Source organism: Streptomyces sp. NPDC059248, assembly GCF_042753905.1.
Classification (GTDB): domain Bacteria; phylum Actinomycetota; class Actinomycetes; order Streptomycetales; family Streptomycetaceae; genus Streptomyces.
This window is the reverse complement of the sequence record NZ_JBHYZV010000014.1, coordinates 57,672-115,082: the sequence shown is the minus strand read 5'-3', so window position 1 is coordinate 115,082 and position 57,411 is coordinate 57,672. Positions and strand designations below refer to the sequence as shown.

The window sequence follows — 57,411 nt, the reverse complement described above, 5'->3', positions numbered from 1 at the left end:
GGTCCTCGGCGCTGGAACCGTTGATGAGCAGGGCGCCATGGGCGCGGGCGACTTCCTCGACCGCCCGGCTCAGCGGCCCGTAGAAGGGATCCGCGAGGTCTTCCAGCACCAGCCCGATCGAGGCGGTCCGGCCCTTGCGCAGGACCCGGGCGCTGTCGTTGCGGCGGAACCCGAGCGACTCGATCGCCTCCTGGACCCGGCGCTCGGTGTCCGGTGTGACCCCGGGTTCCGCGTTGACCACCCGGGAGACCGTCTTCAGTCCCACGCCCGCGCGCGCCGCGACGTCCTTCATCGTCGGCCGGTTGCCGTACCGGGACTCGGGGCCCCGGGGCCGGCTCGAAACGAGGGGGGAGCGGTCGGTCTCGGCCACGGTGTCGTCGTCCCAATCGTCGTGCGGTGAGGTTGCGATGAGGTGGAGGTACAAGGTTGAGCATAGGACCTAGACAACGTTGTCAGGGGAGGGAAGACTAGACCCCGGAGCCACGGTTGCGGCTCTGGTTACCCACGGGGGAACGGGGGAGTGGGAGCGATGCGGACGCAACTCGTCGCCGCGCTGGACATCGGCGGCACGAAGATCGCGGGCGGGCTGGTGGACGGCGGGGGCCGGATCCGGCTCAGGGCCCGCCGGGACACCCCCGCCCGGGAAGACGGCGAGACCGTGATGCGCGCGGTCTCGGAGGTCTTGGCCGAACTGTCCGCCGTCCCGCAGTGGCGGCGGGTGGTGGCCGTCGGGATCGGCAGTGCCGGGCCCGTCGACGCTTCGAGCGGTACGGTCAGCCCGGTCAACGTCCCCGGCTGGCGGGACTTCCCGCTGGTGGCCAGGGTGCGCCGGGCGACCGGGGGGCTGCCCGTCGGGCTCGTCGGCGACGGGGTGGCGATGGCCGCCGCCGAGCACTGGCGGGGTGCGGCGCGCGGCCGTGACAACGCCCTGTGCCTGGTGGTCTCGACCGGCGTCGGCGGAGGTCTCGTGGTCGGTGGCCGGATCCATCCCGGCCCCACCGGGAACGCCGGTCATATCGGCCATATCAGTGTGGATCTCGACGGCGCGCCCTGTCCTTGCGGTGGGCGCGGCTGTGTCGAAGGGATAGCCAGCGGTCCGAACATTGCCCGGCGGGCCCTCGCGGCGGGCTGGCGGCCGGGGCCCGGAGGTGAGGCGACCGCTGCCGCCGTGGCGGCCGCCGCCCGCGCGGGCGACCCGGTCGCCCTCGCCTCCTTCGCCCGGGCGGCCCAGGCGCTGGCGGCGGGTATCGCGGCCACGGCCGCCCTCGTCGAGATCGAGACGGCGGTCGTCGGCGGGGGAGTGGCCGGGGCGGGTGACGTCCTCTTCGAGCCGCTGCGGCGTTGCCTCCGCGACTACGCCACGCTCTCGTTCACCCGCCGTCTGGTCGTGGCGCCCGCGCAGACGGGGGCGGACGCCGGGCTGATCGGGGCGGCGGCGCTGGTGGCCGCTCCGGCGCGGGTCGGCGAAGCGGCGGTCGTCGGCGGCGGGTGAGTCACTGCCGCGCCGCTTCCGGAACGAGCGCCCCGACGCGCCGCCGGGCGGGAGTGTGTCCGACGAATGGCGCCGCCCGACCGGCTCGGCGCGCCGCCGGGCGGCCTCCCCGGAAGCCCGGTGCCGTACGGGGTGGGACGTCCGGGGGCCGCTTCCGTAGGGTGGACGCCCGCGCGCCATCGCCGACGCCCGGCCCGGGACCCGGGCGTCCGGCGGACACAGTTCGTCCGGTGACGGCCACGGATGGTTCCGGCGGGTTACGCGGCAGGGCGTTGCGGGCAATCCACTGTGGGCTATGGAAGAGGGGGAACCGTGATCGTCTGGATTAACGGTGCGTTCGGAGCCGGAAAGACGACCACCGCAGGCGAATTGGTGGAGCTGATCCCGAACAGCACACTGTACGACCCCGAGCTGATCGGCGACGGACTCCGTCTGCTGCTGCCGCCGAAGGCGCTCGACGAGGTGACGGACTATCAGGACCTGCCGATCTGGCGGCGGCTCGTGGTGGACACCGCGGCCGCCATGCTGGCCGAGCTTGGCGGGGTGCTGGTGGTGCCGATGACCCTGCTGCGCCAGGAGTACCGGGACGAGATCTTCGGCGGTCTGGCCGCCCGGCGCATCCCGGTGCGGCAGGTGCTGCTGACGCCGGATGAAACGATCCTGCGTGCCCGGATCGCGGCCCGGGAGGAGTCCGCGGACCCGGCCGGCGGCACCGGTTCCGGGTCCGGGTCCGCGCCCGGTGCCGCCCGGCCGGGGGGCGGCGGCGTCGGCGGAGCCGTACCGGCCGACGCGGAACAGCGCCTCCGGTGGTCGTACGAGCACATCGAGCCGTACCACGCGGCGCTGGAGTGGCTGCGCGACGACGCCTTCGTCGTCGACAACGGTCCGCTCGACCCGCGCGGGACGGCGCTGCGCATCGCCGAGGCGGTACGGACCGGGGAGGCGGGGATCTGTCAGATCGTCCAGACCCCCGAGCCCGCCGCCGAGACCGTCGCCGCCGGTGTGCTCCTCTTCGACGACGAGGACCGGGTCCTGCTGGTGGACCCGACCTACAAGCCGGGCTGGGAGTTCCCGGGCGGTGTGGTGGAGGCGGGTGAGGCGCCCGCGCGCGCCGGGATGCGCGAGGTCGTCGAGGAACTCGGCCTCACCCTCGACCGGGTGCCCGGGCTGCTGGTCGTCGACTGGGAGCCGCCGAGGCCGCCCCGCTACGGCGGGCTGCGGCTGTTGTTCGACGGCGGGCGGCTCGGCAGCGCCGACGCCGGACGGATCACGCTGCCCGGGCGGGAGCTGCGGGGCTGGCGTTTCGTCGGGGAGCGTGACGCGGCCCGACTGCTGCCGCCCCAGCGGTACGAGCGCCTGCGCTGGGCGCTGCGGGCCCGGGAACGCGGGGTCGTCCTCAATCTGGAAGCGGGCGTACCGGTCGGCTGAGGTATCCCCACGGTCGAACGCCCTGGTGAATGAACGTTTCTGCACGATGATCCGTACGTCGACGCCCTGGTTCCCGGCTCGGACCCGGTGTGCTCAGTCTGCCGCCGCGGCCTCATCGGCCGCGGCGCGCAGCACCGCCGCCGCGTCGTCGGTCACCGGATCCCCGTGGCCGAAGCAGAGCGTCCCCGGGACGAGGGCCGCGAAGCGGGCCATGGACGCCTTGGCCCGCGCCCGGTCGGTGTTGAACACCCCGAGGACCACCCGGTCGACGGCGGCGACGGCGTCACCGGTGAACAGCACCCCGTGCCGGGGCAGATGGATCCCCATGGAGCCGTCCGTGTGCCCCGGCGCGTGCACCACCACGGCCCCGTCGCCGAAGCCCAGCGCGTCGCCGTCCGCCACCTCCCGGTCGACCCTGGTCGGCGGTGCGGGCGGCACGGTCAGCGCGTGCTCCCAGTAGGGGAGTTCCCAGTCGAGCAGCACGGGGGCCGGCGTGGGTACGTCGCCCCGGATCACCGGAGCGTCCAGCCGGTGGGCCACGATCTCGGCGCCGTAGCGGTCCGCCAGCTCCCCGGCGGCGCCCACGTGGTCGTTGTGGCAGTGGGTCAGCACGATCCGGCGCAGACGGGCGGGGTCCTGGCCGGTGGCCCGTATCCCCTCCTCGATCGCCGGACCCGCGGTGATGTCACCGGAGTCGATCAGGGTCAGTCCGTCGTCGTCGAGCCAGAGATATGCCTGGCCCATCGGGAAGCGGAACATATGGAGCCGGGGCCGTACATCGATGATGTCCATGGGCCGAACCTAGGCACACCTGCGCCCTTGCGTCCCGGGAGTACGCCGACGGCGATTCCGCCGGACGCTGAACGCGCGGGCCCGGAACGCCTCCGGCGCAGCGCCGGACCGGAACGGCTCCCTTGCCGGGAACGCGTTGTCCCGGACCGCTCCTGACGGTCCGTCGGCCCCCGTCGCACCGCCGGCCGTCCACCGGTTCCCGGCCCGGTGCGCCCATCCCTAGGCGGTTGTTCCGCCTATGGCCCAAGATCGCCTGCGGTCGGACGGCGGCTCCGGACGGGGTACGGAGCCTGTCGGCGGTGGCCGCGCCCTCCGGGCGGCCACCCACCGACGTGAGGAGCCCCATGCGTGTCCCGAACGCCCGTCCCCTGCCCGTTCTGGGGGCGATCACCGTGGTCGCGGGCCTGGTCGTGCTGAGTGTCGGACGGCCGTACGCCGCTTCGGCGACCGCCCCGGCGGAACCGGTGCCCTACGCCGCCGGGGTGCGCGCCGGAGCCGCCCCCACCCCTCCGATGCCGACCCCGCAGGCCCCCGCCCCCGGGAAGCCGTCGCCTCCCGCCGTGCCGTCGAAGAACCCCGTACCCGCACCGCCGCCGGGGACGGACCCGTGTCCGCTGTACGGTTACGCCGCCGAGCCCTTCGACGCCGCGTAGTTCCGCAGGAACAGCGCCTCGGCCACCGACATGCGCTCCAGCTCGTCCGGCGAGACCGACTCGTTCACCGCGTGGATCTGCGCCGCCGGCTCGCTCAGACCGATGAGGAGGAACTCCGCGTCCGGGTAGAGCCCCGCGAGGGTGCTGCACAGCGGAATCGACCCGCCCTCGCCCGAGACCTGCATCTCCTGGCCGGGGTACGCCACCCGCATCGCGTCCGCCATCGCCGTATAGGCCGGGCTTGCGGTGTCGGCGAGGAACGGCTGCCCCTGGCCGACGTGCTCCACCGAGACCCGGGCGCCCCAGGGCGTGTGCTGCTCCAGATGCGCCGTCAGCAGCTTCGTCGCCGTCGCCGCGTCCTGGCCCGGCGGCACCCGCAGACTGACCGCGGCCCGCGCGCTCGCCTGCACCGACGGGGTCGCGCCCACCACCGGCGGGCAGTCGATACCCAGGACGGTGACCGCGGGCCGCGCCCACACCCGGTCGGCCACGGTGCCGGAGCCGATCAGACCGACCCCGTCCAGCACCTTGGCGTCCTCCCGGAAGGCGTCCTCCGGATACTCCAGACCCTCCCACGCCTGATCCGCCGTCAGCCCCGCCACCGTGGTCGAACCGTCCTCGGCCCGCAGGGAGTCCAGTACGCGGATGAGCGCGGCCAGCGCGTCCGGCGCGGCCCCGCCGAACTGCCCCGAGTGCAGATTGCCCGCCAGCGTGTCGATCCGGACCCGTACCACGGTCATCCCGCGCAGCGTGGCCGTCACCGTCGGAAGACCGGCCCGGAAGTTGCCGGTGTCACCGATCACCACGGTGTCCGCCGTCAGCAGATCCGGGTGCTGCTCCGCGTACCGTTCCAGACCGCCGGTGCCCTGCTCCTCGGAGCCCTCGACGATCACCTTCACCCCGACCGGCACCCCGCCGTTCGCCTTCAGGGCGCGCAGCGCGAGCAGATGCATGATGAAGCCGCCCTTGCAGTCGGCGGCGCCCCGCCCGTACCACCGGCCGTCCCGGTCGGTCAGCTCGAACGGCGGCGAGTCCCAGCCGTCGGCGTCCAGCGGCGGCTGGACGTCGTAGTGCGCGTACAACAGCACCGTCGGCGCGCCCTGCGGGCCCGGCAGATACCCGTACACCGACTCCGAACCATCCGGCGTGCCGAAGACCGAGACGTCCTCGAAGCCCTCGGCGCGCAGGGCGTCCGCGCACCAGCGCGCCGCGGCCTCGCACTCGCTCCGCGGGAACTGCGCGGGGTCAGCGACGGAGGCGAACGCCACCAGCTCGGCCAGCTCCGTCCTGGCTCGGGGCATCAGGCCCGCGACGGTCTCGGAAATCCGGCTGTCGGACATGGGCACGCTCCTGATGGGTGCGACGTTGAGGGTGGGTGTACGGCGAACGCGCGATCGATCCTGCCACAGCGTGACGGGACGGCCGCGCCGTAGGATGCCGTACGGCAGCAGTGGGCACGCGTCGGATCGGGAGCAGAACCACATCGTGAGCAGTGAGAACGGGGTCACCGGGGCCGGATCGGAAGCACAGGGGCACAGCGGCCCGGTGTGGGACGTGATCGTGATCGGCGCGGGACCGGCCGGAGCGTCGGCCGCCTACGCCGCCGCGGTCGCGGGCCGCCGGGTCCTGCTGCTGGAGAAGGCGGAACTGCCCCGCTACAAAACCTGCGGCGGCGGCATCATCGGCCCGTCGAGAGACAGTCTGCCGCCGGGCTTCGAACTGCCGCTGCGGGACCGGGTGCACGCGGTCACCTTCACCCTCAACGGACGGCTGACCCGGACCCGCAAGTCGAAGCGGATGCTCTTCGGCCTGATCAACCGTCCGGAGTTCGACGCCCAGCTCGTCGAGCACGCCGAGAAGGCGGGCGCCGTCCTGCGGACGGGGGTCACCGTCTCCCGGGTGGAGCAGCACGGCGCGGCCGTGCCGGACCGGCGCACGGTGGCCGTGGTCACCTCCGACGGGGAGACGATCCTGGGCCACGCGGTGGTGGGCGCCGACGGCAGTGCCAGCCGGATAGGGGCGCACGTCGGGGTCAAGCTCGACCAGGTCGACCTCGGTCTCGAGGTCGAGATCCCGGTCCCCGAATCGGTGGCCGAGGACTGGGCCGGACGGGTCCTCATCGACTGGGGCCCGATCCCCGGCAGTTACGGCTGGGTGTTCCCCAAGGGGCGGACGCTCACCGTCGGGGTGATCTCTGCACGCGGCGAGGGCGCCGCCACCAAGCGGTATCTGGAGGACTTCATCGCCCGCCTCGGGCTCGCCGGCTTCGAGCCGTCGATCTCGTCCGGGCATCTCACCCGCTGCCGCAGCGACGACTCGCCGCTATCCCGCGGCCGGGTCCTGGTCTGCGGCGACGCGGCCGGTCTGCTGGAGCCGTGGACCCGCGAGGGCATCTCCTTCGCCCTGCGTTCCGGACGGCTCGCGGGGGAGTGGGCGGTCCGGATCGCGGAGGCCCACGACGCCGTCGACGCCCGGCGCCAGGCGCTGAACTACGCCTTCGCCGTCAAGGCGGGACTCGGTGTCGAGATGGCCGTCGGGCGCCGGATGCTGGCCGTCTTCGAGCGCCGCCCCGGTGTGATCCACGCCGCCCTCACCGGGCTGCGCCCGGCCTGGCGCGCCTTCACGGACATCACCCGCGGCTCGACGACCCTGGCGAGTCTGGTCCGGGGCAGCGGTGTCGCCCGGCGCGCCCTGGAGGCGCTGGACCGCAGGATGGGCGAGCCCAAGCGGCTCGAAGGTTCCGAAGACGCGGCCGCGGCCGGGGACGGCGCGCCGGACACCGACGACAAGGAGCCGACGGCGACGGCGTAGCACGCGCACCCTCGCACCCCTCCGGTCTTCCGGGTCACCGCTCCACCGTGATCCGGAAGACCGGGTGCTTGTCGGCGGCGGCCAGCAGCTCCTCGTCCGTCGACGCCGCGCTCACCTCGCCGAAGAACCGGCCGACTTCCCAGCCCCACCGCTCCAGATAGGCACGGAGCACCGCGGGCTTCTCCTCGCGACCCAGCTCCACGGCGTCGAAGTGCCGGACCGAGCGGCCCAGCTTCAGCCGTCCCCCGCCCGCCGCCCGCATATTGCGGACCCACTGGGAGTGGCCCCGGGCGGAGACCAGATACGTCGCGCCCTCGTACGCCAGCGGATTGACCGGGATGCTCCGCCACTCGCCGCTGCTGCGCCCGAGCACGGACAGCTCGGCCGACCCCATCAGACTCACTCCGCGCCGGGCGAGCCAGCCCACGAGCGCGCCGAAGGCGCTGTCCAGACGGCCGGGGCGGAGATAGTGCGCGACGGTGCCGGGTGTTTCGGGTGTTTCGGGTGCTCCGGGGGTGCTGGTGGTGCCGGGGGTGCCGGAGTGCTGGGCCATTCGATGCTCCTGTGATCGTCCGTACGGTCGGCGGGCTCCCGCGACCGCTCCTGTGAGCGCCGCTCATTTCCGAGAGCGCCGCTCTCTTCCCGGATCCAGTGTGCGGGATTCTCCGCATCGATGCAAGAGCGCCGCTCTCGAAAGTGGTCGGTGCTCCGAAATCGTGCGAGACTGCTGGTCATGACCACGATCCGCGGGGCCCGGGAGCGGGCCCGAGCCGAAGTGACCGCCGCCATCAAGGAAGCGGCCGGGCGCCAGATCGCCGCCGAGGGCGCGACCGGACTGTCGCTCCGGGCCGTCGCCCGGGAACTGGGCATGGTGTCCTCCGCCCTCTACCGCTACTTCCCGAGCCGCGACGATCTGCTCACCGCCCTCATCGTCGACGCCTACGACGCGATCGGCGCGGCGGCCGAGGCCGCGCTCGCCGCGACCCCCGCCGACACCGCCCCGGTCGACCGCTGGACCGCGGTCTGTACGGCGGTACGCGCCTGGGCGCTGGCGCACCCCCACGAGTACGCCCTCATCTACGGATCGCCCGTGCCCGGCTACACCGCCCCCGGGGACACGATCGGCCCCGCGGCCCGGGTCGGCCTGGCGATGATCACCGTCGTCCGCGACGCCGCAGCCCTCGCCCCGCTCACCCCGCCCCCGCTGGACCCGGCCCTGACGGACGAGGCCGAACGGCTCGCCGCCGGCCTCGCGCCCGATCTGCCGCCCGCCGCCGTGGCGGCCATGGTCGCGGCCTGGGCCGAGATGTTCGGGCTGCTCTCGTTCGAACTCTTCGGACAGTTCCACCGGGTCGTCGAGGACCGGGACGCGTTCTTCGCCCAGGCCGTCGCCCGGCTGGCGTACGGAGTCGGGCTCCCGCCCCGCACCTGACGGCGGACGGCGTAGCGGTGGCGCCGTCGGCGGACCCGCCCGTACTCCCGGGGGAGTAGGAGTGATCACGACACCCGGGTGACGCGCGCCGCCCCCGCCCCGTCTAGCGTTTCCGGCATGGACGAACAGGCCGCCCGCTACTGCGGTGGTCCCCCGGCGGGAGGGGACGGCGAACCCCCGTGGGCCCGGATCTGGGAGCGGCGGCGCTCCACCCGGCTGCCCTGGCCTTCGACACTGCTCGTCACCGTCTGCGCCGTCGTCGGAACGGGCTTCGCCGCCCGGAGCCACGGCGCCGCCGGCCGGGAACCGCTGGACGCGCTCGGCTGGACCCTGCTCCCCCTGATCCCGGCGGCGCTCCTGCTCCGCACCCGGTGGCCCGTACCCGCCCTGACCGCCGTGACCGCCCTCACCCTGCTCTATCTCGGCCTCGGCTATCCCTACGGACCCGTGCTCCTGCCGCTGGCGGTCGCCGTCTTCTCGGCGAGCGTCGCCGGACACCGGCGGGCCGCCTGGTGGGCGGCCGGCGTCTTCTGGACCGGTCATGTCCTGCTCGCGCACTGGCTCTACGCCTATCTGCCGCCGTCCGGCGACACCCCCGCCCCCTGGGGGCAGGAACTGGTCGTGGCCGCCTGGATCGCCGCCGTACTCGCGGGCTCCGAACTGCTGCGCGTCCGCCGGGCCGAATGGGCCCGCGCCGCCGCCGAACGCGCCGCCGCCGCCCGCCGCAGACGCGACGAGGAACGGCTGCTGATCGCCCGCGAACTGCACGACGTCCTCGCCCACTCCCTCTCCGTCATCCATGTCCAGGCCGGGGTCGGACTCGCCCTCATCGACCGGGACCCCGCCCAGGCCCGCAGCGCCCTGACCACCATCAAGGCGGCGAGCAAGGAGGCGCTCGGCGAGGTCCGCCAGGTACTCGACAGCCTGCGGACCCCGGGCGACGCGCCCCGCGCCCCGGCACCCGGACTCGACCGGATCCCCGAACTGGTGGAGCAGGCCCGCAGCGCCGGGCTCACCGTCGCCGTCGAGGCCGCGGGGACACCGGTCGCCCTGCCCCCGGGTACGGACCTGGCCGCGTTCCGGATCGTCCAGGAGGCGCTGACGAACGTGGTCCGCCACTCGCAGTCCCGTACCGCCCGGGTCGAGATCTCCTACGGGCCGGGAAGCCTGACGCTCCGGATCGCCGACGAGGGCCCCGCCACCGGCTCGGACGCGGGCGGCAGCGGCAACGGCCTGGCCGGGATGCGGGAACGCGCCGCCGGGCTCGGCGGCACGATCGAGGCCGGCCCCCGCCCCGGCGGCGGGTTCGCGGTCCGCGCCGACCTCCCCCTCCGGCCGAAGGAGACCCCGTGAACCCCACGCCCCCGCACCCCGGCCCCCCGGCGGAGGGCACGGCGGTCCGGGTGGTGCTCGCCGACGACCAGCTCCTGGTCCGCGCCGGATTCCGGGCCCTCCTCGACGCCCAGGACGACATCGAGGTCGCCGGGGAGGCCGCCGATGGCGACGAGGCGGTCCGCCTGGTGGGCGAGGTCCGCCCGGACGTCGTCCTGATGGACATCCGGATGCCCCGGCTCGACGGCCTCGCCGCCACCCGCCGGATCACCGGCGACCCCCGGCTCGCCGCGGTGAAGGTCGTCATCCTGACCACCTTCGAACTCGACGAGTACGTCTTCGAGGCCATCCGCTCCGGCGCCTCCGGCTTCCTGGTGAAGGACACCGAACCCGACGAGCTGCTCCGCGCGCTCCACGCCGTCGTCGCCGGGGACGCCCTGCTCTCCCCGGGAGTCACCCGCCGCCTGATCGCCGAGTTCGCCGCCCGCTCCAAGGCCCCCGCCGACGACGGCCTCCTCGCACCCCTCACCGAACGGGAACGCGAGGTGATGGCCCTGGTCGGCATCGGCCTCTCGAACGAGGAGATCGCCCGCCGACTGGTCGTCAGCCCCCTCACGGCCAAGACCCACGTCAGCCGCACCATGGTCAAACTCGGCGCCCGCGACCGGGCCCAGCTCGTCGTCCTGGCCTACGAGTCCGGCCTGGTGCGGCCGGGGTGGCTGGGCTGACACCCGGTCCGGGTCCGGGGCGCGCCGCCGCTTCGGCTATCAGACGGGTCAGGGACGCGGGACCGATACGGAGGTCGGACGCGGCACGGAACCTTACCCCCTCGTCCGGGTCATGGCTCAGACGCTCCACCAGTTCGGCGCCGGCCGCCGGGTCGTCCGGGGCGGTCGGCGCATCCGGCGCATCCGGGGATCGGGGTCGTCGGCGAACCGCAGCAGCCCCGCACGGGGGAAGTCGGGATGCCCGCGCGGCCGGTCGGGGCGGCTCAGACCGCCGGTCCGCCGGCGCCCCGTCTCCCGCCGGGGGCCGTCCCCGCGCACCGGCGCGCGGGGGCGGCCCCGGTCGGTCTACTGGAGAGGGATGGACTGGGCGTGGCGGAAGAAGTTCGTCGGGTCCCAGGTCTGCTTGACGGTCTTCAGTCGGGCGAAGTTGTCCTTGTAGTAGAGGCTGCCCCAGGTCGACTGGGAGGTGTTGAGGAGGGGGTCGCCGAGGTCCTTGTCGGGGTAGTTGACGTAGCAGCCGTCATTGATGAGGTTCGGTACGGGGACGTTGCCGGTCTCCGCGTACACGGCCTTGTAGAGGTTGCGGATCCAGGCGAGGCCGGCCGCCTCCTTGGCCGGGTCGGTCCAGTAGACCTGGTACTGGAGCTTGAGGATCGAATCGCGCTGCGGTACCGCGGTGTCGGCGGAGGGCACGGTGTTGACCTTGCAGCCGTAGGAGTCGATCTGGACCAGGGCGTCCAGTCCTTCGGGGCGCGGGGCGCTCAACTGCTGCCAGAGGGCGGCGACCTGGAAACTGGGCAGGGCCTGCCGGGCGTAGGACGACTTGTACTTGCCGTAGAGGGTGGGGTTGCCGCCGCTGAGGTAGTCGGTGGCGATGTACCACGGCAGCTTGCGCGGGGCTTCGAACTGGGACAGCGCCGCGTGCTCGCCCATCGGCACGGTCATCGCCTGCGGGGTGATGTTGACGCCCGCGGTGATCGCCGCCGTGTAGCTGTCCAGCAGGGCGCGGGCGTTGGGGGTGGTGGCGTCCATCTGGGTGATCAGACCGATGGCGCTGCCGGGTCCGGCGTTGGCGTTCAGCTTCAGCAGGCCGAAGAGCCCGGCGTACTCGGAGGTGGGCGCGCTGTTGGCCGCGTGCCACCGGCCCCAGTTCTTGACCAGGGTCTCGAAGTCCCTCGCGTCCACCTGCGGCCAGGGGAAGCTGAGGGCCTGGACGAAGACCTCCGACGGCGGCTTGGGCAGCAGATTCGCCGGGTTGGTGCCGGTGGCGCCGGGCGTCCGCATCCAGTAGCGGGTGATCAGACCGAAGTTGCCGCCGCCACCGCCGGTGTGGGCCCACCACAGGTCCTTCAGCGCCCCGGTGTCGTCCCGGGAGGCCGTGACGGTCTCGACGGTGCCGTTCGACCTCACCACGACGACCTCGACGGCCTGGAGGTAGTCGACGGTCAGCCCGAGCTGCCGGGAGAGCAGCCCGTATCCGCCGCCGGATATATGGCCGCCCGCGCCGACGGAGTGACAGGAGCCCGCCGGGATGGTGACCCCGTACAGCTTGTAGAGGGTCTCGTAGACCTGGAGGTTGGAGGCGCCCGCCTCGATGGCGAAGGCGTTCTTCGCCGGGTCGAAGTAGACCTGGTTCATGGCGGACATGTCGACGACGATCTGGACCTGGCTGTTGAAGACGAAGTCCTCGTAGCAGTGGCCGCCGCTGCGGACGGTGAGCCGCTTCCCGGCGGTCACCGCGTCCCGTACGGCGGTCTCCGCCTGGGTGGGCGTGGTGACCATACGGACCTTCTCGGGCGCGGCCACCCACCGCTGGTTGGTGCCGCGCACCAGATCGGGGAAGCGGGGGTCCCCGGGGGCGATATCGACGATCGCGGGGGTCGCGGTCGCATAGGCGGCGCCGACAGGGGGCTTGGGAGCGGCGTTGGCGGCGCCCGCGGGGACGGTGCTCGCCAGGGCGGCGCCGCCGGCGACGGCCGCGGCGCCGGAGAGGAGGGAACGGCGCCCGATGCGGTCGGGCTGCTTCTTGTTCACGATCGGTCCTCCGGAGAGTCGGTGGTCGGTGAAGGTGACGGGAGGGGCGGTACGGCCGGGGCCGGCGGCTCATGACCGCGTTCCGGGCCCGTGAGCGCGTTCCGGACATGGGGCACGAACAGGGGCGTGCCCGAGCAGGGGTGCGATATGTCCGGGTATTGGAGGCGTGGACGGCAATGCGGTGCCGTTGCTCCGTGCTCACCCGTCGGTCTGGTCGAGGGTGTGCCCGTCGGCCGGTCGGTGCGAGGGCTCCGGGGCCCTTTCCGGCGCCCTGACGGGATGGGTGTTCAAGGAAAGAGGTAAATCCCTTTCCTCGTTGCAGAGGATGCTTTTAGGCGGCTCGTTATGTCGGGTTATTCATTCTGCGCAACGGATGGAATGGAGTCGGGGTGGGGGTTACCCGCCCCGGGGCGGGCTTTATTGCGCCCTGCGCAATGGTCGGGGCCCTGAGTCGGGAAAGGCCTGGCGCCGGCTTCCCCTGTCGGGCGTGAGGGTGGTGTGCGATGGGCGTTTCGGCGGTGCCCACCGGTGCTTCAGTAGGCGTCACTCCTGCTGAAGCACCGGTCTCGGTGACGTCGAGGCTTTGGGTGGGTCTCCGTGCGTACATCCATGAGGGTTCTCCTCGATGTTCCCGGAGGCCGCATCCGCCGGAACAAGTTTCCATGTGAAATCGACATCTGAATAGAGGGGTCGATGGAGAAGTGGGTTGCCCGGTAAGGCATATGCAAGGCGGATGAGTCCGAAAGCGTGTCTACGCCCTGCTCGCCGTCGGGGTTATCCGCTGGGCGGAGGTGTTAATTCCTCGCCCGGACGGCCGCATTCCGAATGCGTTCCGCTTGTGTGGCACAGCCATCGACCAGCGGCTTTCCGCCGTGGCGCGATCGGGCCGTGGGGCGCCGGGGCCGCCGCGGACGGCCCGGCCCGCACTCAAGGGTCAGGGGCTGGATTCGGCCATCCGCCGTTCCGCCGGGGCCGGTCTAACCCTGCCGCCTCCGGCCGAACCGCCACAGCACCGTCGCCACCCGTACCGCGAAGACCACCACGGCCGCCGCCCGGCCCGCCGTCAGCAGAGCGTCGGCGACCGCCGGTGACACGGGGAAGACCCACCCGGGTCCGGCGACGGCGCCGAACACGACGGCCGCCGCGAAAGCCGCGCTGAAGAGGGCGTAACCGATCTCCACCGTGACGGCGTCCCGTTCCGATCGGGTACGTTCCCGGGCACGCTGCACGTGACTCCTCCTCCTCACGACGACATCCTGGCCAGGGCCAGGGCCAGGGCCAGGGCCAGGGCCAGGGCCAGGGCCAGGGCCAGGGCCAGGGCCAGGATCGGCGATCGGCTCAGCCGATACTGGACGAATTCCGCCAGAGCGCCGCGGTCGCGGCGTCCCCGCTCAGGGAAACGGTGCTCAGCGGCAGCCGGTTCCACAAGGTCAGATACAGCTGCTCGGCGGTGCCGCGCAGTTCGCAGTCCACGGGACCCGTGTCGGAGGTGTCGGTGACGGGCGGTGCCGCGGTGATGCGTACGGTCCACACATCCCTGGTGTCCGTGGTCCGTACCCGCAGGATCCGCGGCGTCGCGGAACGCACCCGGCTGCCGTCCCCGGCATGCAGGCCGGTCAGCAGTTCGGCGACGCCGTCGGCGGCGAAACCGGGTGCCATCGGGGTGAGCGTGCCCGCCGTCCCGGGCGCGCCGCCCAGTGCCGACTCGGCGTCCACCCGGTGGACCGCCGTCTCGTGCGCCTGCCGCCGGGTCCAGAACGCCAGCGGGGACGGGGCGGGCAGGAAGGCCCAGCACGACAGGTCGTCCGGTGCCCCGGCGAGCGCCGAGACCAGGGCCCGATGGCCATCGCGGTACCAGGTCAGCAGCGCGTCGCCGTCGAGATCCGGCCCCGGTCCCGGCGGGCGGAAGGCCTCGTGGCCCTCGACGACGAAGGCCGCGGCCCACCGGTGCACCGCGCCGGTGTGGCGGACGAGGTCCCGGACCTGCCAGCCGGGACAGCCCGGCACCGCGGCGTCGGGCCCGGCCGCCTCGGCGGCGGCTGCCAGCAACACGCCCTCGCGGTCCAAAGTGACGATGAACTCCCCGTTATCCATAAGGTGATTGTGTCACCGGGGCGGCGGTTCCGCCGACTCCGTCGGCACGGCCGAACACGCCGTGGAGGGCGGCCGGCGCGCCCGGATTCCCGCGATCGGCCGGACCCGGACGGGGCCGCCCGCCGGGCCCTCCGCCCGAGGTCCCGGCGCGGTCACGAGCGGACGGCGGACCCTCCCGGACATGGGAGACTCGCCTCCATGAACGGCAAGTCGACGACCGCCAGATCGAGACTGGAGAGGGGCCGCGGTGCCCTGGGGCCCGCGTTGGAACTCGTCCATACCGGCCGTGCGCCCACCCGGGCCGTCCTCACCGCCGAACTGGGCGTCACCCGCGCCACCGCCGGCGCCGTCGCCGCCGAACTCGAAGCGCTCGGGCTGATCCGGGTCGACTCCCGGCCCGCCGCCGCCACCGGCTCCCAGGGCAGACCGTCCCACCGCCTCTCCGTCGACGACACCGGACCCGTGGTCCTCGCCGCCCAGGTCCACGTCGACGGATTCCGCGCCGCCCTCGTCGGTCTCGGCGGCCGGATCGTCGCCACCGCCCCCGGCTGCCTCACCCCCACCGCCGACCCCGGTCAGGTCATCGGCGCGGTCGTCGACGCCGGAGCCGGGCTGCTGCGGGCGAACGGACGACGGTGTGCGGGCGCCGGGCTCGCCGTCCCCTCCGCGGTCGCCGAACCGGACGGAGCCGCCCTCAACCCGCTGCACATCGCCTGGCCCCCGGGCTCGCCCGTCCAGGACATCTTCACCGAGCACATCCGGGCCGCCGGAATCACCGGCCCCGCCTTCACCGGCAACGACGTCAATCTCGCGGCCCTCGCCGAGCACCGGCACGGCGCCGGGCGCGGCTCCCGGCATCTGCTGTGCGTCGCCACCGGACACCGGGGCGTCGGCGGCGCCCTCGTCCTCGACGGACGGCTCCACACCGGCAGTTCCGGCCTCGCCCTCGAAGTCGGCCATCTCACCGTCCGCCCCGAGGGCCGCCCCTGCCACTGCGGCAGCCGGGGCTGCCTCGACGTCGAGACCGACCCGCTCGCCTTCCTCACCGCCGCGGGCCGGGAGCCGGGCCCCGAGGTGTCCCTGCTCGCCCGGGCCGGTGAGCTGCTCCGTACCGAGTACGGCGATCCGGCCGTACGGGCCGCGTGCGAGGAGCTGATCGACCGTCTGGGCCTCGGGCTCGCGGGTCTGGTGAACATCCTCAACCCCGACCGGATCATCCTCGGCGGACTGCACCGCGCCCTCCTCGCCGCCGACCCCGGACGGCTGCGGGCCGTGGTCGCCGACCGCAGCCTGTGGGGCCGCAGCGGGGGAGTGCCGATCCTGCCCTGCACCCTCGACCACAACAGCCTGGTCGGCGCCGCTGAGCTGGCCTGGCAGCCGGTGCTCGACGACCCCCTGCACGCGCTCGGCTGACCCGCCGCCCACCACCCGTCCGGGGGCACGGGCGCGCCTGGTCCGCGCGGAACGGGTAGGCGACGACCATGACCCTCCAGCCCTCCGGCGTCCGCCCGCCGAGCGTCGCCGACCGGTTCCGGCGGCTGCACGCCGTCGTCGCCGCGTCACCCGTCGGGCTCGGCTGGAACCGGGGCCGCGAGATGGAGCTGCTCCATCGCGCCATGGGGTTCGCGGCCCTCGGTTTCCTCACGCTCGTCCCCCTGCTGGTGGTCGTGGCGGCCGCGGACCCCGCCAGCAGCCAGGGATTCGCCCGCTGGCTCGGCCAGGCCCTCGGGGTCTCCACCGCGTCCCAGGAACAGGTGGAGCGGCTGTTCGCCCCGCCGGGCACCGCCCTCCAGCGCACCACGGCCTTCGGTCTGGCCGCCCTCGCCGTCTTCGGGCTCACCTTCGGATCGGCGGTCCAGACGGGTTACGAGAAGGTCTGGGACCTGCCGACGGCGCGCTGGCACACCATGTGGCGCCATGTCGTCTTCCTCGCCCTGCTCGTCCTCGCGCTGCTGCTGTTCGTCAACACGCCCGCCTTCGGCGACGACGTACCCGGCACGATCGGTACCGCCGTCGCCGATGTGACGGGCACCTTCGTCTTCTTCTGGGTCGCCCAGCGGCTGCTGCTCGGCGGCCGGGTCCGCTGGGGCGCGCTGCTGCCCGGGGCCGTCGCGACGGCCCTGTTCATGCTGGGGCTGCGGGTCTTCTCGCAGCTGGTCTTCTCGCCGCTGATCGCGTCGAACGCCGTCACGTACGGCCCCTTCGGCACCGTCCTCGTCCTCCAGTCCTGGCTGGTCGGTGTCGGGGTGGTCGTCTACGGCGGCGCGCTCGTCGGCCGGCTCGTCCACGAGGAGCGGGTCCGCCGCAGGCTGGAACGGGCGGTCCTGCCGACGTTCGACTGAGCCGGAGCCGGAGCCGGAGCCGGAGCCGGAGCCGGAGCCGAAACCGGAACCCGCCCGCTCCGGTCCCGCTCGGCCCTGCCCGGGGGGCGCAGTCGCGGCCGTCCCGCGTACTCCATCGGGGGTACGGGCGGTCGCGCCGCGGGGACGACGCGCCGCCCGGACCGTCGCGGGAGCCTCGAAGGAAGCAAGGCACCGCGTGGGGCGGTGCCCTCCACCGAGGAGCTGACCGAAGATGAACACCCTGGCGTTCGGGGACGGGCACGGGCCCGGGCCGTGGATCCTGCTCGCCCCGCTGATCTGGGCGGCCGTCGTCGTCGGCGCCGTCACCCTGGTACGCCGTACCGGGCTGTGGCGCGGCCCGTACGCCTACGGGCCGCGGTACGCCACCGGACGTGGCGGCGTACCGGCCGTCGGGCCCCCGGCGCCGTCGCCCGTCGAACTACTCGGCCGTCGCTTCGCGGCGGGTGAGATCGACGAGGAGGAGTACTGGCGCAGGCTGTCCGTGCTCGACGAGCGGTTCGGCCCGCCGGAGGGCCGGCGCTGACCGCGGCCACCGACCTCCGGCCCCGGCCCGCCCGCACGGCGCGGCCGCACGGCGCGGGATGGCACGGCTCGCCCGGCGCGGGATGGCGCACGGCGCGCCCGGTCCGGAGGACGGTCAGTCGGCCGCGAGGGTGAACCAGACTTCCTTGCCGCCTTCGTCCCGGGCCCGCGCGCCCCAGTTCTCGCTCACCGCCGCTATCAACTCCAGCCCCCGTCCCGAGGTGGCGAGGGGATCGGTGGCCCGGAGCGTCGGCAGCCGGGGATCGTGGTCGCGGACGGAGACCGTCAGCCGGTCGAGGAGCAGCTCGACGTCGACGGTGCACCGCTTGTCGGGCTCCGCGTGCCGATGGACGTTGGTGAGCAGCTCGGTCACCCCGAGCGCGGCCTGGTCGATCAGCGGATCGAGATGCCAGTGGCGCAGTTGCGCCGAGATGATTCTGCGGACCTGACCGATCCGCGCGGGCACGGCCTGGAGTTCGACCGTGCAGTGTCTGCTGCTGGGTTCGGTGATCACGGCTGCGACTCCCCGAATGAGGTCCGGAAGAAGACGGAGGGATCGGATCCAGACGAACGGCGGCGGTCCGCCTGACGGCGATGGCTGGGTCGCAGCGTGACCACTGCTCGACTCTGAGTGATATGAGCCAAGCGTGGGGCACCGGCGCGGCAGCCGCAACTCGGCGCCGCGCGGTCCCCTTGGCCGTAGCTTCCGTATCTTCCGGTCCCGGACCACCGCCCCCGGGGCCGTATCCGGCCTTCCGGTGGTCGGTGGTCGGTGGTCCGTCACTACGTCGCTTCGTTCCGGCGTCGCGGGGTGCGGGGGCACCCCTGTGCCGGCCCCGGATCAGCCCCCGATCAGACCTCGCCGCCCCCGGCCTTGCGCACGGCCTTCAGGAAACGCCCGGCGAGCTTCTCCGGGTCGGACCGATCGTCGCGTTGACCCAGTGTCAGCCGGTAGCGCTTGCCGTTCACCGTCAGCGCTGTGCTCGACTCGTCCGAGAACCACGCCTTCCCCGCCCTGACCGCGCGTACCGGGGCGCTGTCGATCACCCGGCCGTAACTGGTCAGCAACTGGAGCCTGCCGTCCTGGATGAGCACCTGACCGGCCTTGGTGAGCGAGCGGGGCCACCGCTCGATCCGTACACCCGTGGCCCGGAACTCGGGCTCCGCCATGGCCATTCGGCCCCTCCTCCCCATCGTTCGCGTCGTCTGCTGGCAGTCTGCAACATATCGGTCCACCGGCACCAGTACGGCGGCAGGACCCGGCCCGTCCGCCGCGCCACCGACGGATGCGTTCGGCCCACAAGTCATGCCTATGGATGCCCCAAGCGGATGTTTGCGCAGGTGGCGGGCTTACTGTGGCAGGAGGGACGCGAGCGTTCGGGCCGGGCCCGGACATCCGTTCGCGGACCACCGGGCACGCAGGCGACGAGAACGGGCGGACGGCGGGATGAGCGACGCGATGAACGGCGGGACGAACGACGGGCGACGGCGTACGGACGAGGCGGCCGCCCCGGCCGGGACCGCCGACGCCGAGGCGGGCTTCGGCGACGTGGACCGCAGCGACAAGGCCTACCGCGACTGGCTCAAGGAGGCCGTCCGCAAGGTCCAGGCCGACGCCAACCGATCGGCGGACACCCATCTGCTGCGTTTCCCGCTCCCCGACGAGTGGAACATCGACCTCTATCTCAAGGACGAGTCCACCCACCCCACGGGCAGTCTGAAACACCGGCTGGCCCGCTCGCTCTTCCTCTACGGGCTCTGCAACGGCTGGATCCGGCCCGGGAAGCCGGTCATCGAAGCGTCCAGCGGCTCCACCGCCGTCTCCGAGGCGTACTTCGCGAAGCTGATCGGGGTGCCGTTCGTCGCAGTGATGCCCCGGACCACCAGCGCCGAGAAAATCCGGCTGATCGAGTTCCACGGCGGGCGATGTCACTTCGTCGACGACTCCCGGCGGATGTACGAGGAGTCCGCGGCGCTCGCCGAGCGGACCGGCGGCCACTACATGGACCAGTTCACCTACGCCGAACGCGCCACCGACTGGCGCGGCAACAACAACATCGCCGAATCGATCTACCAGCAGCTCCGGCTGGAGCGCTACCCAGAGCCCGCCTGGATCGTGGCCACCGCCGGGACCGGCGGCACCTCGGCGACGATCGCCCGCTACGTCCACTACATGCAGTACGACACCCGGATCTGCGTCCCCGACCCGGAGAACTCCTGCTTCTTCGACGGCTGGACACGCGACGACCCGGGCGCCACCAGCGCCCGCGGCTCCCGGATCGAGGGCATCGGACGCCCCCGGATGGAGCCCAGCTTCGTCACCGGGGCCGTCGACCGGATGATGAAGGTGCCCGACGCGGCGAGCGTGGCGGCCGTCCGCGCCCTCGACACGGCCATCGGGCGCAAGGCGGGCGGCTCCACCGGGACGGGCCTGTGGAGCGCCCTGAAGATCGTCGGCGAGATGGTGGCCGCCGGACGGCGGGGGAGCGTCGTCACCCTGCTGTGCGATCCGGGCGACCGCTATCTCGACAAGTACTACTCGGACGCCTGGCTCATGGAACAGGGGCTGGACATCGAGCCGTACAGCGCGGCGATCGACCGCTTCCTGACCACGGGCACCTGGTCCGGCTGACCACGGCCCGGCTACCACGGCCCGACCGCCCCGGAGGGTCGTCCCCAAGGCGGGCGGTCAACTTCCGGACAGCCGCCGGTCCAGCGCCCGCATCGCACCCCGGAACGACACCCGAAGACCCGGCGCCGCGGACCGTACCAGCAGCCGGGCGACCGGCGGACCGTCCGCGGCGAACGTCCACCGCACCCGGCTGCCACCGCCCGGCACGGCCGTGATCAGCCACTCCTCCGCGAGGGCGGTGAGCCCCGGGGCGTTGGTGGTGTCCACCCGGTACGCGTACCGGGTGAAGGCGTCGGCCGCCAGGATCGTCTCGGCGAACCGCACCCCGATCCGCAGCGTGACGTTCCGGCCCGCGCCGTCGCGCGTCGGCTCCGCCGCCGACACCGCGTCGAACCACCGGGCCCAGCCCGGCACGTCGTCGGCGAGCGCCTGGTACACACTCCGCGGCGAGGCACCGAGCGCGGCGGTGAAAGCCGGGCGGACCGGCGCCGCCTCGATGAAGTCGAGTCCCACGGGGCGCAGTCGGCGAACCATCGGGGCCGTTCCTCCCGGGGAGTGGACAGGGTGGGCACACGATAGCCGCGGCGCCGTGCGATGTCCCGACCGCCGGCGTCACTGTCCATGGTCCGTGGTCGTGTGCCTCGTTTCGGCAGGATGCCGGAGGACGTCACCGACAACGGCGGCCGGGGACCAGCGGCCGAAGGTCAGCCGTGGTCCAGGGCCGCCAGGGTTCCGCCCGTGCTCAGAAGTCCCGACAGCCGTACGGAACCGGGCTCCTCGGGGCCGTCGGGCGCGGGGGCGGCCAGGGTCGTGCCGTCGGCCGTCGCCGATACCGCGCCCGCCGCCGTGATCCGGGTGACCCGACGGCTCCCGGCCGCCAGCAGGTACCACTTCCCGGCGGGGGAGCGCCAGCGGGTGTCCGCCAGCACATGCTGACCGAACCGACTGCACGCGGCGGTGCCGTGCGCCTCGGCGACCACCCGGCCGGGACCGCCGCCGCCGGAGCCGCCGGGCCCGGTGGGTGTCGGCTCCGGCGGCTGGAAGCGGACCAGGACCCGGCCCGGCCCCCGCCAGGTGTCCGCCCGGGTGCACACCCAGGCGGCCCGGCCTCCGCCGTCCGGCAGCCGCTGCTCCGCGAACGTCCAGTCGTTGACGGCCCGTACGCCCGCGCCCCGCAGCCCCGACAGCAGACAGGCGCCGCGCGCCCAGTCCGCCAGCGCCGCTGGGCCCGTCGCCTCCCGGGGCTGCCGCGCGGGCGCGCCCGAACCCGGCGGCGGGGTGTGGGTGAGATGCGCGGGTACGAGATCACCCAGATCGGTCACGAGGAAGGCGTGGTCCTCCACGATCCGGCCCGACGACCGCAACTGGAGGGCGGGCCAGGCCGTACAGGCGGCACCCGCCCCCGCCGGAACGGCGACGAGCGGTGTCACCCCGTCCGCCGCGACGGCCAGCGGCCGGGCGCCCCGGCCCGGCGCCAGCAGATCGCGGACCGCGGCCCCGGTGATCCACGGCGCCAGCAGCAGCCGCGCGCCGTCCGCCGTCCGGCTCACGACGACCGCCGCGGCCGTCGTCACATCGGCGTCGTCGACCCGGGCGAAGTCGAGGGCGGCCGTGCCGCGGCCCGACAGCGGTTCGGCGTACCGCACCACCCGCCCGCCCTCGTGCAGCAGCACCACGGCCGCGCCGTCCGCCTCACCGGCGTACAGCAGTCGCGGGGGCAGCGCGGGCGGGGTGCGGGGCGTGTCCGCCGTCGCCGACGCCCGGACCCCGGATCCGGGCGCGCTCCACGCCTCCAGGGCCCGCCGCAGCAGCCCGGTGTCGGCGGCCCGGCCGCCCCGCGCGGGCCAGGCGGAGAAGTCGACGCGCGATGTGTCGGCCCAGGCGTCGCGCGGGGCGCGCTCCAGCCGTACGGGATCGACGGCCGCCGCCCGGGACGCCGACCAGCCCTTCCCGTCGCCCGTCGTCTCGTCGCCTCCGGAGCCCGTGCCGCCGACCGCCGCCCCGGCCACCAGCAGCGCGCAGAGCGCGGTGACCGCCGCCGCCCGGAACCGGCTCCGCCGCCGCAGCAGATCCGTCGGCCGGGTCTGTACGACACAGGGGTCGAACTCCGCCGCCCGCAACAGCGACTCCACCCGGCCGCCCCCCGACTCGCGCAGCCGGGCCGCGGTCCGCAGCGCGCCCGCCGGGTCCCCGGCCCCGCACTCCGTCAGCAGGGCGGCCGCGGCCGTGTCCGGCAGCCCCTCCAGCACCCCCAGCGCGAGCGCCGCCCGCGCGGTCGCGGGCACCGACGACAGGGCCTGGTCCAGGGCGAGTTCCTCCGCGCCGCCCGCGGTGGGGAAGAGCCGCAGCCCCATCACCCGCGGCAGCGCCCCCGCCGCCGACCACCGGTGCCCGCGCAGGGCGCCGCGCAGCACCCGGTACCGCACCCAGCGGTACCCGGCCGACGCCGTGACCTCGGGCGCCCCGGAGCCCGCGGGCTCCGGGGCTCCGACCCGGCCCGGCCGGGCCACCGGCAGGACCCGCTGCACCGTCGCGTGCGCCGCCAGTACCCGCCGGTGCCGTCCCAGGGCGGGCGGCAGGGTCAGATACGCCAGCCGGACGAGCCGGGGATAGTGCTCCACGAGGAGCGCCTCCACCTCCTCGGCCCCGGGACGGGCGCCGGAGACGGCGTGGTGGTGGGAGTGGCGGGACGGCTGACGGTGTGTCGGCATCGGGGCGGCCCTTCCGGTCCGCGCGGCCGTGGTCGCCTCCGCGCGAGTCTCGGTGTCGTCCGTGGTGTTCGGGTCTGCTCGGGTCTGCTCGGGGATTCGGGTCTTCGCGGAGGGATCCGGCGGACCGGTGCCGTCCGTGTCGCCGCCGCCCGACCGGGTGTCCCCGGGCGGTCCGCGGCACACGGGGCGAACCCCCGCGTCCGTCCAACGAGTCGATCGTGGGACGGTCACCCGGCCGCTTCCCCCGCCGGGAGCCCGGACGGCGGTCGCGCCCGCGCGACGGCGCCCGGCCCGTACCCGTAAAGCCCCGCCCGCCCGCGACGCCCGCCCCGCGCACCCGCCCGCGCGGTCCCTCGACGTACCCCCGGTGCCGTCAGGTTGTTCCGGAGTACGCGACGTCCGGTACGAGGTCACCGCCCCGGCCCTGCCTAGGGCGTGTCCGGACCGGACACCCCGGATACGCCGGACGCGCCGGAGCCGACGGACCGCAGGAGCGCGTCCAGCGCGCGCCCGAACACCGCACGCCCCACTCGCGCCTCCAGCGCCGCGAGCCGCCGTGGCACCCCGCGCACCCGGGCCTCCTCGGTCCACACCACCACCGACCCGGACCCCGCGGGCCGTACCTCGATCACGGCCCAGCCCCGGATGGTCCGGCCCCGTTTCTCCAGCCGGCACCGGCCGACCCCACAGGCGCCGGGCGGTGACCACTCCACGATCTCCATCGGATCGTCGAACCCGGCCCGCCCGATGCCCGTACGCACCACGAACACCGAGCCCACGACCGTGTCCGGCGGCCGGGGGCCGGCCGGGACCACCGACGTCAGGGGGATCAGCGCCGCGTGCGCCCGCCAGTCGGTGACCCGCCGCCACACGGCGGACGGCGCCGCCGGAACCGTACGCTCCAGCCGGAAGGCCGTCACGGTACGTCCCCGGACGCGTCCGCCACGACCAGCCCGCCGGGCAGCCACTCCTCGATCTCCGCCCGCGCGTCCGCGGACAGCCCCGCGTCCGTCACCAGGGTGTCCACCTCGGCCAGCCGGGCGAAGGAACTCAGCCCCACCGTGCCCCACTTGGTGTGGTCGGCGATCACGACCACCCGCCGCGCCGACCGGACGAAGTTCCGGTTGGTCTCCGACTCCGCCAGATTGGGCGTCGAAAGACCGGCCTCCACCGAGATCCCGTGCACCCCGATGAACAACACGTCGAAGTGGAGGGAGCGGATCGCCGCGTCGGCGACCGGACCCACCAGGGTGTCGGACGGTGTCCGCACCCCTCCGGTGAGGACCACCGTCGCACCACCGGGCCGGGTGGACGCGGCTCCGGGCCGGGTACGGTGCGCGTGGTACAGCACATCGGCGGCGCGTACCGAATTGGTCACCACCGTCAGATCCGGCAGCGCCGCCGGATCGGTCAGCAGCCGGGCCAGCGCGAACGCCGTCGTCCCCCCGGCGAGACCGATCGCCGTACCCGGCGCGATCATCGCCGCCGCGGCCCGTGCGATGTCCTCCTTGGCCCGCGGCTCCAGACCCGACTTGGCCTCGAACCCCGGCTCATGGGTACGGGCCGCCGCGACCGGCACCGCGCCCCCGTGGACCTTCTCCAGCACCCCTTGCCTGGCCAGGGCGTCCAGATCCCGCCGTACCGTCATATCGGAGACCCGGAGCCTGCGCGTCAACTCGTTGACGCGCACCCCGCCGCGCCTGCGCACCTCGTCGAGGATCAGCGCGCGCCGCTGTTCGGCGAGCAGGTTCTGCTGGTCGGTCACCGGGGGAGCCGGTCCTTTCGTCGTCGACACCGGTCAGGCGCACGCGGGCGCGTGGGGCCGCCGCGCCAACACGGTCCCCCGACCGTGATCCTCATCCTGCCACGACCCGCCGCACGCGCAGGCGCGCCGACTCCGTGACCCGGGGCCCGGGAACTGTCACAATCCGGGGCGCTGAGAAGCGGCGTCCGCGCGCCGCGCCCCACGGCCGCCACCCACGGCCTCCGACCCGGAGAGCGAGTCGCCGACGTGTCCGCTGAACCCCCGTCCCCGCCCGCCCCGGGCCCGGCGCTCGAACTCCTCGTCCACGGCGTCGGCGGGGCCACTCCCCAGTCCATGCTCGGCGACCCCCGCACCGTCCGGATATCCGGTGACGACAAGGCCGCCGTCTTCCGCCGCGCCGACGACGAACACGCCGACACCGACCCGGCGCGCGGCCGCGGCGAGCCGGTCCCCGAAGCGTACGTCTGGTCCAATCTCACCTCCGGCAACAGCGCCCGCGCCCTCTGGCTCCTGCTGCTGCCCTTCATGGTCGTCAACCTCGCGCACTGGATGCGCCCGCGCGCCTGGGGCCGGGCCAAGTCGATGCGGCTGTACGGGGCACTGGTCCGGCTGATCGCCCTCAGCCTGACCGTGCTGATGACCGCCGCCGCCTGCGAGGTCGCCCTCGATCTGCTGGCCTGGCAGTGCGCGGGCACCGAACGGTGCACCGGGGAGCGGTCCTGGCTCGGCTTCCTCGCCGCCGACCGCGGCGGCTGGTGGTCCCAGCCCGGACGGCGGCTCGCCCTCGCCGCCCTGATCCCGGCCGCGCTGGTCGGACTGCTGTGGTACCTGTCCCACCGCACCTGGACCGCCTACGAGTCCCAGCGCCCCCCGACCGGCGCCGACGTGGCCGACGGCGGAACGGGCCCCGCGGACGACCCCGGACCCGAGTCCGAACCGGATGTCGAGGAGGAGCAGCCGGAGGAGGACGACGGGACCGGCGCGGGCCGCTGCCCGGGCGTCCCGCCGAGGCCGCCGCTGCGCCCGGCGCTCGGCCGGCCCGGATTCTGGTACGGCCGCCGCCATGTCGCCCGGCTCCGCGCCGCCCACACCGCCGCCGGATTCCTCACCGTCGCCGCCGCCGTCACCGGGGCCGCCGCCCGCCACGACCGGGCCGGCGGCTCCGCCGTCCCGGCGATCTGGGGCCGCCTCCTGGAAGGCGCGCTGCTCATCGGACTGGTCGCCGTGGTCTGGGTGGTCTCCCGCCGCGCCCGTACCGAGCGCCGCTTCGACGCCCGCGCCGACCGGACGGCCGTCACCGCCCTGCCCGGCGCGGCACTCGCCCTCCTCGCCCTGTCCCTGCTGTACGCCGCCTGGTCCCGACCCGCGTGGGAGTCGTCCGGCACCCTGCCGGGCGCGTCGCTCTTCGCCGTACTCGGTGTGCTCCAGGGCGGGTTCGTCCTCGTCCTCGCGGTCGTCGCCGTCGTCCTCCAGCGCCGCGCCCGGCACGCCCGCAGCGTCCTCGGCGGTCTCGGCGGGCCCGCGGTCACCGTCCTCGCCTGCGCCCTGGGCGGGGTGATGACCGGCGGGATCGCCCAGCGGGTCGCCGACTGGCTGGACGGCTCCGGCACCCCGGGCACCCCCGGCACCGACGGCCGGATCCCCGGCCCGCCGACCCTGCTGAGCTGGCAGGCGTCCGTGATCCCGGTCCTGCTGGTACTGCTGCTGGTACCCGCCGCCGCCTTGGCGCTGCGGACCTGGCGGCGGGCCCGCGCGTTGGCCCGTACCGTCGAGGCCGAGTACGAGGCCGTCGAATCCCGTCCCGCCACACCGGGAATCGCCCGCCTCGGCGACAACGGCTGGCGGCCCGACACGATCCGGACCCGGGGAATCTCCCGGGTCCGGGCGGCGGCCCGGATCACCGACTCGGCGCCCACGATCATCGGGGTGGTCGCCGTGCTGACCGTGGCCCTCGGCGCCGGCGCGGTGACCGGGGCCGGGCTCAGCGGGGACGTCCCCGGCCGGGCGTTCGGCGGCGGCTTCGCCGAAGCGGCCGCCGAGACCGCCCAGTCGCTGGGCTCCTGGCTGATCGGCTTCGGATTCCTCCTCTTCGTCACCTGGGGGCGGCGCGCCTACCGCGACGCTTCCGCGCGGCGCACCATCGGAATCCTGTGGGACGTCGGCACCTTCTGGCCGCGCGCCGCCCACCCCTTCGCGCCGCCCTGCTACGCGGAACGCGCCGTACCCGATCTGACCTGGCGGATGTCGACCTGGACCGAGCGGACCCGCAGCAGCGGCGGACGGCTTGTCATCTCCGGCCACTCGCAGGGCAGCGTGCTGGCCGCGGCGGCCGTATGGCAGCTGTCGCCCGAGGTCCGCTCCCGGGTCGCGCTGCTGACGTACGGCTCACCGCTGGAGCGGCTGTACGGCCGCTGGTTCCCCGCCTACTTCGGCCCCGAGGCGCTGGCCGCGCTCCGCGACGAGACGCACTGCTGGACCAATCTGTGGCGGCATACCGATCCCATCGGCGGCCCGGTCCTGGTGCCCGAGGGGGCGCGGCCCGCGCCCGACCGTCCGGCGCTGCGGGATCCCGTCGCCTACGGGCGCTCGGCCCGCCGTCCGCTGCCGGACCCGATCCTCGGGCACTCCGACTACCAGGCCGATCCGGGGTTCGCCGCCGCCCGTACCGAACTGCTCCGGCTGATCCCGGGCGTGCCCCGCCAGCCGGGTCCCGGCCGCGGCGGGACCGGGGCGGTCAGCGCGGCTCGGGCAGATCGTCCGGGTACAGCAGGGTGAGGGCGTCGGTGTCGGCCTCGTCCAGGGCGGCCACCCGGCCCGCGTGCCGCTCGACCATCGCCTCGAAGGTCTGGCGCGCGGTCCGGCCGTTGCCGAACGCAGGGCCCTTCGGCAGCTTCTCGAAGTAGGCTACGAGCGCGTCGGCGGTGCCGTCCGCCAGCCGGTACTCGTGCTCGTCCGCCTGCCGGCGCACGATCCGCAGCAGCTCGTCCGCCGCGTAGTCCTGGAAGGTGATGGTCCGGGAGAACCGGGACGCCACACCGGGGTTCACCGCGAGGAAACGCTCCATCTCGGCGGTGTAGCCGGCGACGATCACCACCACCGCGTCCCGGTGGTCCTCCATCAGCTTCACCAGGGTGTCGATGGCCTCCTTGCCGAAGTCACGGCCGGAGTCCTCGGGGGAGAGGGCGTACGCCTCGTCGATGAAGAGGACCCCGCCCCGGGCCCGGTCGAACGCCTCCTGGGTACGGATCGCGGTCGAGCCGATGTGCTCGCCGACCAGGTCCACCCGGGAGACCTCCACGAGATGGCCCCGCTCCAGCACCCCGAGGGCCGCGAGGATCTCGCCGTAGAGCCGGGCCACGGTGGTCTTCCCGGTACCGGGGGAGCCGGTGAAGACGAGATGGCGGCGGACCGAAGCGGCCTTGAGGCCGGCCTCCTGACGGCGCCGGCCCACCTCGATCATATTGGTGAGGGACCTGACCTCGCGCTTGACGCTCTCCAGCCCCACCAGCGCGTCCAGTTCGCCCAGGACGTCCTCGGACGCGCGGGCCTCGACGGGCGGCGCGGCCACCGGCCCGGGGGCCGGGGCGGGCGGTACGGCGGAGGCGGCTCCGGTGGCGAGCGGACCCGGGGCGGCCCTGGTGACGGTGGCCGTCACCGGGTCCGCGGACAGGGCCGGCACGGCCGCCGGCGGCCGCACCCCCGACTCGTCACCGGTGCAGTCCTCGACGGTCAGCAGCCCCCGGTCCGCGAACTCGTAGCCGCCCCGGTCGCACCGCTCGGTGCGGCAGCCGCTCAGGGCCGTCCGGCAGCCGTCCGTCACATGGAATCCATAGCCCCCGCTGCCGGTGACCCGGCAGTCGCGGAACGTCCCCCGGCCCTCGGCGGAGACATAGAACCCGGCCTCGGCCGGGGAGGTGACTGTACACCGCTCGATCAGCGGATCCGCGCCCTTGGTGACGATCACACCGGTCTGCGCGCCGTCGACGGTGCAGTTGTTGAGGGTGCCGCCGCTGCCGTGGTCCCGGAACCAGGCGCCCGTGGACGCCTGGGTGATCCGGCAGTCGTCGAGCTGGGCGGTGGCGCCGTCGCTCACCGAAACGGCGGTGTTGCGGATCTGCGAGAGGTCGCTGTCCACCACGTCCGCGCGGGAGCCGCGGTCGAGGACGAAGAGCGCGTCCGGAACGTCGTGGACCCGGCAGGCGTCGAGGACGACCGTCGCGCCGTCGCTGATCCACACCGCCGGGTAGTCGCCGGTGCTGTCGTATATCTCGCACTGGTTGGCGTCGACCCGGGTCCCCGGATCCCAGACCGAGAGCCCGTTGCGGCCGAAGGCGCGGACCGTGGACCGGGTGAGCGTCAGCACCGAACGGGACCGCAGATCGATCGCGTTCTCCGGGACGTCGTGGATATCGCAGTCGGAGAGCGTCAGGACCGCGTCCGTGTCGAGGGTGACGCCGTCGGCGGTCGTCCGGTGCACACTGGAGCCGTCCAGCATCGCCGACGCGCGGGCGGTGACCTGGACCCCCGCGCCCTTGATCTCGTAGATCTCGCAGCCGACGGCCTCCAGCACACTGCCGTCGCCGGAGACGCTCAGACCGGCGCCCGACGCGTGGTGCACCCGGCAGCGCTCCAGCCGGGGCCGTCCGCCGTCGCGCACCGAGACCCCGGCCCGGCCGGCGGCGACGACCTCGCACTCCTCGAACACCCCGCCCCCGCCGTCCAGGACGGCGATCCCCACCCCGGCGGGATTGTCGACGGCGACCCGGCGCACGGTGGGCCGCGCGCCGTCGCGGACCTCGACCCCGGCCGCCGACCGGGTGGAGATCCGCAGATCCGACAGCTCCGGCGTACCGTCCTCGACCAGCAGGGCGGGCACGGTGGCGTCCTGACCCTCGACGTAGAGGTCCCGTATGGTCGCCGAGGCCCGCACGGTCAGCGGTACGCCGTCCACGGGCGCGATCCGCACCGAGCCGACGGCACCCTCCGGCCCGCGCAGAGTGACGGCCCGCAGCACCACGAGGTTCTCGCGGTACGTACCCGGTGCCACGGTCAGCACATCACCGTCCCCCGCGGCCTCCAGGGCCGCCGTGAGGGACGCGTACTCCCCGGTACGCCGCCGCCACCGCGACGTGCCAGTGTGGGTGACCTGGACCGTACCCTGTGCCATCGTGCTGCTCTGCCCCCACCTCGTGGTGTGCGCGCGGCGCCCGGCGACCCCGGAATCGCAGCGCCATTCGCGACCCGCCGGAGCGGGTCGCCCCACCGTAGCGTGTACGGGTGGCGGCAGTTGACGCATCGCGGGGCCGGCTGCGTGTTGAGGGCGGTCCGGAGACGATTGTCACGCGGGCGGCGGGCCGGAACGGGGCGGACAGCCGGTCCCGGCGGGGCCGTGCGGCCCCGCCGGCCGGTGTCCCGACCCCTGTTCCGCCGGTCAGTAGCCCTGGCCGCCCGGATACGGGCGCTGGTACTGGGGGTTGTAGGCCGCGGGGCCCTGGCCCTGCGGTTGCACCGGCCGGGGCGCGGCCGGGCGCATCGCCTCGTACCCGGCGGGCGCCGGGCGCTGCGGCTGGGGAGCCCCGGGACCGGGATAGCCCCGCGGGGGCGCGGTCTGCGGAGGCACGTAAGGGGCCGCCGCCTGCTGAAGCTGCCCCGGATATCCCCCCTGTTGTCCATAGCCGTACGGGGGCGCGGGCTGGGCCGCCGATGGGCCCGCCGGGAGGGCGGGCAGCGCCGCCGGGAGCGCCGGAGGATAGGCACCGGCGCCGGTGTCGTAAGGGGAGGGCACTCTGATCGGGGCGATCTGAGGCGTGCCCCGCTCCGCGACGAGGGAGTCGTAGATCGGGGTGTCGGCGAAGAAGGGTGCGGAGTAGTAGCCGCCGCCGTAGGAGGAGCGGGGGGAGGTCATGGCTCATAAGTTAAGGGTTGTGCTGTCGGTTGGGGAGTCCGGAAAGGGGGTTCTTTCGCGGGACGCGTCGGGTGGTGGTGCCCCAATGGGAGCGAACCCGGGAAAATCGGTCGCGAAACAACGCAAGAATCCTGTAAAGGGCGAGCTGAGGACGGGTTACCGGCGAGTCGGGGTCCCCGATCATGGGCAGGAGGGCAATAGGTTGGCCCGATCCGCACGACGCGACATGAGACAACCGACACGACACGACACGACCGAAACGGCCCGGGCCGGCGGTCCGGGGACCCGGACCCCGGGATGGGGGAGGCTCCATGTCCATGCTCAAAGGTGCCAACACTCCGGTGCCGGCGCCGAGGGTCCGCGTCGAACTGGCCCGGCGCACGGGCCCGGCGGTGCCCGATACCGACTTCTCGGCCCTGCTGCTCGACGCGGGTACGGGCAAGGTCAGGTCCGACGGCGACTTCGTCTTCTACAACCAGCCCGCGCACGATTCCGGGGCCGTACGGCACGAGGGGAAGCGGACCGCGTCCGGCGAGGTGACCGACACGGTCGCCGTCGATCTCGACCGGGTCGAGCCCGGCGTCGACCGGATCGTCCTCGCGGCCTCCTCCGACGGCGGCCCGTTCGGCCTGGTGCCGGGGCTGACCGTACGCGTCGTGGACGCCGGATCCGGTGCCGAACTCGCCCGCTACGACACCACCGACGCCACCGTGGAGACGGCGCTGGTCATCGGCGAGCTGTACCGGCGTCAGGGCGCGTGGAAGTTCCGGGCCGTGGGACAGGGGTACAGCCGCGGTCTTGAGGGCCTGGCCACCGACTTCGGTATCACCGTCGACACCCCGGCGCCGCCGCCCGCGCCCGCCGCCCCCGCGCCCGCCCCCGCTCCTGTGCCGACTCCGACTCCGACTCCGGCCCCGGCCCCGGCCCCGACGCCGGCCCCGGCCTCGACTCCGGCGCCCACCGCTCCCGTACGGCTGACGAAGGTGACGCTCACCAAGGAGTCGCCGACCGTCTCCCTGACCAAGCAGGGCGGCACCTCCGGCGCCCTGCGCGTGAACCTCAGCTGGCAGGTCCGCAAGCAGTTCAAGGGATGGGGTGCCAAACTCGGCCGGGCCATGGTCCTCCACGGCGACCTCGACCTCGATCTGTGCGCCCTGTACGAACTCTCCGACGGCAGCAAGGGCGTCGTCCAGGCCCTCGGCAACGCCTTCGGGTCGCTGCGGCAGCCCCCGTGGATCCATCTCGACGGCGACGACCGCACCGGCGGCACCACCGGTGAGAACCTCACCGTCAACCTCGACCACCAGCGCCACTTCCGACGCATCGTCATCTTCGTCACCATCTACGAGGGCGCGCGCAGCTTCGCCGATCTCGACGCCACCGTCACCCTCACCCCGCAGCACGGCGCGCCCATCGAGTTCTCCCTCGGCGAGTGCACCGTCCCCTCGACCGTCTGCGCCCTCGCCCTGATCACCAACACCGGATCCGAACTGGTCGTCAAACGGGAGGCCGAGTTCCTGGTACCGCGACGCGGCGTCAGTCCCCAGCGGACCATGGACCAGGCGTACGGCTGGGGCATGAACTGGACCCCCGGCCGCAAGTGACACCGCGCCGGGCCGCGCCGGTTCAGCCGCGGCCCGGCGGTCAGCCTTCCTCGGGCGCGGGCGCGGGGTTGCCGGGGCGCGCGTACACCCGCCCCTTCCACGCCGCGCCGCGGCCCCGGTAGTGCTGCACGGCCGAGTCCACCGTCATCCCCAGATACAGCAGCGCCGTCACCGGCAGAACCGGCGCGAGCAGCGGCGACACCCGGTAGTACCGCAGCATCGGCAGATACGTCCCCACCATCAGCGCCCAGGCCGCGCCGCCCGCCCACGCCGCGAGGGGGTCGCCGCCGGCGAGCCCCGCCACCAGCGCCACCGGCGGAACCGCGTACACCAGCAGCAACCCCAGCACCGTGGCCATCAGTAGCAGCGGATGGTGCAGCAGTTGGGCATAGGCGCTCCTGGACACCATCCGCCACAGATCCACCAGCCGCGGATACGGCCGTACGCTGTCCACGCCCTCGGCGAGACCGAGCCAGATCCGGCCCCCCGACCGCCGTACCGCCCGCGCCAGGGCGACATCGTCGATCACGGCCCCCCGGATCGCATCCGGCAGCCCCGCCCGCTCCACCGCCGCCGTCGACACCAGCACACAGCCGCCCGCCGCCGCGGTCGTCCGCCCCCCTGGCCGGTTGATCCACCGGAACGGATAGAGCTGACAGAAGAAGTAGACGAACGCGGGCACGATCAGCCGCTCCCAGCCGCCCGCCACCCGCAGCCGCGCCATCTGCGACACCAGATCGAGCCGGTGCGACCGGGCGGCCGCCACCAGCGACCGCAGAACGTCCGGGGCATGGGCGATATCCGCGTCCGTCAGCAGCAGATACCCGGGCTCCCCGCCACCCGGGACCACCGGACCGCTCCGGGCCGCTGCCATCCCGTGCCGCAGCGCCCACACCTTGCCCGCCCAGCCCGGGGCCGGTTCACCCGGACGGACCACCCGCAGCGGCAGTCCGCCGTGCTCGTCGGCGAGCGCCCGCGCCAGCTCGCCCGTACCGTCCGTACTTCCGTCGTCGACCAGGACGACCGAGGCCCGCCCGGGATACTCCTGCGCCAGCAGCGACGGCAGGCTCGACGGCAGCACCCCGGCCTCGTCCCTGGCCGGGACGACGACCGCCACATCCGGCCACACCCCGGGATCGGTCCGCGGCGGCAGCCGCTGGTCCGTCCGCCAGAACAGACCCCGGGCCAGCAGCAGCCACACCCAGGAGAGCAGGGACACGACGGCGATCGCGGCGAGGACGCTCATGGGCCGCAGTCTGCCGCACGGGACCGGGCGGGCACGCTCCGTCGACTATGGTGACCGGGTGAAGATCGCGCTCATGGACTCCGGGATCGGCCTCCTCCCCGCGGCCGCCGCCGTGCGCGGCCTGCGACCCGACGCCGAACTCGTCCTCTCCTCCGACCCCGACGGGCTGCCCTGGGGTCCCAGGACCCCCGAGGACGTCGCCCGGCGCGCCCTCGCCACCGCCCGGGCCGCCGCGGCGCACCGGCCCGACGCGCTGATCGTCGCCTGCAACACCGCCTCCGTCCACGCCCTGCCCGCCCTGCGGGCCGCGCTGGAGCCCGCGATCCCGGTCATCGGCACGGTCCCCGCGATCAAGCCCGCCGCCGCGGGCGGCGGCTCCGTCGCCATCTGGGCCACCCCCGCCACCACCGGCAGCCCCTACCAGCGGGGACTGATCCGTGACTTCGCGGGCTCCGCGACCGTCACCGAGGTGCCCTGCCCCGGCCTGGCCGATGTGATCCAGTGGGCGGACGGCCCCGGTATCGAGCGGGCGGTGGCCGCCGCGGCGGCACTGACCCCCGCCGACGTCACCGACATCGTCCTCGGCTGCACCCACTACGAACTGGTCGCCGAACGCATCCGTACCGCCGTCGGCCGACCCGTCACCCTCCACGGCTCCGCCGCCGCGGTCGCCGCCCAGGCGCTTCGCCGGATCGGCGCAACGCCCGCGACCGGTGCCGCGCCCGCCGGGAAGCCCACCGTCGTCCTCAGCGGTACGGCGGTCGACACGCTGCCGCCCGAGGCGCTGGAGTACGCCGAGGCCCATCAGCTGCTCACGGCAGTCCCGACGCGCTGACCTGCGGAACATCAACTTCTCCGGCCTTCGCACGGCGGTGTGGTCCTTGCTCCGGACCCCCTGCCACGGGGCCGGATGCCGGTTACCCTGCTTCGCATGAGGGACTACTTCCCCGACCCGCCCGAGCGACCGGGCCCCGCGGCCGAACCCGTCCCCGCCGTATGGACGGGCCGTGCGACCAATCGCGTCCAGTGGCTGCTGGCCGTCGCGGGCGCCGCCTGTGTCGCGCTCGGCATCGAACTCGCCGTCGTCGCCGACTGGACCTCCGGCGTCGTCCCGCTGGTCATGTCCGTCGTCGGCTGTGTCACCGCGGGCCTGCTGATGCTCTACGGCACCCTCGCCTTCGTCCATGTCGCCGTGACGGTCGACAACGACACCCTGGAGATCCGCTGCGGCCATATGGGCCTGCCGCGCCGCCGGATCCCGCTCTCCCACGTCGTCCACGCCGAGGTCGTCCCCACCGTCACCCCGCGCCAGTGGGGCGGCTGGGGCTACCGCTGGCGCCCCGAGAAGGGCACGGCGGTCGTCGTCCGCCGCGGCGAGGGCATCGTGGTGACCCTCGGTGACGGACTGCGGTTCACGGTCACGGTCGACGATGCCGAGGCCGCGGTCCGCGCGATCCGCGACCGCCTCACACCCCGGCCGCTCCCCGGGAGCCCGGCTCCGGCCTGACGCGCCCCCGCCCCGACCGGGCACCGCCCCCGGCATCCCGCGTCGTCAGCCGACCGCCGCCGGGGCCACCGGCCGGCTCCCCACCGCCGCCGACGGGGGGACACGGGCCGTCGCCAGGCCCGCGAGCAGTCCCGCGCCCGCCGTCACCGGGGCGAAGCTCAGGGCGTTCCCCAGCAGGGCCAGCACCGCGAGCGCCGTCAGCGCGGCCGCCGCGCACAGCACCACCGGGGTCGGCCGCGGCGAGCGCCACAGCCCGTACAGCAGCCAGCCGAACGCCGCCGCCAGCAGCGCCGCGCCCACCAGACCCTGCTCCGCGGTCTGCTGGAACAGCGCCGAATGCGGTTTGCCGTCGGAGCCCGCCGTCTGCTGCGCCGTGACGCTCAGATTCTCGAAGCGGTCCGGCCCCACGCCCCGTACCGGCTCCTCCTCCGCCAGGGCGACCGCGTCCTGCCACAGCGCCACCCGGTTCTCCGTGAGCTGCGTCCTCAGATAGTCGGCCGGGCCGTCCGGCAGGGCGTCCTTCGCCACCGCCCACGACACCCCCGCCACCACCACCGTCACCAGGGCCAGCGCCGCCAGCGCCCAGGTGCGCCGCCGCCGCCCGGCCACCGCGACCGCGCACAGCACCACCGCCGCCGACGCCGCGACCCCCGCGGCCGACCCCAGGGCCACCGCCGTGCCCACCACGGCCACCGCCAGACCACGGAGCACCACGCGGGTCCCCGGCCGCCGCGCCGCCGACGCCGCACAGCACGCGGCCCCCGCGCTCACCGCCAGCAGGGCCGCCGCCGCGCCCGTGTCGCCGGGCTCCACGGGGGACTGCGCGTTCACCCCCGGCACCCCCTCCGGCGAGCAGACCGCCAGCCCGAGCAGAACCAGGGACGCCGCCGTCGCCGACGCCACCGGGACCAAGGCCCCCGACATCCGGCCGCAGGCGTACCCCGCGGCGACGGCCACGACCGCGAGCAGCACGCCCTCGGGACCGGCCTGCCGGCCCGCCGCGCTGATCAGCGCCCAGCCGACGGCCGCGCCGAGCACGGCCATCCCCACACCGTCCGCCGTATTGGTGCGCTCCCCCCGCGCAGCCGTCATCATGAATGAAGCCCCCCGAAACGTACTCCGGCGGTCCCCGTCGTCCGCCGCGTTCACCGTAGTGGTGGGCCCCGCTCCCGATCCACCCCCGACCTGCCCGGGGGCCCGGGAAGGCGATACCCCCCTCCCGTAGACTCGCCGCTGTGACCGCGACCATCGCCCCGACCGAACCGCCCGCGCCCGGCCCCGCGGCGCCCCGTCCGCTCGCGCGGCTGATCCGGCCGGGGGCCGCCGTACTGGCCGGGGCGATGCTCTACGCGAGCTTCCCACCGCGCCCGCTGTGGTGGCTGGCGCTGCCCGCGTTCGCCCTCCTCGGCTGGGCGCTGCGCGGTCGTCGCGCACGGGCCGGATTCGGTCTCGGCTACCTCGCCGGGCTCGCGTTCCTGCTGCCGCTGCTGATCTGGACCGGCGAGGACGTCGGCCCGGTGCCGTGGGTCGCGCTGGCCGCCGTCGAGGCGCTGTTCATCGGCGGCACCGGCCTCGGGATCGCCGTGGTGTCCCGGCTCCCCGGCTGGCCCGTGTGGGCCGCCGCCGTCTGGATCCTCGGCGAGGCCGCCCGGGCCCGGGTGCCGTTCGGCGGCTTCCCCTGGGGCAAGGTCGCGTTCGGGCAGGCCGACGGTGTGTTCCTGCCGCTCGCGGCGCTCGGCGGTACGCCCGTCCTGGGCTTCGCGGTCGTCCTGTGCGGATTCGGTCTGTACGAGACCGGGCGCCGGGTCGCCGCCCACCGCCGCCGAGGCGGGCCCCTGCCGCGCCGCCCGCTCGCCGCCGCGCTGCTGGCCGTCCTGGTCCCGGCGACCGCCGCGGTGGCGGCCCGCCCGCTGGTCGACGCGTCCGCCGAGGACGGCACCGCGACCGTCGCGGCGATCCAGGGCAACGTCCCCCGGCTCGGCCTCGACTTCAACTCCCAGCGGCGCGCGGTGCTGGACAACCACGTACGCCGGACCGAACAGCTCGCCGCCGATGTGAAGGCGGGCCGGGAACCGCAGCCCGACTTCGTCCTCTGGCCGGAGAACTCCTCCGACATCGACCCGTACGCCAACGCCGACGCCCGGATGGTCATCGACCGGGCCGTGAAGGCGATCGGGGTCCCGACCGTCGTCGGCGCGGTCCTCACCCCCGAGACCGGGAAACTGCGAAACACCCTCATCGAATGGGACCCCGAGCGGGGCCCCGTCAACACCTACGACAAGCGGCACGTCCAGCCGTTCGGCGAGTACATCCCGATGCGCTCCTTCGTCCGGCTGTTCAGCAAGGACGTGGACCGGGTCCGCCGCGACTTCGGCCCCGGCGACAAGGTCGGCGTCTTCGATCTCGCGGGCACCAAGGTCGGCCTGGTCACCTGCTTCGAGGCCGCGTTCGACGACATGGCACGGGACACCGTCACCAACGGCGCCCAGCTGATCTCCGTACCGAGCAACAACGCCACCTTCGGCCGGAGCGAGATGACCTACCAGCAGCTCGCCATGGACCGGATCAGGGCCGTCGAGCACGGGCGTTCCGTGGTCGTCCCCGTCACCAGCGGCGTCAGCGCCGTCATCATGCCGGACGGCGAGGTCGTCGAGAAGACGAAGCTGTTCACCCCCGGCGCCCTGGTCGCCGAGGTCCCGCTGCGCTCGTCCCTGACCCCGGCGACCCGGGCGGGCGCCTGGCCCGAACTGGCGCTGGTCCTGATCGCCGCGGGTGGTCTCGGCTGGTCGGTGACGACGGCACTCCGGGCCCGCCGGGCCGTCTCCCGCTGAGGGGTCCCCGGGGCGCCCGTTTTCCACGGAGGCGTCACCGTCCGCGGTGCCGCCGCTCGGCCTCGGCGTGCCACCACCCCGGCGGCGACGGCCCGTCGCGGCGGGCCGTGGGCTGATCGGGGTGGAGGCCCAGCCGCCACAGCGACGCGGCGCGTACGGCGATGTCGTAGTAGCCCCGCCAACGCCCGTCGGTGCCGGGCCCGCAGGCCAGCTCGTACCGGATCTCGTCGCCCGTGAACGGAAGCCAGTCGACCCCGCGATCCCGCAGTCAACCCCGCAGCGCGGCGGGGGGCTTCGCGCCGCCCGGGAGGTTCTCGTAGGCGAGGACGGTGACGTACGGGTTCTCGTGGGGGTCGTCGTGGTGATCCATACCGTGATCATCCCACCGTGGTCCCGCGGATCCACCGAACGGTGGAGGCGCGAATCAACCCGGGCCCGGACGCCACGGTCGATGTGGCGAGGTGCGGTACGCCCGTAACTTCGCGGTATGACCGCATTGGAAGTGCGCAATCTGCACAAACGTTACGGGCGGCATGTCGCCGTCGACGATGTCTCCTTCACCGTCGAGGAGGGGGAGATCTTCGGCATCATCGGGCCCAACGGCGCCGGCAAGACGACGACCGTCGAGAGCGTCGCCGGCCTGCGAACGCCCGACTCGGGCTCGATCTCCGTGCTGGGACTCGACCCGGTCGAGGACCGGGCGGAGGCGCGTGAGCTGCTCGGCGTGCAACTGCAGGAGAGCAGCTTCCCGGACGCGATCAAGGTCGCCGAAGCCCTGGAGCTCTACAGCTCCTTCTACCGGAACCCCGCCGACCGGCGCGAGCTGATGGATCTCCTCGGTCTCACCGAGAAGCGCGACACGCGGTACAAGGCCCTCTCGGGCGGGCAGAAGCAGCGGCTCTCGATCGCGCTCGCCCTGGTCGGCAATCCGAAGGTCGCGATTCTCGACGAACTCACGACGGGACTGGACCCGCAGGCGAGGCGCGACACCTGGAGCCTCGTCGAACGGGTCCGCGACAGGGGCGTCACGATCCTCCTCGTCACGCACTTCATGGACGAGGCGGAGCGCCTCAGCGACCGGATCGCCGTCATCGACGGCGGCCGGGTCGCCGCGGTGGGGACGCCCGCGGGGCTGATCGCGCAGTCGAGCGCGACGCGGCAGGTCCGGTTCCGTGTGAGTCAACCCCTGGACAAGAGCGTCCTGACCGGGCTTCCCGACGTGACCGATGTCGAGATCACCGGGAGCCGCTGGCTGGTCACCGGCGGGGGACAGCTGCTGACCAGTGTCGCGGGGGCCCTCGCCAGGGCGCAGGTCGTGGCGGAGGATCTCCGCGTCGACCAGCGCAACCTCGACGACGCGTTCCTGGCCTTCACGGGACGCGCCCCGGCGTCCCCGGAACCCTCCGAGAGGAGGGCCGGCTGATGCGCGCTCTCCTGAAGATGGTCGAGGTCGAGACGAAACTCTTCCTCCGGGAGTCCGCCACCGTCGTCTTCGGTGTGCTGTTCCCGGCGGGACTCCTGCTCGGCCTGGGTGCTGTCCCGGCGCTCAGAGAGCCGTCGCCGGAAACCGGCGGGCTCCGGTCCATCGACATCTGGGCGCCGACCGCCCTGGTGTTCGGGATGGTGATGATCGCCGTGCAGCACATCCCGGCGGTGATCGCGACGTATCGTGAGCGCGGCATCCTGCGCAGGCTGTCGACCACTCCCGCGCATCCGCGGAGTGTCCTGCTCGCACAGACGACGGTCGCGTTCGCCTCCGTGGTGGTCTCCGCGGCACTCATGATCTTCCTCGCGTGGGCGGTGCTGGACATCGCGCCGCCCGAGCGGCCCCTGAAGTTCGTCGTCGCCTTCGTCGTCGGCTACGCGGCACTGTTCGGGATCGGCATGATCTCCGCGGCCGTGGCCCGCACGAGCGGTGCCGCGAACCAGATCGGTACTCTTCTGTTCGTCGCGCTGATGTTCTCCGGCGGAGCCTTCCTGCCCCGAGTCCTCATGCCCGACGTGCTGCGCGAGGTCGGCGAATTCATACCGCCCGGGCTGCAGGCTCTCACCTCGGCGTGGTCCGCCGAAGCGGGCGAGGTCACCGCCACCGCAGGTGGGCAGCCCTTCTGGCTGCAGATCGCCATAATGGCGGGTGTCGCGGTGACCGCGAGCGCGATCGCAGCCAAGCTCTTCCGCTGGGAGTAGATGTCGATGACGGAGGATGCCGGGGCTGGTGAGCGTCCGAGTTCCGTGACGCGTGAATCCGCCGTCGCGGAAGCGGCGGAGAGCGCGCATCGCTCCCGGCTGGCGTGGAAGGAGGAGCAGCTACGGGTCTGGGACTTTCTGCAGCTGATCACACCCTGGCTGCTCCTGGCGATCTCGACGGCGGTCTACTTCTCGTGGGTGCTTCCGGCCTACGGCGACCGCTTCAGGCCCGAGGGCGCGGCCGTCCTCGGTCTGGTCGCGGTCTCGGTGCTGTGGGTGCTGTTCGGTCACACGCTGCCCATCAGGAGGAGGACGCTCCGGCCCGTGCCGGCGGGCATCTTCTTCGTCGGGCTGCTGGCGCTGTGCACCACCCTCATGACGTACTCCGACATCTTCCTCGTCTTCACCGTCGCGGGCTTCTTCCACGCTTACCTGCTCAGGCCGTGGCCGTTGGGCGTGCTCGGAGTTCTGGCCACCTCCGTGGCCCTCAACGGCTCGGCGCTGCGGGTATGGGCCGACCCGGCCACGGACGTACTCGCGGAGTTCATCCTGATCGTCGCCGTGCAGACCGCGGCGATCGGGGTGGGAATCCTGCTGACGGCGCGCAGCGAACCGGAGGAACGCAAGCGGGAGGAGCTCGTCGAGCGACTCGAGGCGGCCCTGCACGAGAACGCCGGGCTCCATGCGCAACTGGTCGCCCAGGCCCGTGAGTCCGGGGCGCAGGACGAGCGGCAGCGACTGGCCGGCGAAATCCACGACACTCTCGCCCAGGGTCTCGCCGGCATCATCACACAGCTCCAGGCGGCGGAGCGTGCCGCGAGTGCGCGGGGCGAGACGGACGAGCACGTCGCGCGGGCGCTCCGGCTCGCGCGCGGCAGTCTGACCGAGGCCAGACGGTCCGTGCGGGCGCTCGCCCCCCGGGAACTCGGGCGGGCGCACCTCCCCGACGCCCTGCGCACCTTGACCGAGCGATGGTCGCGGGACCAGGGGATCACCGCGCGGATGGAGGTCACCGGAGCCCGGGAGCCACTGAGCCCGGCGATCGAGGTGTCGCTCTTCCGGGTCGCGCAGGAGTCGCTGACCAATGTGGCGAAGCACGCGGAGGCCTCGCGCGTCGGTGTCACGCTGTCGTATACGGGCACCGAGGTGCTGTTGGACGTACGGGACGACGGACGCGGGTTCGCGAAAGGGGCCGGCACCGGCTTCGGCCTGACGAGCATGCGGCAGCGCATCAGAGGGGTCGGCGGTCGTATAGAGGTACAGAGCACCTCGGGTGAAGGAACGTCCGTCAGTGCGCGCGTTCCGGCGATCGCCCCCGGGGGCACCAGGGCAGAGGGGGAGACCGGCCGATGATCCGACTGGTAGTGGTCGACGACCATCCGATCGTGAGGGGCGGTCTTCGCGACACCTTCGCGGGCGCCGAGGACATCGTCGTGGTCGGTGAGGCCGCGAACGGAGCCGAGGGCATCGAGCGTGCGCGGCTGCTGGCGGCGGATGTCGTGCTCATGGACCTTCGGATGCCCGTGATGGACGGCGTCGCCGCGACCGCTGCCCTGCGCGAACGGGCCCCGGGTGTCCGAGTGCTGGTCCTGACCACCTTCGACAGCGAGAGCGACGTCCTGCCGGCGATCGAGGCGGGCGCGATCGGATATCTCCTGAAGGACGCCCTGCCCGACGAACTGATGCGAGCCGTCCGGGCGGCCGCGCGTGGCGAGTCGGTGCTCGCGCCGTCCGTGACGCGGCATCTCATGGAGCAGGTCCGGAGGCCCGGGGCCGGCACACTGACCGACCGGGAGAAGGAGGTGCTGCAGTTGGTCGCGAACGGCAATTCGAATCGGGAGGCCGCGGCGACGTTGTTCATCGGCGAAGCGAGCATCAAGACCCATCTCCAGCACATCTACGACAAGCTCGGCGTTCGTGACCGGGCCTCTGCGGTGGCCGAGGGCTACCGCCGTCGCCTGCTCATATGACGCCCCTGCGGCCGGCCGGCGCACGACAGGAACGTCACGAGCGGCATCGAAACCGGAGGGTCTGCGGTCATCGCGGAGCAAGGGCCCCTTTCGCGGCACCGGCGTGGAGCGGTGTGCGGGGGTTGCACCTTCCGTAGCGGCATATGGTCGGGTGGACCTGCGCCCGTATCCCCGGAGAAAAGGTCCCCGCTCATGCACGCGTCCTTCCTGCCGCCCCGCCAGGTCAAGATCGGTGACGCGGCGGCCTTCGCCGGCAGCACGCCGCGGGCGATTCGCCACTACCACGAGATCGGTCTGCTTCCCGAGCCCGAGCGGGGCGGCGACGGCCGCCGCCGCTACGCGTACGAGGACCTGATCCGCCTGCTGTGGATTCGCAGGACGGCCGACGCCGGGATCGCCCTGGACGACATCCGCGACGCCTTCACCACCGGCACGGCTTCCGCGGGCGCGGACGGCGGGGAAGGCATCGCGGGCATCCTGGAGCGGTTGGAGGAGACCCTCGCCGAGCGGGAGGCGACCTTGCGGCGGCAACGGGCCGCCGTGCGGCGGATGCGCACCGAAGGCAGCCGGATGGGCCTGCTCTCCGACTTCGTCACCGAACGCCTCAAGAGCCTGCCCGAGGGCTCCCTGCGCCAGACGGACCTGGACACTCTGCTGGTCACCGAGCGGATCTTCGGCCCGCTCGGCGCGGCCGTCCAGGCCACTCGGTTCATCGCCCTGGCCACGCATCCCACCCTGCGGGAGGATTCCGACCGCGTCGACGCCGCCGAGGAGGCACTCGACGACAGCGTCGCCGTCGACGATCCACGGGTGGCTCATGTGGCCGCCGAGCGGCACGCCTTCGAAAACGCCCTGCAGGCCGTCATCGAGGAGTCCGGTCTAGACAAGGACGACGACGCCCTCTTCGACGCCTGGGACGCCTTGCACCCCGCTGCCGCCGATGACGGCGAGGACGAGGCCGCCACCGGCTCCGGCAGGCGGCAGGCCGGCTCCATGAGCGTGCTCGAAGCCATCGGCAGGATGCCGTACGACTTCTCCCCGGCCCGGCTGCGCTGTATGGAACTGGCCGGAGAACTGTCCGCCCAGGACTCGTCCGTTACCTGAGACACGGCACGGGCCGAACTCCTCCACAGGGGCACGGGCCCTCGTGGAGGAGTTCGTGGGGTGCGGGCTACCGGGAAGAGCCCACCGGCTCCGGCTGGTCGGCCGGTGCCGCGGGCGCGCCGCCCCGCATCAGCAGGCCCGTGAGGAGAGCACCCACCGCGGCGACCGCGGCGGCGCCGACGAACGCGGCGCTGAACCCGTCGGTCAGGGCGGGCAGATCGCCGAGCTTCCCGGCGCCCTGGGACGTCGCGACCGCGGTGAGCGCCGCCAGGCCGAGCGCGGAGCCGACCTGGTAGGTGGTGTTGACGATGCCGGAGGCGAGTCCGGCGTCCTCCTGGCGGGCGCGGGAGATCGCGGACATCATCGCCGGGATGTAGGCGAGCGACATACCGACCGCGGCGACCAGCGACGCGGGCAGGACGTCCACCAGGAAGGTGCCCGTGGGCTCGATCGCGGAGAGCCACAGCAGCCCGGCCGCCAGGACCAGCAGACCGCCGGAGATCAGCGGCTTGGCGCCCCACCGGCCCAGCAGCCTCGCGGTGATCAGCGTCATGAAGACCATCAGGAGCGCCGTCATCGGCAGCAGCGCGGCGCCGCTGGCGAAGGCCCCGTAGCCCAGGACCTGCTGGAGGTAGAGGTTCAGGAAGTACCACATCGGGATCCACGCGGCGCCCAGGAGGGCCATCCCCAGGTTGGAGATGCCGAGGCCGGGGGTCCGCCAGATGGCCAGCGGCATCAGCGGTGTACGGACCGACTTCTGGACGACCAGGAAGAGACCCAGCAGGACGGCCGCGCCGATCAGCTGGAGGATCGTGTCCGTGGCGCCCCAGCCGACCTCCGGGGCCCGGACGACGGCGAAGACCGCGAGGGCCAGTCCGGCGGTGACGGCGGCCGCGCCGACGACGTCGACCGCTCCGCGACGGGGCGCGGCGGAGGGCAGCAGTCCGACGGCGGCCAGGGTGGCCAGGCCGATCGGGACGTAGATGATGAAGATCCACGGCCAGCTCAGCCACTCGGTGAAGACACCGCCGAGGAAGACTCCGGCGGTACCGCCCGCCGGGGCCGCGGCGCCGTAGAGGGCCATCGCCTTGCCCAGCTCCTTCGGGCTGTGCCCGAAGAGCATCATCAGCAGAGTCATCGACGCCGGGGCTATCAGCGCGCCGCCCACACCCTGCACGGCGCGTCCGACGACCTCCACCCAGGCCGTGGTCGCCGCCGCGGCCACCACCGATCCGGCGATCAGCACCACCCAGCCGCCGATGAAGACCCGGCGGGCTCCCAGCAGGTCCGAGAGTCTGCCGCCGAGGAGCAGCAGTCCGCCGAAGGCGATCACATACGCGTTGAAGACCCACTGGAGGTCCTCGGGGGCGAAGCCCAGGTCGCGCTGCATCTCGGGGAGCGCCACACCGATGATCGAAGTGTCCATGATCACCATGAACTGCGCGGTGGCCAGCACCAGAAGTGCCCACCAGCGCCGCGGATTGACGGTTGGCATAGCCCGTCCCCTCTCCTGTGATTCCATACCCCTCGGGGGTATCCCTTCGGGCGAGAGGAGAATATACCCCTAGGGGGTATGGAAATGGCAAGTGGGGGTCGTGCGATCTTTCGGCGGTGACCGAGGGGCGGACGGCCGCGGGCGTGCGTGCGCGAAGGTGCCCGGGCGCGAGAGGGCGGTGTGTGCGCCGGCCGCGCGGGGGCGGCGCAGAGGCGGCGCGAAGGCGTCACGCGGTGGCGCGGGGTCGGCGCGCGCGGGTGTCACGCGGTGGCGCGGGGGGCGTGCCGGGCCGGCCGCGGGGACGGTCAGACGGCGGCGCGGCCTCGGCGGCGCCCGGACGTGCCCTGCTCCGGAGCGGTGGAGCGCTGCTCGCGGGCCCGTGCGTCGGCGACGAGTGCCGCCGTCACCAGGCGGACCCCGCGCGCCAGCCGGTCGAGTTGGTCCAGCTCGGCCGCGTACATCAGGATCGCGCTCTCGACGATCCGATGGGAGACCCCGAGCGGCGGGAGCTCGGCCCGGCAGCTCTGGAGTCCGGCCCGTACGACCCTGATCTCGTGCTGGAGCTGAAGCCGGGCGTGGCGGGCCAGGACGACGGGGTGCCGGGTGAGGGTCGGATACGTGGCGTAACGCGCCGGGACCAGGCCGCGCAGCCAGCGGCTCGCGGTGTGCTCCCACTCCGGGGTGCCGGGCGCGGCGACCTGGAGCGGCCAGTCCGGATCGGCCGGTGAGGGAGTCCGGTGCATCGTCGTCGCTCCAGCCGTGACGGGTCCGGGACGGCGGGCCGCCCCGGAAGATTCTGGCGGCCCCGGCCTATAGGGGTTGGGCCGAGGCCGCCGGGTGGGCATCCGCAGGGGACCGGAGGCCCGTACGGGAATCGCGGCGACGACGCGAGGAGGAGTGCGTCGGGGCGCGATGCCCGGTTCTTGCGCGGCGCGTGGTGCGCCGGGAGGACGGAGAGGAAGGGGCCGGTGGCGCGGTGGTGCGTCCATACGGTCGCGGTCGGCCGGCCTTCCTCAAGGCGTGGGCGGTCATGGGATCCGATCGATCCTGTTGATCTCCGAACCACTTCTCGAAGTAAATATATATACCGTCGAGTACGCAAGGGTAAGAAAATTTTCATGCAGTCCGGTTCGCCGGGTGTTGTCCAACGAGGAGCGGTTCGGGGGGTGTTGTCATAGGCCGGGCGTACGGGAATGTGCCCACCGGCGACGGCGGCCGGGCTCGGGGCTCAGTCGTCGAGGAAGAAGTCGTGCTGCTCGGCGGCGTGTTCATAGCTTTCGAGCCGGGTCTGGGTGCGCTGGGGATCCGCGTCCGCCATCGCCTGGAGCAGGGCGGCCGACAGAACGCCCGGCGCCGCGTACGAGTCGAAGACCAGCCGCGATCCGGTGGCGGCCACCAGGAGCTCGTCCGCCTCGTCCGCGAGCGGGCCGAGCGGCAGATCGGTGATCAGGGCGACCCTCAGCCCCGCCGCCCGCGCGGCGCGCGTCGCCGCGAGGGTCTCGTTCGCGTGCCGGGGCATCGCGAAGGCCAGCACCCAGGTGCCGCCCGCCTCCCGGGACTGGAGCAGCGCGTCGTAGGCGACGCTCCCGCCGCGGGTGACCGTCCTGACGTCGGGGTGGATCCGGCGGGCGGCGTAGGCGAAGTACTCGGCGAGGGAGACCGAGATCCGCAGGCCGAGAACGGTGAGCGGTACGGAGCGGGCCAGCTCGCGGCCGAGATCCAGGATTCGGTCGGTGTCGGCGAGCAGTCGCCGCAGACTCTCCAGATTGTCGATCTCGGCGTCGACCGCCGCCTGGAGTTCATTGCGGCGGATCTGCTCACGGGGGTCGGGGACTCCCGCGATCGCGTTCAGGGCGATGGGCTGGAGCGCCTCGCGCAGCGCCGGGTAGCCGCTGAAGCCGACGGAGGCGGCGAACCGGGTGACCGAGGGCTGGCTGACCCCGACCCGGTCCGCGAGATCGGTGATCGAGAGGAAGGCGGCCTCGGTGAGGTGGTCGGTGATGTAGCGCGCGATGCGCCGCTGGCCCGGCGAGAGCCGGTGGCCGCCGAAGAGCGCCAGGACCCGGTCCGCCGGGGCGGGTTCGGCGATGGGCTCGCGCGTTCCCGGCGTGATCGCAGACGCCTGTGCGCGTGCCTGCTGATCTGATGGCACCGGTGTCACTCCTTCTCGTCCCGCTCCCGCTCAACATAGCCCAGTCGGCGGGGCGCACCGGGGGCGCTGTGATGCACCGTCTCGGATACCGGACGGTAGGTGGACGGGGGCCGGGCCGGGAACCGTCCCGGTGGAAGGGGGTGACTGGCGGAGAACGACCGTTCTCGATAGGCTGCGGGCGACGGTGGAGAACGATCGTTCTCCACCGGTGTTCCGCCATTCCGTCCGCCCCGACAGGAGGCCCCGTGCCCAGTCGCCCGCCCGTCCCCCCTTTCACCCACGAGTCCGCCGTCCTCAAGACCCGGCTCGCCGAGGACGCCTGGAACACCCGCGACCCCGAGCGGGTGGCCCTCGCGTACACCGGGGACTCCCGGTGGCGAAACCGCTCCGAGTTCATCACCGGCCGGGCCGAGATCGTCTCCTTCCTGACCCGTAAGTGGCACCACGAGCGGGAGTACCGGCTGATCAAGGAGATCTGGGCGCACGGCGACGACCGGATCGCGGTGCGTTTCGCCTACGAGTGGCGGGACGCCGACGGCGCCTGGTTCCGTTCCTACGGCAACGAGAACTGGGAGTTCGACGCCGACGGCCTGATGCGGACCCGGCACGCCTCCATCAACGACGTCCCCATCCCGGAGTCGGCCCGCCTCTTCCACTGGCCCCAGGGCCCCCGCCCCGCCGACCATCCCGGCCTGACGGCCCTCGGTCTGTGACCCGCGACAAGCCTCGATCGCCGGCCTGCCGGAAGAGGGGACCCCACCACGGGGCCACGGGCGCGGGCCCCGGGATGCCGACGCCGAAAATGCCTCCCGGGCGAGCGCCGGGCATGCTGGCTGTGTGACCTCGAACGGCGCGACCGGGGACGTCCCCCGGCGGTCCGGTGCCGCCCCCGGCACACCGACGGAGCTGGAGCTTCTGCTCGCCGAGGCCGCCGTAGGGGCCACGGAGGCGGTCGGCGGCTTCTCCGGCGGTGTCTATCTCCGCTCCGATACGGAGGGGCTGCTGCGGCTCGCCGTGATGACCGGGTTGCCCAGCAGGCTCTTCCGCCCCTGGTGGCGGGTGCATGTGAACCGGCCCTTCCCGGCGGCCCAGGTGTTCCGCTCGGGCCGCCCCGTCTATCTCGCGGACGCCGAGGAGGCCATGCGCCGCTTCCCGCAGCTCATGGTGAGCCTGCCGTTCCCCTTCAGCGGGTTCTACGCCCCGGTGGGCGACGGGAACGAGCGGTTCGGGGTGCTCGCCGTTCTGCGGGCCGTCACCCCCGGCCGCCCCGTCGTCCACGGCGACCGGCGCCGTATGAGCGATACGGCCCACCGGCTCGGCGCGGCGCTCGGCGCTCTCCGGGACCGCGGTACGGAGATCGGCTGGAACGCCGAGCCGCTGTCCGCCCAGATGCCGTCCCTGAGCGCGCCGCCCGTCCGTATCGGCCACTTCACCTGGGACCTCCGCACCGACGCCGTCACCGGGGACGCCGTGTTCTGCCGCATCCTGGGACACCGGCCCGAGGACTTCCCCGGCACCCTGACGGCCTTCACCGACCGGCTCACCCCCGAGGACGGCCTCGGGCTGCGCGCCGTCGCCCGCAGGACCGGGGCGGCGGACGGTCCGGATGCCCGGCGGATCCGGCTGCGCGGCGTCGACGGCCGGGCGCATCTCGTGGAGCTCTCCGAGGTCTCCGTCCGCCCCGAACCGCACACGGGACCGGGCGCGGGCCCCGTCGCCTTCCCCGCCCGCCCCGGTCCCGCCGGGGACCCGGGGCCCGGCGCCGCCCCCGCCGTACTCCACGGATTCCTCGTCGACCTCGGCCCCGGCCAGGCCGTCACGGAGGCCGGTGACCGGCTGCCCCGCGCCATGCTCTCCGTCGACCGGCTCGGCCGGGTCACCTACGCCAACACCAGCGCCGAGACCCTGCTCGGCCGGGGCCGGCCCGAACTGGCGGGCCGCGTCCTGTGGGAGGCCCTGCCCTGGCTCGCGGATCCCGTGTACGAGGACCACTTCCGGGCCGCCCTGATGGCCCGCGCCCCGGTCGCGTTCGTCGCCCGCCGCGCCGACGAGACCTGGCTGGAGGTGACCCTGTACTCGGGCCACGACGGCGTCACCGTCACCCTCGACCCCGCCGAACGGCCCGTCGGCCTCCCGCCCGGAGCGCCTGCCGACCGCCCCGCCGGGCCGCTGGGCGCGCTGACCGGGCGGTCCACCGGCCTCTACCGCCCGGTGGCCCTCGCCATCGCCCTCACCGAGGCCGTCACCGCCCGCCAGGTCTCGGCCGTCGTCACCGATGAGCTGCTGCCCGCGTTCGGCGGCCGTCAACTGGCCATCTACCTCCTCCACGAGCGGCATCTGTTCCTCGCCTGGGAGACCGGCTTCCCCCAGGGCTTCCTCGACCGCTTCGACGGCGTAGGACTCGACGCCCGGCTGCCCGGTGTGGAGACCCTCACCACCGGCCGCCCCCTGTTCTTCGAATCCATGGAGCACCTCGCCGCCGCCTACCCCGGCATCCCCCTCGACGCCCATGTCGGCGCCCGCGCCTTCCTCCCGCTCATCGCCTCCGGGCGGCCCGTCGGATCCTGCATCCTCGGCTTCGACCAGCCGCGCGACTTCAGCCCCGAGGAGCGCGCCGTCCTGACCGCCCTCGCCGGACTGATCGCCCAGGCGCTGGAGCGCGCCCGGCGGTACGACACCGAGGCCGCCCTCGCCCGCGGCCTCCAGGACGCCCTCCTCCCGCACCGGCTCCCCGTCCTCGACCACGTCGACACCGTAGGGCGCTACCTCCCCGGCACTCAGGGCATGGACGTCGGCGGCGACTGGTACGACGTCGTGGAGACCGGCGACCGGATCGCCCTGGTCATCGGCGACGTCCAGGGGCACGGGGTCGCCGCCGCCGCCACCATGGGCCAGCTCCGCAGCGCCCTGCGCGCCTTCGCCCTCGGCGGCCACGACCCTGCGGAGGTCATGAGCGGCACCAACCGGCTCCTCATCGACCTCGATCCGGGGCAGTTCGCCAGCTGTGTCTATCTGCTCCTCGACCCGGCGACCGGCCGTGCCCAGGCCGTACGGGCGGGCCATCCGCAGCCGCTGCTGCGTCACCCGGACGGCCGAACCGAGGTCCTCGACCTGGCGGGCGGTGTCGTCCTCGGGGTCGACGCGACGGCCTCGTACCCCGTCACCGAACTGACCCTGGAACCCGGTGCGCTCCTCGCCCTCTACACCGACGGAATGGTCGAACAGGCGGGCGCCGACATCGACACCGGTGTCGAACGGCTGCGCGCCGCCCTCGCCGGCGGCGGCGCGGAACCGCTGGCCGAGACCGCCAACCGGCTGATCCGCGAGGCGCGCAGGGCCGAGGACCGGCCGGACGACATCGCGCTGCTGCTGGCGTCCCGCTGGGAGTGACACACCCCGGGGTGCGCGGCGGAAGCCGGCGGACCGGAATCCGGTGGAGGCCGGGCCCGTACATCCGGGAACGGGCCCGCGCGCCGGGCCCCGCACCGGGCCCGCGCACCCGCCGCACCCGGCGCACCCGGCGAAGGGTCGGAACGGATCGCTCCGGCCGCGGTCTTGACGCGACGACCGGAACGCCACCAGGGTCGCATCGATATCTGACAACGCTGTCAGCCGCCCGGCGCCGACGTCCGCCACCGACCCCCGGAGCCGCCCCGTGCACGACGACCGCAGTCTCTCCGAAGCCCGTATCCGGCGCGTACTCGACGAACGCCTCCGCCCCGCCGTCCACCCCGAGACGACCCCCCTGGACATCGCCGTCTGGCAAGCGCCCGGCGAACCCGTCCCGGTCGCCGACGGCATCGCCGCGGCCCCGGCCCCCATCGCCGTCGGCGACCCCTGGGGCCCGCCGTGGGGGACCAGCTGGTTCCGGGTGACCGGGACCGTGCCCGCCGCCTGGGCGGGCCGTACCGTCGAGGCCGTCCTCGACCTCGGCTTCGACGACGACCTCACCGGATTCCACTGCGAGGGCCTCGTCCATCTGCCCGACGGCACCCCGGTGAAGGGCCTCCATCCGCGCAACCGGTGGGTACGGATCGCGGCGCCCGCGTGCGGCGGGGAGGAGGTGCGGCTGCATATCGAGGCCGCGTCCAACCCGCTCGTCCTCCCGCACCGCCCCTTCGATTTCCGGCCGACCCCGCTCGGCGACCCCGCGACCGCCGGGACCGAACCCGCGTACCGGCTCGGCCGGATGGATCTCGCCGTCTTCGACGAGACGGTGTGGCAGCTGGTGCTCGACATCGAGGTCCTCGACGGTCTGATGCGGGAACTCCCCGTCGACGGCGCCCGCCGCTGGGAGATCCTGCGCGCCCTCACCGGGGCGCTGGACGCCCTCGACCTGCACGACATCGGCGGTACGGCCACCGCGGCCAGGGCCCGGCTCGCCGATGTTCTCGCGGCCCCCGCCGAGGCGTCCGCGCACCGGATCAGCGCCGTCGGCCACGCCCATATCGACACCGCGTGGCTGTGGCCGCTGCGGGAGACCGACCGCAAGGTGGCGCGTACGGCGCTCAACGCGACCGCGTTGCTCGCCGACGATCCCGACTTCGTCCACACCATGTCGCAGGCGGCGCAGTTCGCCCGGCTCAAGGAGCACCGGCCCGAGGTGTACGCCCGGGTCCGCGCGGCTGTCGCCGGCGGCCGGTTCGTCCCGACGGGCGGTATGTGGGTGGAGTCGGACACCAACATGCCCGGCTCGGAGGCGATGGCCCGCCAGTTCGTCCACGGCAAACGGTTCTTCCTGGAGGAGTTCGGCGTCGAGAGCGACGAGGCGTGGCTGCCGGACACCTTCGGCTTCGCCGCCGGGCTGCCGCAGATCATCCGGGCCGCCGGACTCACCCGGCTGCTGACCCAGAAACTGTCCTGGTCCCGGACGAACACCTTCCCCCACCACACCTTCCTCTGGGAGGGCGTCGACGGCAGCCGGGTCTTCACCCACTTCCCGCCGGTCGACACCTACACCTGCGAGCTGACCGGCGCCGAACTCGCCCACGCGGCCCGCAACTTCCGCGAGAAGGGCGCCGCCCGGCACTCCCTGGCACCGACCGGCCACGGCGACGGCGGGGGCGGACCCACCCGAGAGATGCTCGGCCGGGCCGCCCGCCTCCGCGGTCTCGAAGGATCACCCGTGGTCGGCTGGGAGACCCCCGGGGCCTTCTTCGACCGGGCCGAGGCGGAGTACCCCGACCCGCCCGTCTGGGCGGGGGAGTTGTATCTGGAGCTGCACCGCGGCACCCTGACCAGCCAGGCGCGGACCAAGGCGGGCAACCGGCGGTGCGAGCATCTGCTGGCCGAGGCCGAACTGTGGGCGGCGACCGCGACCGTCAGGACCGGGTTCCCCTATCCGTACGAGGAGCTGGACCGGCTCTGGAAGACGGTCCTGCTCCACCAGTTCCACGACATCCTCCCCGGCTCCTCCATCGCCTGGGTCCACCGCGAGGCCGAGCGGACGTACGAGGAGACGGCCGCCGAGCTGACCCGGATCGCCGACGCCGCCCGCCGGGCCCTGGCCGGGGACCCGGACGGCGGGGTGCCGCTGGTCTTCAACGCCGCGCCGCACGAGCGGCACGGCGTACCCGCGGGCGGCGCCGCCGGGCCCGTCAACGGCGGCGCGCCCCGGGTCTGCGCGCGCGACGGCGGCGGTCATATCCTCGACAACGGGCTGCTGACCGTGGAGATCGACGCCCGGGGCCTGGCCGTCTCCGTCTACGACGCGGGAGCCGAACGCGAGGCCGTACCGCCCGGCGCGGCCGTGGGCCTCCTCCGGCTCCACCCCGACCACCCCGCCGCCTGGGACGCCTGGGACCTGGACGCGTACTACCGCGCCACCGGCACCGATCTGACGGACACCGAGGAGAGCACCCTCGTCACCACCCCGCTGTCGGCCGGGGTACGGACCGTGCGCCGCTTCGGCCGCTCCACGGTCGTCCAGACGCTGACGCTGAGCGCCGGGGCCAAACGCCTCGACCTGGAGACCGAGGTCGACTGGCACGAGTCCGAGAAGATCCTCAAACTCGCCTTTCCGCTCGACGTCCACGCGGAGCGGTACGCGGCCGAGACGCAGTTCGGCCAGGTCCGCCGGCCCACCCACACCAACACCGGCTGGGAGGCGGCCAAGTTCGAGGCGTGCAACCACCGTTACATCCACCTCGGCGACGCGACCTGGGGCGCCGCGGTCGTCAACGACGCCACCTACGGCCACGACGTGACCCGGACGGTCCGGGCCGCGGACGGCGGGACGACGACGGTGGTACGGATGTCGCTGCTCCGCGCGCCGCGCTTCCCCGACCCCGGCGCCGACCGGGGCGTCCACCGCTTCCGGCACGCCCTCGTGCCGGGCGCTTCGGCGTACGACGCGGTACGGGAGGGCTACCGGATCAACCTTCCGGAGCGGCGGGTCGCCGGGTCGCGGCCCGTCGAACCGCTGGTGACGCTCGGCCAGGACGCCACCGGGACGATCGTCCCGGCCGCGGTGAAGCTCGCGGACGACGGCAGCGGCGATGTCGTGGTCCGGCTGTACGAGTCGTGCGGCGGCCGGGCCAGGGCCGTGCTGCGACCCGGGTTCGCGGTGGCCGGGGTGGCCGTCACCGATCTGCTGGAGCGCCCGCTGGACGGCGCCCCGCCGCCGGAGCGGACCGGACCGGACGGCCGGGACGTCGTGGTGGAGCTGCGGCCCTTCCGGCTGGTGACGCTCCGGCTGTCCCGGGCGGACTGACGGCATGTCGTACGGCGGCCGGGGGGGCGGGCCCCGGCGCCCCGCCGCGGCGGGGTAAGCGGGTCAGGGGCAGCTCGGCGTGGGCCGCGGGGTCTTATAAAGGGAACGGCAGCCCCTTCGACAGCTCCATCAGGACGGCCTCGCCCCGGGCCGCGCCGGGCCCGAACGAGCCGGAGCCGGGGCGGCCGGTGGCGCTCCAGGTGTGGATCCGGCCGTCGCAGACCGCGAGGCTGCCCTCCAGATCCGCGTGGCGGTCGCCCTGGAACGCCTCGGCGTCGAGGAGGACGGGCCCGGAGCCGGGCGCGCAGGTGTACGTACCGGTGAGCGTCACCGAGCCGTCGGCGGCGAGCCGGGCGGTGGAGTCGACGGTGAGAGGGGCGGGGGCGAACTGGGCCAGGGCGGTGCCCGGCAGCAGGACGGCCGACAGGGCGGCGGCGAGGGCGAGGGACGGGAGAACCGCGGCGCGGCGAGCGTTGATCATGCCCGCACAACGAGCCGGGTGCGGGGCGGTGCCGACGAGCCACACCGGTGGACGAATCGTTTGATCATTATCCCGACACCCGGGGGACGGCCGAACGGCGGGTGCCCGCCGGGAGCGGCGCCGGACGGTCCACCGTGGTCCGCCGCCCGATACCCGACACACCCCACACCCCCGACACCCCACACACTCGACACACCCGACCCCCGGCACCGCCGTGCCGATCGCCGTCCCGTTCCGGCCATCCGGCGACCGTGCGCGCCCCCTCGTCGGCCGGGCGCGCACGGCGCCCCCTGCTCCCGTCGCGCCCACCCGGCGGGCCCTGGGCCCGTCCCGGCGGTCCGCCGCCGGAGCGGGGAGGCGGAGGCCGCCTCCGGGGGCAAGTCGGCAATGGGCCATTTCCCGATGGGAGCTGACGCGAACGAAGGCGGAACGGACGGAGATAAAGACGGCGATCCCCTCCTTCGGGTGAGTTTGCTCGGTAAACTCTGGGGAATCCTCCGCGGTGCATGGTAAAGGGGCAGGTGGCGTGCGGTGGTGGCATATGCCGGAACCGGCCACGGCTACGGGCCCCTACGGGGTGAAGAACGCATCCGTTACCCGGACGAGTGTTTTCTCCGCCACTTGTTGATGAGTAGGGTGTGGTCCCGCCGCCGGTGATCCACGGGGAACCGGCCGCATTCCGACGGCCGTGACCGGGCCCGTCACGGGAATGCGCGCCGGAGGCGGTGGGGTCAGGGGCGACGGGGGAGGGGAACGTGCCTGCCGGGTCATTCGGGGGACAGTACGTCTGGCATCCGGCGGCCGACGACCGTCGGCTGGCCCGCGCCTGCATCGACGTCAAGGCGGGCCGCTATCTGGGCGCCGACCGTGCCCTGCGGGAGACCAGGGCCGACTTCGGCACCCGGGCCCACCGGTCCCTGGTCCTGGCCTCCGAGGCGGCCGACTCCGATCTCGCCGAACGCTGGCTCGCCGAGGAACCCGGCCCCGAGTCGGCCCTGTTGTGGGCGCGGGTCGCCATGCTCAGGGCCCTGCGCGCGGAGGACGACGGCGCCCGGCACGCCGGAACCCTGCTCTCGATCGCCGGCGCGGCGTGCGAACGGGCCGTCCGGCTCAACCCCCGCGACCCCACCCCCTGGGTGGTCCAGCTTGCGCTCGCCCGGATCCGGCGGCCCCGTGACCCCGCGCCGACCGGACTTCTCACCGCACCCCCCGGTCCCTGGCCGCTGCTCGCCAGGGTCCTTCGGCTCGACCCCTGGAATCGTGAGGCCCACCATCGCTTTCTCGCCTTCTTCTTCGCCCGGTACGGCGGCACCGCCAGCGCCCGCTGGGACGTCGCCGCCTTCCTCAGCAACCGCGCCCCCGTCACCTCGGCGCTGCGACTGCTGCCGCTGGTCGCGCTGGCCGAGGAGTACGACCCCTCGTCGCTCCTGGCCCACCGCGCCTGGCGCAGGCCCCAGTGGGTGGCCACCGCCCTCCACGGCCACCGCCACTGGCTGCCCGAGGTGACCCGCTACCGCTTCACCCCGGTCCTCGACCTCTCCTATCTGGCCCACGCCCTCTTCATGAGCCGTCAGGAGACCGAGGCGCGGGACGTGCTGACCGCGATGGGGCCGTACGCCGCGCGGATGCCGTGGAGCGCCTTCGGCGACCCCAGCGACCAGCTGACCAGGGCCCGGCGCACCCTGGGCCTGCCGGTGCCCGCCGCATGAGGCGTCCCGTGCCGCGTCCGTCCGAGCCCGCAGGGCGGCCCTCGCGGACAGCCCCAGGGACCCCTGGGCGCTCCGGGCCGTCCCCCGAGACCCCGCGGGGCCGTATGAGAATCCGGGAACTTCGGGAAACTTCGGGAAAGGGGCCACCGGTGCCGGAGAACATCGCACCCGTCCGGCGCGGGAATCGTCACCGTGAGGACGGGACCGTCGCCCTCGACGACGACGCGACCCTGCACGCCATGGGATATCCGCGCAAACTCACCCGGAGATTCCGCGCCTTCGACAATTTCGCCATTTCCTTCACCATCATCAACGTCATCTCCGGTATTTTCTCGGCCTTCGGCTACGGAATGGCGGCGGGCGGCCCGCTGATCCTGGTCGCCGGCTGGATCGCGGTTTCCGTGATGGTGCTGTTCGTCGGCGCCGCGATGGCCGAGATCGCCTCCGCCTACCCCACCAGCGGCGCGCTCTACTTCGCCGCCGGGAAACTCGCCAGAAACCACCGGGGCGCGTGGTCCTGGTTCACCGGCTGGCTCAACTTCGTGGGCCAGGTCGGCGGTACGGCGGCCACCGCCTACGCCGCCGCCACCTTCATCCAGGCGTTCGTCGCCCTCGGCCACCCCGCCTACCAGGCCACCGGGCCGCGTACCGTCGCCATCACCGCGGTCATCCTGCTCGCCCAGGCCCTGGCGAACACCTACACGGTGGACCTGCTGGTCGTCGTCACCCGGATCTCCGTCTGGTGGCTGGCGGGCGGTGTGACCCTGATCGTCGCCTGCCTCGTCGTCCTCCCCGCCCAGCACCGGTCCCCGGCCTTCGTCACCCACTTCGTCAACGACACCGGCTTCACCAGCGGGGTCTACGCGGCCCTGCTCGGCCTGCTGGTGACCAGCTGGACCTACACCGGCTTCGACGGCAGCTTCCATATGTCCGAGGAGACCGTGCGCTCCACCGTCAGCACCCCGCGCGGCATCGTCCGGGCCATCGCCTGGTCAGCCGTCGCCGGACTCGCCCTGATGCTCGCCCTCGTCCACTCCATCGGCGACTACACCGCCACGGCCGCCGCCTCCGCGCCCCCCGTCCGCGTCCTCGTCGACGCGCTGGGCACCGGAGTGGCCGGGGTACTGCTCCTCGTGATCATCGGCTCCATGCTGTTCTGCGGGCTCGCCAATATGACCAGCAACGCCCGCCAGATCTTCGCCTTCTCCCGGGACGGCGCGATGCCCGGATCACGGCGCTGGCACACCGTCAGCCCACGGACCCGTACTCCCGTCAACGCCGTCTGGCTGGCCGCGGGATGCTCATTCCTGCTCACCGTTCCCGGCACCTGGTCCCATACCGCTTTCGCCGCCATCATCAGCGTCAACGTCGTCGGTATGTACCTCGCCTACGGCATCCCCATCTTTCTGCGACTGCGACTGAAGGACGAATTCCGGCCCGGCCCCTGGAACCTGGGGCGATGGGGCGTCCCCGTCGCCCGGATCGCCGTCGTCTGGATCGGACTGAGCAGTGTCCTGTTCGTCCTTCCGCACGCCTCACCCATCACCCCCACCACCTTCAACTACGCTCCGATCGCCCTGGTCGCGGTGGTCCTGGTGGCCACCGTGTGGTGGTTCACCACCGCCCGGAGACGTTTCTCCGGGCCGGTCAGCTACGGCAGCCCCGACGAGGTCGCCGCGATGGACCTGATCTGACGCGACGGCCCCCGGCGCGGCACCG

The 57,411-nt window shown here is 73.7% G+C and carries 46 protein-coding genes and 1 pseudogene (1 of these 47 cut by a window edge); 26 read left to right on the top strand and 21 right to left on the bottom strand.

The annotated features are described in order from the left end of the window. Window positions 1-292 carry the 5' portion of a LacI family DNA-binding transcriptional regulator gene (locus ACFXG1_RS08675; RefSeq protein WP_384741776.1) on the bottom strand. It extends 686 nt beyond the left edge of the window, so the window shows 292 of its 978 coding nt (coding positions 1-292); its start codon is at window positions 290-292; the stop codon falls past the left edge of the window. Window positions 293-529: 237 nt separating this feature from the next. Between ACFXG1_RS08675 and ACFXG1_RS08670 the strand changes: the two genes are divergently transcribed. Together ACFXG1_RS08670 and ACFXG1_RS08665 are read left to right on the top strand one after the other, a co-directional pair. Next, on the top strand, window positions 530-1,492 hold the full coding sequence (locus ACFXG1_RS08670; RefSeq protein ID WP_384741770.1) for an ROK family protein: 963 nt from the start codon (window positions 530-532) through the stop codon (window positions 1,490-1,492). A gap of 312 nt (window positions 1,493-1,804) precedes the next feature. Beyond that, a complete protein-coding gene (locus ACFXG1_RS08665; protein ID WP_384741768.1) occupies window positions 1,805-2,920 on the top strand; it encodes an NUDIX domain-containing protein in 1,116 nt (371 codons plus the stop codon). Between the two features lie 93 nt (window positions 2,921-3,013). Here the strand turns inward: ACFXG1_RS08665 and ACFXG1_RS08660 are convergent, their stop codons facing one another. Beyond that, on the bottom strand, window positions 3,014-3,712 hold the full coding sequence (locus tag ACFXG1_RS08660; RefSeq protein ID WP_384719159.1) for an MBL fold metallo-hydrolase: 699 nt from the start codon (window positions 3,710-3,712) through the stop codon (window positions 3,014-3,016). Between the two features lie 344 nt (window positions 3,713-4,056). Here ACFXG1_RS08660 and ACFXG1_RS08655 point away from each other — a divergent pair, with 344 nt between their 5' ends. Further along, entirely contained in the window at window positions 4,057-4,365 is a 309-nt protein-coding gene (locus ACFXG1_RS08655; RefSeq protein WP_384719161.1) for a hypothetical protein, read from the top strand. Here the strand turns inward: ACFXG1_RS08655 and ACFXG1_RS08650 are convergent. Next, entirely contained in the window at window positions 4,335-5,705 is a 1,371-nt protein-coding gene (locus ACFXG1_RS08650; RefSeq protein WP_384719163.1) for a dipeptidase, read from the bottom strand. The genes ACFXG1_RS08655 and ACFXG1_RS08650 overlap by 31 nt on opposite strands. A 94-nt stretch (window positions 5,706-5,799) precedes the next feature. Here ACFXG1_RS08650 and ACFXG1_RS08645 point away from each other — a divergent pair, with 94 nt between their 5' ends. Next, window positions 5,800-7,176 carry a geranylgeranyl reductase family protein gene (locus tag ACFXG1_RS08645; protein ID WP_384741774.1) on the top strand — a complete coding sequence of 459 codons (1,377 nt, stop codon included), beginning with the start codon at window positions 5,800-5,802 and terminating at the stop codon, window positions 7,174-7,176. A 34-nt stretch (window positions 7,177-7,210) separates the two neighbouring features. On the opposite strand, the gene ACFXG1_RS08640 is transcribed toward ACFXG1_RS08645, so the two are convergent. Next, on the bottom strand, window positions 7,211-7,729 hold the full coding sequence (locus ACFXG1_RS08640; RefSeq protein WP_384741766.1) for a nitroreductase/quinone reductase family protein: 519 nt from the start codon (window positions 7,727-7,729) through the stop codon (window positions 7,211-7,213). A gap of 180 nt (window positions 7,730-7,909) precedes the next feature. On the opposite strand from ACFXG1_RS08640, the gene ACFXG1_RS08635 reads away from it, so the two are divergent. The 3 genes from ACFXG1_RS08635 to ACFXG1_RS08625 all read left to right on the top strand — a co-directional run bounded on the left by ACFXG1_RS08635 (window position 7,910) and on the right by ACFXG1_RS08625 (window position 10,668). After that, window positions 7,910-8,608, top strand: a complete 699-nt coding sequence (locus ACFXG1_RS08635; RefSeq protein WP_384741764.1) for a TetR/AcrR family transcriptional regulator — start codon at window positions 7,910-7,912, stop codon at window positions 8,606-8,608. Between the two features lie 117 nt (window positions 8,609-8,725). Beyond that, window positions 8,726-9,961 (top strand): sensor histidine kinase, encoded by a 1,236-nt coding sequence (locus ACFXG1_RS08630; RefSeq protein ID WP_384723355.1) that lies wholly within the window; start codon window positions 8,726-8,728, stop codon window positions 9,959-9,961. Continuing rightward, entirely contained in the window at window positions 9,958-10,668 is a 711-nt protein-coding gene (locus ACFXG1_RS08625) for a response regulator (protein ID WP_384741761.1), read from the top strand. Before ACFXG1_RS08630 ends, ACFXG1_RS08625 begins: the two co-directional genes overlap by 4 nt. A 345-nt stretch (window positions 10,669-11,013) precedes the next feature. On the opposite strand, the gene ACFXG1_RS08620 is transcribed toward ACFXG1_RS08625, so the two are convergent. The 3 genes from ACFXG1_RS08620 to ACFXG1_RS08610 all read right to left on the bottom strand — a co-directional run bounded on the left by ACFXG1_RS08620 (window position 11,014) and on the right by ACFXG1_RS08610 (window position 14,796). Continuing rightward, entirely contained in the window at window positions 11,014-12,702 is a 1,689-nt protein-coding gene (locus ACFXG1_RS08620) for an FAD-binding oxidoreductase (RefSeq protein WP_384718750.1), read from the bottom strand. Between the two features lie 977 nt (window positions 12,703-13,679). Further along, entirely contained in the window at window positions 13,680-13,931 is a 252-nt protein-coding gene (locus ACFXG1_RS08615; RefSeq protein ID WP_384718748.1) for a DUF6332 family protein, read from the bottom strand. A 109-nt stretch (window positions 13,932-14,040) separates the two neighbouring features. After that, window positions 14,041-14,796, bottom strand: coding sequence for a maleylpyruvate isomerase family mycothiol-dependent enzyme (locus ACFXG1_RS08610; RefSeq protein WP_384718746.1), 756 nt, complete (start codon window positions 14,794-14,796; stop codon window positions 14,041-14,043). Window positions 14,797-14,994: 198 nt separating this feature from the next. Between ACFXG1_RS08610 and ACFXG1_RS08605 the strand changes: the two genes are divergently transcribed. The 3 genes from ACFXG1_RS08605 to ACFXG1_RS08595 all read left to right on the top strand — a co-directional run bounded on the left by ACFXG1_RS08605 (window position 14,995) and on the right by ACFXG1_RS08595 (window position 17,682). Further along, on the top strand, window positions 14,995-16,209 hold the full coding sequence (locus ACFXG1_RS08605; protein ID WP_384741759.1) for an ROK family protein: 1,215 nt from the start codon (window positions 14,995-14,997) through the stop codon (window positions 16,207-16,209). Between the two features lie 68 nt (window positions 16,210-16,277). Continuing rightward, window positions 16,278-17,138 (top strand): YhjD/YihY/BrkB family envelope integrity protein, encoded by an 861-nt coding sequence (locus ACFXG1_RS08600; RefSeq protein WP_384741757.1) that lies wholly within the window; start codon window positions 16,278-16,280, stop codon window positions 17,136-17,138. Between the two features lie 232 nt (window positions 17,139-17,370). Further along, window positions 17,371-17,682, top strand: coding sequence for an SHOCT domain-containing protein (locus ACFXG1_RS08595; RefSeq protein WP_384741755.1), 312 nt, complete (start codon window positions 17,371-17,373; stop codon window positions 17,680-17,682). Window positions 17,683-17,802: 120 nt separating this feature from the next. On the opposite strand, the pseudogene ACFXG1_RS08590 reads toward ACFXG1_RS08595, so the two are convergent. Together ACFXG1_RS08590 and ACFXG1_RS08585 are read right to left on the bottom strand one after the other, a co-directional pair. Beyond that, window positions 17,803-18,195 (bottom strand): annotated as a pseudogene (locus ACFXG1_RS08590) (ATP-binding protein); the annotation flags it as partial. A gap of 338 nt (window positions 18,196-18,533) precedes the next feature. Continuing rightward, on the bottom strand, window positions 18,534-18,857 hold the full coding sequence (locus tag ACFXG1_RS08585; RefSeq protein WP_384714537.1) for a hypothetical protein: 324 nt from the start codon (window positions 18,855-18,857) through the stop codon (window positions 18,534-18,536). 271 nt (window positions 18,858-19,128) lie between these two features. On the opposite strand from ACFXG1_RS08585, the gene ACFXG1_RS08580 reads away from it, so the two are divergent. After that, window positions 19,129-20,313: a PLP-dependent cysteine synthase family protein gene (locus tag ACFXG1_RS08580; protein WP_384741753.1), complete on the top strand. Its 1,185-nt coding sequence runs from the start codon at window positions 19,129-19,131 to the stop codon at window positions 20,311-20,313. 57 nt (window positions 20,314-20,370) lie between these two features. Here the strand turns inward: ACFXG1_RS08580 and ACFXG1_RS08575 are convergent, their stop codons facing one another. The 4 genes from ACFXG1_RS08575 to ACFXG1_RS08560 all read right to left on the bottom strand — a co-directional run bounded on the left by ACFXG1_RS08575 (window position 20,371) and on the right by ACFXG1_RS08560 (window position 24,789). After that, complete coding sequence (locus ACFXG1_RS08575) at window positions 20,371-20,847, bottom strand: SRPBCC family protein (protein WP_384714543.1); 477 nt, start codon at window positions 20,845-20,847, stop codon at window positions 20,371-20,373. 170 nt (window positions 20,848-21,017) lie between these two features. Continuing rightward, window positions 21,018-23,024 carry a hypothetical protein gene (locus ACFXG1_RS08570; RefSeq protein WP_384741751.1) on the bottom strand — a complete coding sequence of 669 codons (2,007 nt, stop codon included), beginning with the start codon at window positions 23,022-23,024 and terminating at the stop codon, window positions 21,018-21,020. A 428-nt stretch (window positions 23,025-23,452) separates the two neighbouring features. Beyond that, the gene (locus tag ACFXG1_RS08565; RefSeq protein ID WP_384718916.1) at window positions 23,453-23,944 is read right to left on the bottom strand and encodes an SRPBCC family protein; all 492 of its coding nucleotides are present in this window, start codon (window positions 23,942-23,944) and stop codon (window positions 23,453-23,455) included. Next, window positions 23,941-24,789, bottom strand: a complete 849-nt coding sequence (locus ACFXG1_RS08560) for a DeoR/GlpR family DNA-binding transcription regulator (protein ID WP_384741749.1) — start codon at window positions 24,787-24,789, stop codon at window positions 23,941-23,943. Before ACFXG1_RS08560 ends, ACFXG1_RS08565 begins: the two co-directional genes overlap by 4 nt. A gap of 246 nt (window positions 24,790-25,035) precedes the next feature. On the opposite strand from ACFXG1_RS08560, the gene ACFXG1_RS08555 reads away from it, so the two are divergent. Then, on the top strand, window positions 25,036-27,564 hold the full coding sequence (locus tag ACFXG1_RS08555) for a hypothetical protein (RefSeq protein ID WP_384741747.1): 2,529 nt from the start codon (window positions 25,036-25,038) through the stop codon (window positions 27,562-27,564). Here ACFXG1_RS08555 and ACFXG1_RS08550 read toward each other — a convergent pair. Next, entirely contained in the window at window positions 27,524-29,956 is a 2,433-nt protein-coding gene (locus ACFXG1_RS08550; RefSeq protein ID WP_384741745.1) for a right-handed parallel beta-helix repeat-containing protein, read from the bottom strand. The genes ACFXG1_RS08555 and ACFXG1_RS08550 overlap by 41 nt on opposite strands. Before the next feature lie 264 nt (window positions 29,957-30,220). Beyond that, the gene (locus tag ACFXG1_RS08545) at window positions 30,221-30,694 is read right to left on the bottom strand and encodes a DUF6643 family protein (protein WP_384723999.1); all 474 of its coding nucleotides are present in this window, start codon (window positions 30,692-30,694) and stop codon (window positions 30,221-30,223) included. 311 nt (window positions 30,695-31,005) lie between these two features. On the opposite strand from ACFXG1_RS08545, the gene ACFXG1_RS08540 reads away from it, so the two are divergent. After that, on the top strand, window positions 31,006-32,298 hold the full coding sequence (locus tag ACFXG1_RS08540; RefSeq protein WP_384741743.1) for a TerD family protein: 1,293 nt from the start codon (window positions 31,006-31,008) through the stop codon (window positions 32,296-32,298). Window positions 32,299-32,338: 40 nt separating this feature from the next. Here ACFXG1_RS08540 and ACFXG1_RS08535 read toward each other — a convergent pair whose 3' ends face one another. Beyond that, entirely contained in the window at window positions 32,339-33,544 is a 1,206-nt protein-coding gene (locus ACFXG1_RS08535) for a glycosyltransferase (RefSeq protein ID WP_384718049.1), read from the bottom strand. On the opposite strand from ACFXG1_RS08535, the gene ACFXG1_RS08530 reads away from it, so the two are divergent. Together ACFXG1_RS08530 and ACFXG1_RS08525 are read left to right on the top strand one after the other, a co-directional pair. Continuing rightward, window positions 33,543-34,379, top strand: a complete 837-nt coding sequence (locus tag ACFXG1_RS08530; protein ID WP_384718047.1) for a glutamate racemase — start codon at window positions 33,543-33,545, stop codon at window positions 34,377-34,379. The genes ACFXG1_RS08535 and ACFXG1_RS08530 overlap by 2 nt on opposite strands. A gap of 96 nt (window positions 34,380-34,475) precedes the next feature. Continuing rightward, window positions 34,476-35,051, top strand: a complete 576-nt coding sequence (locus ACFXG1_RS08525) for a hypothetical protein (protein ID WP_384718045.1) — start codon at window positions 34,476-34,478, stop codon at window positions 35,049-35,051. Window positions 35,052-35,096: 45 nt separating this feature from the next. Here the strand turns inward: ACFXG1_RS08525 and ACFXG1_RS08520 are convergent, their stop codons facing one another. Beyond that, window positions 35,097-36,146, bottom strand: a complete 1,050-nt coding sequence (locus tag ACFXG1_RS08520; protein ID WP_384718043.1) for an O-antigen ligase family protein — start codon at window positions 36,144-36,146, stop codon at window positions 35,097-35,099. A 140-nt stretch (window positions 36,147-36,286) separates the two neighbouring features. On the opposite strand from ACFXG1_RS08520, the gene lnt reads away from it, so the two are divergent. From lnt to ACFXG1_RS08490, 6 genes are all read left to right on the top strand, one after another. Beyond that, a complete protein-coding gene (lnt, locus tag ACFXG1_RS08515; protein WP_384741740.1) occupies window positions 36,287-37,882 on the top strand; it encodes an apolipoprotein N-acyltransferase in 1,596 nt (531 codons plus the stop codon). Window positions 37,883-38,369: 487 nt separating this feature from the next. Beyond that, window positions 38,370-39,305, top strand: a complete 936-nt coding sequence (locus ACFXG1_RS08510; RefSeq protein ID WP_384741738.1) for an ABC transporter ATP-binding protein — start codon at window positions 38,370-38,372, stop codon at window positions 39,303-39,305. Further along, complete coding sequence (locus tag ACFXG1_RS08505) at window positions 39,305-40,069, top strand: ABC transporter permease (protein ID WP_384718760.1); 765 nt, start codon at window positions 39,305-39,307, stop codon at window positions 40,067-40,069. The genes ACFXG1_RS08510 and ACFXG1_RS08505 overlap by 1 nt, the downstream gene beginning before the upstream one ends. A 45-nt stretch (window positions 40,070-40,114) precedes the next feature. Further along, window positions 40,115-41,422 (top strand): sensor histidine kinase, encoded by a 1,308-nt coding sequence (locus tag ACFXG1_RS08500; RefSeq protein ID WP_384718758.1) that lies wholly within the window; start codon window positions 40,115-40,117, stop codon window positions 41,420-41,422. Further along, window positions 41,419-42,039 (top strand): response regulator, encoded by a 621-nt coding sequence (locus ACFXG1_RS08495; RefSeq protein WP_384718756.1) that lies wholly within the window; start codon window positions 41,419-41,421, stop codon window positions 42,037-42,039. The genes ACFXG1_RS08500 and ACFXG1_RS08495 overlap by 4 nt, the downstream gene beginning before the upstream one ends. A gap of 192 nt (window positions 42,040-42,231) precedes the next feature. After that, window positions 42,232-43,143, top strand: a complete 912-nt coding sequence (locus ACFXG1_RS08490) for a MerR family transcriptional regulator (RefSeq protein WP_384718754.1) — start codon at window positions 42,232-42,234, stop codon at window positions 43,141-43,143. Between the two features lie 67 nt (window positions 43,144-43,210). Here the strand turns inward: ACFXG1_RS08490 and ACFXG1_RS08485 are convergent, their stop codons facing one another. The 3 genes from ACFXG1_RS08485 to ACFXG1_RS08475 all read right to left on the bottom strand — a co-directional run bounded on the left by ACFXG1_RS08485 (window position 43,211) and on the right by ACFXG1_RS08475 (window position 46,790). Further along, on the bottom strand, window positions 43,211-44,638 hold the full coding sequence (locus ACFXG1_RS08485) for an MFS transporter (protein ID WP_384741735.1): 1,428 nt from the start codon (window positions 44,636-44,638) through the stop codon (window positions 43,211-43,213). Between the two features lie 305 nt (window positions 44,639-44,943). Further along, window positions 44,944-45,381: a hypothetical protein gene (locus ACFXG1_RS08480; protein ID WP_384721007.1), complete on the bottom strand. Its 438-nt coding sequence runs from the start codon at window positions 45,379-45,381 to the stop codon at window positions 44,944-44,946. A 485-nt stretch (window positions 45,382-45,866) separates the two neighbouring features. Further along, a complete protein-coding gene (locus ACFXG1_RS08475) occupies window positions 45,867-46,790 on the bottom strand; it encodes a MurR/RpiR family transcriptional regulator (protein WP_384721010.1) in 924 nt (307 codons plus the stop codon). Between the two features lie 245 nt (window positions 46,791-47,035). Between ACFXG1_RS08475 and ACFXG1_RS08470 the strand changes: the two genes are divergently transcribed. From ACFXG1_RS08470 to ACFXG1_RS08460, 3 genes are all read left to right on the top strand, one after another. After that, a complete protein-coding gene (locus tag ACFXG1_RS08470) occupies window positions 47,036-47,503 on the top strand; it encodes a DUF1348 family protein (RefSeq protein ID WP_384724416.1) in 468 nt (155 codons plus the stop codon). A gap of 124 nt (window positions 47,504-47,627) precedes the next feature. Continuing rightward, window positions 47,628-50,180: a SpoIIE family protein phosphatase gene (locus ACFXG1_RS08465; protein WP_384741732.1), complete on the top strand. Its 2,553-nt coding sequence runs from the start codon at window positions 47,628-47,630 to the stop codon at window positions 50,178-50,180. Window positions 50,181-50,445: 265 nt separating this feature from the next. Next, on the top strand, window positions 50,446-53,502 hold the full coding sequence (locus ACFXG1_RS08460) for an alpha-mannosidase (RefSeq protein ID WP_384741730.1): 3,057 nt from the start codon (window positions 50,446-50,448) through the stop codon (window positions 53,500-53,502). 94 nt (window positions 53,503-53,596) lie between these two features. Here ACFXG1_RS08460 and ACFXG1_RS08455 read toward each other — a convergent pair whose 3' ends face one another. After that, complete coding sequence (locus ACFXG1_RS08455; protein WP_384741728.1) at window positions 53,597-53,983, bottom strand: DUF6299 family protein; 387 nt, start codon at window positions 53,981-53,983, stop codon at window positions 53,597-53,599. A 755-nt stretch (window positions 53,984-54,738) separates the two neighbouring features. On the opposite strand from ACFXG1_RS08455, the gene ACFXG1_RS08450 reads away from it, so the two are divergent. Both ACFXG1_RS08450 and ACFXG1_RS08445 read left to right on the top strand, forming a co-directional pair. Further along, window positions 54,739-55,692 carry a hypothetical protein gene (locus ACFXG1_RS08450; RefSeq protein WP_384717838.1) on the top strand — a complete coding sequence of 318 codons (954 nt, stop codon included), beginning with the start codon at window positions 54,739-54,741 and terminating at the stop codon, window positions 55,690-55,692. Between the two features lie 239 nt (window positions 55,693-55,931). Beyond that, window positions 55,932-57,386 (top strand): amino acid permease, encoded by a 1,455-nt coding sequence (locus ACFXG1_RS08445; RefSeq protein WP_384717844.1) that lies wholly within the window; start codon window positions 55,932-55,934, stop codon window positions 57,384-57,386. Window positions 57,387-57,411: the final 25 nt, after the last annotated feature.

Bases quoted from the DNA above. Each gene is read 5' to 3' on its own strand.
- ACFXG1_RS08455 (WP_384741728.1), bottom strand. From the start codon at position 53,983: ATGATCAACGCTCGCCGCGCCGCGGTTCTCCCGTCCCTCGCCCTCGCC.
- ACFXG1_RS08605 (WP_384741759.1), top strand. From the start codon at position 14,995: ATGAACGGCAAGTCGACGACCGCCAGATCGAGACTGGAGAGGGGCCGC.
- ACFXG1_RS08525 (WP_384718045.1), top strand. From the start codon at position 34,476: ATGAGGGACTACTTCCCCGACCCGCCCGAGCGACCGGGCCCCGCGGCC.
- ACFXG1_RS08575 (WP_384714543.1), bottom strand. From the start codon at position 20,847: ATGGTTCGCCGACTGCGCCCCGTGGGACTCGACTTCATCGAGGCGGCG.
- ACFXG1_RS08545 (WP_384723999.1), bottom strand. From the start codon at position 30,694: ATGACCTCCCCCCGCTCCTCCTACGGCGGCGGCTACTACTCCGCACCC.
- ACFXG1_RS08550 (WP_384741745.1), bottom strand. From the start codon at position 29,956: ATGGCACAGGGTACGGTCCAGGTCACCCACACTGGCACGTCGCGGTGG.
- ACFXG1_RS08540 (WP_384741743.1), top strand. From the start codon at position 31,006: ATGTCCATGCTCAAAGGTGCCAACACTCCGGTGCCGGCGCCGAGGGTC.
- ACFXG1_RS08610 (WP_384718746.1), bottom strand. From the start codon at position 14,796: ATGGATAACGGGGAGTTCATCGTCACTTTGGACCGCGAGGGCGTGTTG.
- ACFXG1_RS08505 (WP_384718760.1), top strand. From the start codon at position 39,305: ATGCGCGCTCTCCTGAAGATGGTCGAGGTCGAGACGAAACTCTTCCTC.
- ACFXG1_RS08595 (WP_384741755.1), top strand. From the start codon at position 17,371: ATGAACACCCTGGCGTTCGGGGACGGGCACGGGCCCGGGCCGTGGATC.
- ACFXG1_RS08495 (WP_384718756.1), top strand. From the start codon at position 41,419: ATGATCCGACTGGTAGTGGTCGACGACCATCCGATCGTGAGGGGCGGT.
- ACFXG1_RS08510 (WP_384741738.1), top strand. From the start codon at position 38,370: ATGACCGCATTGGAAGTGCGCAATCTGCACAAACGTTACGGGCGGCAT.
- ACFXG1_RS08645 (WP_384741774.1), top strand. From the start codon at position 5,800: ATGCCGTACGGCAGCAGTGGGCACGCGTCGGATCGGGAGCAGAACCAC.
- ACFXG1_RS08520 (WP_384718043.1), bottom strand. From the start codon at position 36,146: ATGATGACGGCTGCGCGGGGGGAGCGCACCAATACGGCGGACGGTGTG.
- ACFXG1_RS08580 (WP_384741753.1), top strand. From the start codon at position 19,129: ATGAGCGACGCGATGAACGGCGGGACGAACGACGGGCGACGGCGTACG.
- ACFXG1_RS08490 (WP_384718754.1), top strand. From the start codon at position 42,232: ATGCACGCGTCCTTCCTGCCGCCCCGCCAGGTCAAGATCGGTGACGCG.
- ACFXG1_RS08635 (WP_384741764.1), top strand. From the start codon at position 7,910: ATGACCACGATCCGCGGGGCCCGGGAGCGGGCCCGAGCCGAAGTGACC.
- ACFXG1_RS08585 (WP_384714537.1), bottom strand. From the start codon at position 18,857: ATGGCCATGGCGGAGCCCGAGTTCCGGGCCACGGGTGTACGGATCGAG.
- ACFXG1_RS08640 (WP_384741766.1), bottom strand. From the start codon at position 7,729: ATGGCCCAGCACTCCGGCACCCCCGGCACCACCAGCACCCCCGGAGCA.
- ACFXG1_RS08535 (WP_384718049.1), bottom strand. From the start codon at position 33,544: ATGAGCGTCCTCGCCGCGATCGCCGTCGTGTCCCTGCTCTCCTGGGTG.
- ACFXG1_RS08485 (WP_384741735.1), bottom strand. From the start codon at position 44,638: ATGCCAACCGTCAATCCGCGGCGCTGGTGGGCACTTCTGGTGCTGGCC.
- ACFXG1_RS08445 (WP_384717844.1), top strand. From the start codon at position 55,932: ATGGGATATCCGCGCAAACTCACCCGGAGATTCCGCGCCTTCGACAAT.
- ACFXG1_RS08655 (WP_384719161.1), top strand. From the start codon at position 4,057: ATGCGTGTCCCGAACGCCCGTCCCCTGCCCGTTCTGGGGGCGATCACC.
- ACFXG1_RS08530 (WP_384718047.1), top strand. From the start codon at position 33,543: ATGGGCCGCAGTCTGCCGCACGGGACCGGGCGGGCACGCTCCGTCGAC.
- ACFXG1_RS08600 (WP_384741757.1), top strand. From the start codon at position 16,278: ATGACCCTCCAGCCCTCCGGCGTCCGCCCGCCGAGCGTCGCCGACCGG.
- ACFXG1_RS08570 (WP_384741751.1), bottom strand. From the start codon at position 23,024: ATGCCGACACACCGTCAGCCGTCCCGCCACTCCCACCACCACGCCGTC.
- ACFXG1_RS08630 (WP_384723355.1), top strand. From the start codon at position 8,726: ATGGACGAACAGGCCGCCCGCTACTGCGGTGGTCCCCCGGCGGGAGGG.
- ACFXG1_RS08660 (WP_384719159.1), bottom strand. From the start codon at position 3,712: ATGGACATCATCGATGTACGGCCCCGGCTCCATATGTTCCGCTTCCCG.
- ACFXG1_RS08480 (WP_384721007.1), bottom strand. From the start codon at position 45,381: ATGCACCGGACTCCCTCACCGGCCGATCCGGACTGGCCGCTCCAGGTC.
- ACFXG1_RS08670 (WP_384741770.1), top strand. From the start codon at position 530: ATGCGGACGCAACTCGTCGCCGCGCTGGACATCGGCGGCACGAAGATC.
- ACFXG1_RS08650 (WP_384719163.1), bottom strand. From the start codon at position 5,705: ATGTCCGACAGCCGGATTTCCGAGACCGTCGCGGGCCTGATGCCCCGA.